Source organism: Achromobacter denitrificans NBRC 15125 (genome assembly GCF_001571365.1).
Taxonomy (GTDB): domain Bacteria; phylum Pseudomonadota; class Gammaproteobacteria; order Burkholderiales; family Burkholderiaceae_B; genus Achromobacter; species Achromobacter denitrificans.
The window spans coordinates 55,756-112,363 of record NZ_BCTQ01000013.1; the positions used below are offsets into that span (position 1 = coordinate 55,756).

At 67.5% G+C, this 56,608-nt stretch carries 53 protein-coding genes (2 of these 53 running past the window's edge); 27 read left to right on the plus strand and 26 right to left on the minus strand.

Going from position 1 to position 56,608, the window contains the following annotated elements; genetic code table 11:
- A protein-coding gene (locus ADE01S_RS12965) for a LysR family transcriptional regulator (protein ID WP_062682107.1) crosses the window boundary here: on the minus strand, positions 1-474 show its 5' portion. It extends 432 nt beyond the left edge of the window; 474 of the gene's 906 nt are visible here — the first part of the coding sequence; the start codon lies at positions 472-474; the stop codon falls past the left edge of the window.
- Between the two features lie 120 nt (positions 475-594).
- On the opposite strand from ADE01S_RS12965, the gene ADE01S_RS12970 reads away from it, so the two are divergent.
- Both ADE01S_RS12970 and ADE01S_RS12975 read left to right on the plus strand, forming a co-directional pair.
- A complete protein-coding gene (locus tag ADE01S_RS12970; protein ID WP_062682108.1) occupies positions 595-1,686 on the plus strand; it encodes a succinylglutamate desuccinylase/aspartoacylase family protein in 1,092 nt (363 codons plus the stop codon).
- Positions 1,687-1,738: 52 nt separating this feature from the next.
- The gene (locus tag ADE01S_RS12975) at positions 1,739-2,683 is read left to right on the plus strand and encodes a pyridoxal-phosphate dependent enzyme (RefSeq protein WP_062682109.1); all 945 of its coding nucleotides are present in this window, start codon (positions 1,739-1,741) and stop codon (positions 2,681-2,683) included.
- Between the two features lie 50 nt (positions 2,684-2,733).
- On the opposite strand, the gene ADE01S_RS12980 is transcribed toward ADE01S_RS12975, so the two are convergent.
- The 4 genes from ADE01S_RS12980 to ADE01S_RS12995 are packed head-to-tail and all read right to left on the minus strand — an operon-like array spanning position 2,734 to position 7,407.
- Entirely contained in the window at positions 2,734-3,864 is a 1,131-nt protein-coding gene (locus tag ADE01S_RS12980; RefSeq protein ID WP_075873317.1) for a CaiB/BaiF CoA transferase family protein, read from the minus strand.
- A gap of 42 nt (positions 3,865-3,906) precedes the next feature.
- Positions 3,907-5,103 (minus strand): thiolase family protein, encoded by a 1,197-nt coding sequence (locus ADE01S_RS12985; protein ID WP_062682111.1) that lies wholly within the window; start codon positions 5,101-5,103, stop codon positions 3,907-3,909.
- 45 nt (positions 5,104-5,148) lie between these two features.
- A complete protein-coding gene (locus tag ADE01S_RS12990; protein WP_062682112.1) occupies positions 5,149-6,219 on the minus strand; it encodes an acyl-CoA dehydrogenase family protein in 1,071 nt (356 codons plus the stop codon).
- Positions 6,220-6,246: 27 nt separating this feature from the next.
- Positions 6,247-7,407, minus strand: a complete 1,161-nt coding sequence (locus ADE01S_RS12995; RefSeq protein ID WP_087881395.1) for an acyl-CoA dehydrogenase family protein — start codon at positions 7,405-7,407, stop codon at positions 6,247-6,249.
- 201 nt (positions 7,408-7,608) lie between these two features.
- On the opposite strand from ADE01S_RS12995, the gene ADE01S_RS13000 reads away from it, so the two are divergent.
- Entirely contained in the window at positions 7,609-8,526 is a 918-nt protein-coding gene (locus ADE01S_RS13000) for a LysR family transcriptional regulator (RefSeq protein ID WP_062682114.1), read from the plus strand.
- Positions 8,527-8,543: 17 nt separating this feature from the next.
- Here ADE01S_RS13000 and ADE01S_RS13005 read toward each other — a convergent pair whose 3' ends face one another.
- The 6 genes from ADE01S_RS13005 to ADE01S_RS13030 all read right to left on the minus strand — a co-directional run bounded on the left by ADE01S_RS13005 (position 8,544) and on the right by ADE01S_RS13030 (position 14,851).
- Positions 8,544-9,515, minus strand: coding sequence for a Bug family tripartite tricarboxylate transporter substrate binding protein (locus tag ADE01S_RS13005; protein ID WP_062682115.1), 972 nt, complete (start codon positions 9,513-9,515; stop codon positions 8,544-8,546).
- A gap of 64 nt (positions 9,516-9,579) precedes the next feature.
- Positions 9,580-10,563: a tripartite tricarboxylate transporter substrate binding protein gene (locus ADE01S_RS13010; protein ID WP_062682116.1), complete on the minus strand. Its 984-nt coding sequence runs from the start codon at positions 10,561-10,563 to the stop codon at positions 9,580-9,582.
- A gap of 72 nt (positions 10,564-10,635) precedes the next feature.
- Complete coding sequence (locus tag ADE01S_RS13015) at positions 10,636-11,421, minus strand: crotonase/enoyl-CoA hydratase family protein (protein WP_062682117.1); 786 nt, start codon at positions 11,419-11,421, stop codon at positions 10,636-10,638.
- On the minus strand, positions 11,414-12,649 hold the full coding sequence (locus ADE01S_RS13020) for a CaiB/BaiF CoA transferase family protein (RefSeq protein WP_062682118.1): 1,236 nt from the start codon (positions 12,647-12,649) through the stop codon (positions 11,414-11,416). The genes ADE01S_RS13015 and ADE01S_RS13020 overlap by 8 nt, the downstream gene beginning before the upstream one ends.
- 223 nt (positions 12,650-12,872) lie before the next feature.
- Complete coding sequence (locus ADE01S_RS13025; protein ID WP_062682119.1) at positions 12,873-13,202, minus strand: DUF3325 domain-containing protein; 330 nt, start codon at positions 13,200-13,202, stop codon at positions 12,873-12,875.
- Complete coding sequence (locus ADE01S_RS13030) at positions 13,199-14,851, minus strand: PepSY-associated TM helix domain-containing protein (RefSeq protein ID WP_062682120.1); 1,653 nt, start codon at positions 14,849-14,851, stop codon at positions 13,199-13,201. Before ADE01S_RS13030 ends, ADE01S_RS13025 begins: the two co-directional genes overlap by 4 nt.
- A gap of 277 nt (positions 14,852-15,128) precedes the next feature.
- Here ADE01S_RS13030 and ADE01S_RS13035 point away from each other — a divergent pair, with 277 nt between their 5' ends.
- The 3 genes from ADE01S_RS13035 (at position 15,129) to ADE01S_RS13045 (ending at position 19,330) form a co-directional block, all read left to right on the plus strand.
- Positions 15,129-15,587 carry a sigma-70 family RNA polymerase sigma factor gene (locus ADE01S_RS13035; RefSeq protein ID WP_255220863.1) on the plus strand — a complete coding sequence of 153 codons (459 nt, stop codon included), beginning with the start codon at positions 15,129-15,131 and terminating at the stop codon, positions 15,585-15,587.
- Positions 15,584-16,618, plus strand: a complete 1,035-nt coding sequence (locus tag ADE01S_RS13040; RefSeq protein WP_242663416.1) for a FecR family protein — start codon at positions 15,584-15,586, stop codon at positions 16,616-16,618. Before ADE01S_RS13035 ends, ADE01S_RS13040 begins: the two co-directional genes overlap by 4 nt.
- A 126-nt stretch (positions 16,619-16,744) precedes the next feature.
- Entirely contained in the window at positions 16,745-19,330 is a 2,586-nt protein-coding gene (locus ADE01S_RS13045) for a TonB-dependent siderophore receptor (RefSeq protein ID WP_082775782.1), read from the plus strand.
- Here the strand turns inward: ADE01S_RS13045 and ADE01S_RS13050 are convergent.
- The 6 genes from ADE01S_RS13050 to ADE01S_RS13075 all read right to left on the minus strand — a co-directional run bounded on the left by ADE01S_RS13050 (position 19,327) and on the right by ADE01S_RS13075 (position 25,937).
- Entirely contained in the window at positions 19,327-20,832 is a 1,506-nt protein-coding gene (locus ADE01S_RS13050) for a PepSY-associated TM helix domain-containing protein (protein WP_062682123.1), read from the minus strand. The genes ADE01S_RS13045 and ADE01S_RS13050 overlap by 4 nt on opposite strands.
- Entirely contained in the window at positions 20,829-21,104 is a 276-nt protein-coding gene (locus tag ADE01S_RS31800; RefSeq protein ID WP_062682124.1) for a hypothetical protein, read from the minus strand. Before ADE01S_RS31800 ends, ADE01S_RS13050 begins: the two co-directional genes overlap by 4 nt.
- Positions 21,098-23,593, minus strand: a complete 2,496-nt coding sequence (locus ADE01S_RS13060; RefSeq protein WP_062682125.1) for a TonB-dependent siderophore receptor — start codon at positions 23,591-23,593, stop codon at positions 21,098-21,100. The genes ADE01S_RS31800 and ADE01S_RS13060 overlap by 7 nt, the downstream gene beginning before the upstream one ends.
- Positions 23,594-23,721: 128 nt before the next feature.
- The gene (locus tag ADE01S_RS13065) at positions 23,722-24,678 is read right to left on the minus strand and encodes a FecR domain-containing protein (protein WP_062682126.1); all 957 of its coding nucleotides are present in this window, start codon (positions 24,676-24,678) and stop codon (positions 23,722-23,724) included.
- Positions 24,675-25,190: a sigma-70 family RNA polymerase sigma factor gene (locus ADE01S_RS13070; protein ID WP_062682127.1), complete on the minus strand. Its 516-nt coding sequence runs from the start codon at positions 25,188-25,190 to the stop codon at positions 24,675-24,677. The genes ADE01S_RS13065 and ADE01S_RS13070 overlap by 4 nt, the downstream gene beginning before the upstream one ends.
- Before the next feature lie 81 nt (positions 25,191-25,271).
- Positions 25,272-25,937, minus strand: coding sequence for a pyridoxamine 5'-phosphate oxidase family protein (locus tag ADE01S_RS13075; protein ID WP_062682128.1), 666 nt, complete (start codon positions 25,935-25,937; stop codon positions 25,272-25,274).
- A 183-nt stretch (positions 25,938-26,120) separates the two neighbouring features.
- On the opposite strand from ADE01S_RS13075, the gene ADE01S_RS13080 reads away from it, so the two are divergent.
- Positions 26,121-27,566 (plus strand): NfeD family protein, encoded by a 1,446-nt coding sequence (locus ADE01S_RS13080; RefSeq protein WP_082775784.1) that lies wholly within the window; start codon positions 26,121-26,123, stop codon positions 27,564-27,566.
- Positions 27,567-27,615: 49 nt separating this feature from the next.
- Complete coding sequence (locus ADE01S_RS13085) at positions 27,616-28,383, plus strand: slipin family protein (protein WP_062682129.1); 768 nt, start codon at positions 27,616-27,618, stop codon at positions 28,381-28,383.
- Positions 28,384-28,413: 30 nt separating this feature from the next.
- On the opposite strand, the gene ADE01S_RS13090 is transcribed toward ADE01S_RS13085, so the two are convergent.
- The gene (locus tag ADE01S_RS13090; protein ID WP_062682130.1) at positions 28,414-29,094 is read right to left on the minus strand and encodes a GntR family transcriptional regulator; all 681 of its coding nucleotides are present in this window, start codon (positions 29,092-29,094) and stop codon (positions 28,414-28,416) included.
- A gap of 329 nt (positions 29,095-29,423) precedes the next feature.
- Here ADE01S_RS13090 and ADE01S_RS13095 point away from each other — a divergent pair, with 329 nt between their 5' ends.
- The 17 genes from ADE01S_RS13095 to ADE01S_RS13175 all read left to right on the plus strand — a co-directional run bounded on the left by ADE01S_RS13095 (position 29,424) and on the right by ADE01S_RS13175 (position 46,481).
- Positions 29,424-30,650 carry a pyridoxal phosphate-dependent aminotransferase gene (locus ADE01S_RS13095; protein WP_062682131.1) on the plus strand — a complete coding sequence of 409 codons (1,227 nt, stop codon included), beginning with the start codon at positions 29,424-29,426 and terminating at the stop codon, positions 30,648-30,650.
- A gap of 29 nt (positions 30,651-30,679) precedes the next feature.
- Positions 30,680-31,402 (plus strand): 5-oxoprolinase subunit PxpB, encoded by a 723-nt coding sequence (gene pxpB / locus ADE01S_RS13100; RefSeq protein WP_062682193.1) that lies wholly within the window; start codon positions 30,680-30,682, stop codon positions 31,400-31,402.
- Positions 31,399-32,400 (plus strand): 5-oxoprolinase subunit C family protein, encoded by a 1,002-nt coding sequence (locus ADE01S_RS13105; protein ID WP_062682132.1) that lies wholly within the window; start codon positions 31,399-31,401, stop codon positions 32,398-32,400. The genes pxpB and ADE01S_RS13105 overlap by 4 nt, the downstream gene beginning before the upstream one ends.
- Positions 32,401-32,442: 42 nt before the next feature.
- Positions 32,443-33,195 (plus strand): LamB/YcsF family protein, encoded by a 753-nt coding sequence (locus ADE01S_RS13110; protein WP_062682133.1) that lies wholly within the window; start codon positions 32,443-32,445, stop codon positions 33,193-33,195.
- 71 nt (positions 33,196-33,266) lie between these two features.
- Positions 33,267-34,871 carry an ABC transporter substrate-binding protein gene (locus tag ADE01S_RS13115; RefSeq protein ID WP_062682134.1) on the plus strand — a complete coding sequence of 535 codons (1,605 nt, stop codon included), beginning with the start codon at positions 33,267-33,269 and terminating at the stop codon, positions 34,869-34,871.
- A gap of 73 nt (positions 34,872-34,944) precedes the next feature.
- A complete protein-coding gene (locus ADE01S_RS13120) occupies positions 34,945-35,931 on the plus strand; it encodes an ABC transporter permease (RefSeq protein WP_062682135.1) in 987 nt (328 codons plus the stop codon).
- Positions 35,932-35,939: 8 nt separating this feature from the next.
- Complete coding sequence (locus ADE01S_RS13125) at positions 35,940-36,779, plus strand: ABC transporter permease (RefSeq protein ID WP_062682136.1); 840 nt, start codon at positions 35,940-35,942, stop codon at positions 36,777-36,779.
- Between the two features lie 4 nt (positions 36,780-36,783).
- Positions 36,784-38,478: an ABC transporter ATP-binding protein gene (locus tag ADE01S_RS13130; RefSeq protein ID WP_087881405.1), complete on the plus strand. Its 1,695-nt coding sequence runs from the start codon at positions 36,784-36,786 to the stop codon at positions 38,476-38,478.
- Positions 38,475-39,761 (plus strand): Zn-dependent hydrolase, encoded by a 1,287-nt coding sequence (locus tag ADE01S_RS13135; protein ID WP_062682137.1) that lies wholly within the window; start codon positions 38,475-38,477, stop codon positions 39,759-39,761. The genes ADE01S_RS13130 and ADE01S_RS13135 overlap by 4 nt, the downstream gene beginning before the upstream one ends.
- A gap of 12 nt (positions 39,762-39,773) precedes the next feature.
- Entirely contained in the window at positions 39,774-40,778 is a 1,005-nt protein-coding gene (locus ADE01S_RS13140; RefSeq protein ID WP_062682138.1) for a hydroxyacid dehydrogenase, read from the plus strand.
- Entirely contained in the window at positions 40,775-41,578 is an 804-nt protein-coding gene (hutG, locus tag ADE01S_RS13145) for an N-formylglutamate deformylase (RefSeq protein ID WP_062682139.1), read from the plus strand. The genes ADE01S_RS13140 and hutG overlap by 4 nt, the downstream gene beginning before the upstream one ends.
- A 13-nt stretch (positions 41,579-41,591) precedes the next feature.
- On the plus strand, positions 41,592-41,987 hold the full coding sequence (locus ADE01S_RS13150; RefSeq protein WP_062682140.1) for an acetyl-CoA carboxylase biotin carboxyl carrier protein: 396 nt from the start codon (positions 41,592-41,594) through the stop codon (positions 41,985-41,987).
- A 3-nt stretch (positions 41,988-41,990) separates the two neighbouring features.
- Positions 41,991-42,452, plus strand: coding sequence for an acetyl-CoA carboxylase biotin carboxyl carrier protein (locus tag ADE01S_RS13155; protein WP_062682141.1), 462 nt, complete (start codon positions 41,991-41,993; stop codon positions 42,450-42,452).
- Positions 42,442-43,800 (plus strand): acetyl-CoA carboxylase biotin carboxylase subunit, encoded by a 1,359-nt coding sequence (accC, locus tag ADE01S_RS13160; protein ID WP_062682142.1) that lies wholly within the window; start codon positions 42,442-42,444, stop codon positions 43,798-43,800. Before ADE01S_RS13155 ends, accC begins: the two co-directional genes overlap by 11 nt.
- Positions 43,801-43,875: 75 nt before the next feature.
- Positions 43,876-45,099, plus strand: coding sequence for a pyridoxal phosphate-dependent aminotransferase (locus tag ADE01S_RS13165; RefSeq protein WP_062682143.1), 1,224 nt, complete (start codon positions 43,876-43,878; stop codon positions 45,097-45,099).
- 15 nt (positions 45,100-45,114) lie between these two features.
- Positions 45,115-45,498, plus strand: coding sequence for a RidA family protein (locus ADE01S_RS13170; RefSeq protein ID WP_062682144.1), 384 nt, complete (start codon positions 45,115-45,117; stop codon positions 45,496-45,498).
- Positions 45,499-45,545: 47 nt separating this feature from the next.
- Positions 45,546-46,481, plus strand: a complete 936-nt coding sequence (locus ADE01S_RS13175) for a dihydrodipicolinate synthase family protein (RefSeq protein ID WP_370511525.1) — start codon at positions 45,546-45,548, stop codon at positions 46,479-46,481.
- Here the strand turns inward: ADE01S_RS13175 and ADE01S_RS13180 are convergent.
- From ADE01S_RS13180 to ADE01S_RS13215, 8 genes are all read right to left on the minus strand, one after another.
- A complete protein-coding gene (locus ADE01S_RS13180) occupies positions 46,478-48,148 on the minus strand; it encodes a long-chain-fatty-acid--CoA ligase (RefSeq protein ID WP_062682146.1) in 1,671 nt (556 codons plus the stop codon). The genes ADE01S_RS13175 and ADE01S_RS13180 overlap by 4 nt on opposite strands.
- 41 nt (positions 48,149-48,189) lie before the next feature.
- Positions 48,190-49,344, minus strand: a complete 1,155-nt coding sequence (locus tag ADE01S_RS13185; protein WP_082775785.1) for an acyl-CoA dehydrogenase family protein — start codon at positions 49,342-49,344, stop codon at positions 48,190-48,192.
- A gap of 17 nt (positions 49,345-49,361) precedes the next feature.
- On the minus strand, positions 49,362-50,186 hold the full coding sequence (locus ADE01S_RS13190) for an SDR family NAD(P)-dependent oxidoreductase (RefSeq protein WP_062682148.1): 825 nt from the start codon (positions 50,184-50,186) through the stop codon (positions 49,362-49,364).
- A 21-nt stretch (positions 50,187-50,207) separates the two neighbouring features.
- Positions 50,208-50,627 (minus strand): MaoC family dehydratase, encoded by a 420-nt coding sequence (locus tag ADE01S_RS13195; RefSeq protein ID WP_062682149.1) that lies wholly within the window; start codon positions 50,625-50,627, stop codon positions 50,208-50,210.
- Between the two features lie 10 nt (positions 50,628-50,637).
- A complete protein-coding gene (locus ADE01S_RS13200) occupies positions 50,638-51,081 on the minus strand; it encodes a MaoC family dehydratase N-terminal domain-containing protein (RefSeq protein WP_062682150.1) in 444 nt (147 codons plus the stop codon).
- A gap of 10 nt (positions 51,082-51,091) precedes the next feature.
- Complete coding sequence (locus ADE01S_RS13205) at positions 51,092-52,276, minus strand: lipid-transfer protein (protein WP_062682151.1); 1,185 nt, start codon at positions 52,274-52,276, stop codon at positions 51,092-51,094.
- Positions 52,273-53,805, minus strand: a complete 1,533-nt coding sequence (locus ADE01S_RS13210) for an acyl-CoA synthetase (RefSeq protein ID WP_062682152.1) — start codon at positions 53,803-53,805, stop codon at positions 52,273-52,275. Before ADE01S_RS13210 ends, ADE01S_RS13205 begins: the two co-directional genes overlap by 4 nt.
- Positions 53,806-53,927: 122 nt before the next feature.
- Positions 53,928-54,980 carry an AraC family transcriptional regulator gene (locus ADE01S_RS13215; RefSeq protein ID WP_062682153.1) on the minus strand — a complete coding sequence of 351 codons (1,053 nt, stop codon included), beginning with the start codon at positions 54,978-54,980 and terminating at the stop codon, positions 53,928-53,930.
- Positions 54,981-55,172: 192 nt separating this feature from the next.
- On the opposite strand from ADE01S_RS13215, the gene ADE01S_RS13220 reads away from it, so the two are divergent.
- A complete protein-coding gene (locus ADE01S_RS13220) occupies positions 55,173-56,342 on the plus strand; it encodes a CaiB/BaiF CoA transferase family protein (protein WP_207554421.1) in 1,170 nt (389 codons plus the stop codon).
- A gap of 56 nt (positions 56,343-56,398) precedes the next feature.
- Positions 56,399-56,608 carry the 5' end (the start) of a Bug family tripartite tricarboxylate transporter substrate binding protein gene (locus tag ADE01S_RS13225; protein WP_062682154.1) on the plus strand. Its footprint extends 786 nt past the window's final position, so only the first 210 of its 996 coding nucleotides appear in the window; the start codon lies at positions 56,399-56,401; its stop codon lies off the right edge, out of view.

Genomic DNA, 56,608 nt, shown 5'->3' on the forward strand with positions numbered 1-56,608 from the left:
GGCGAACGCGGCATCCAGCGGCGAACGCCAGGCCAGGATGCCCAGGTCCAGTTCATGGCGATGCAGCTGGTCGAGCTGCTCGGCCGAATGCATGGCCTCGATTCGGACTTCCACCGCGGGCGAAGCTTCGTGCAGCTTCAGGATGGCGGCGGCCAGTTGTGGAATACCGCTATAGCCCGGCATGACGCCGATGCGCAGCGTGCCCGCCAGGCCGCGCGAGGCGACGCGCACCTGTTCGCCGACGGCGTTCGCCCGGCCCAGGATATCCAGGGCACGCTCCCGGAGCGCCTCCCCGGGACGCGTGGGCGCCACGCCGCGCGGCAGCCGGGTGAACAGCGTCACGCCCAGCTCCGCCTCCAGCGCGGCGATCTGCCGCGACAACGCGGGCTGCGCGATATGCAGGGCCCGGGCGGCCTGCGCGATGCTGCCGGCATCGCAGACACCCAGGAAATACCGTAGCTGCTTGAGTTCCAAGGCACGCTCCACGCCGCTTTTCTATACTTCAAAAGTATATCCAGTATCCCCCGGCAGTATTTGTGCCCCCTCTGATTGCGCTCTAGCATTCTCCATGAAATATCACCGGGAGAATGCGATATGAACCAGGCCGCCACGAAAGACAGCCGCCAGTCCGCGCTCAAATCTATATCCTCCGGGCATATCCCCGCCCGCAACGCGGAACGGCGGACCTATTTCACGTCCATCGATCTCGACCGGCCCGGCAAACAGGACGGATTCGTCTACTTCCCGCACTCCCCTCACGACGACGCCTGGGGAACCATCCGCGTTCCGCTGGCCGTGATCGCCAATGGCGAGGGGCCCACCATCCTGCTCGAAGGCGGGAACCACGGCGACGAGTACGAAGGCCCTATCGTGCTGGGCGAACTGATCCGCTCGCTGGACCCACGACACGTCCGCGGACGATTGATCATCATCCCCGCCATCAACGCGCCGGCGGTCGACGCGGGCACGCGCACCTCGCCCATCGATGGCAAGAACATGAACCGGGTGTTCCCCGGCGATCACGCGGGCACCATTACCGAGCAGATCGCCGCCTTCGTCAACGACGAGCTCCTGGCCCGCGCCGACGGCTTGCTGAGCCTGCACTCCGGCGGCTCGTCCCTGAACATCGTGCCCAGCACCATCGTCATCCCCTGTCCCGACGGACCGCAGTTCCGGCGCTGCCTGGACGCGGCGCACGCCTTCGGCGCGCCCATGTGCGTGGTCATGGACAACCTGGGAGACCGGCGCCTGTGCGTAACCGCCGCGATGGCGGCCGGACTGACCTGCGTCAGCACGGAAATGGCGGGCGGCGGCGGCGTCACGCCCGCGGCGCTGGACCTCTGCCGGCAGGGCGCGCTGCGGGTGCTGCGCCTGTGGGGCGTCCTGGACGGCAACGCGCCGCCCGCCACGTCCGAGCGGCCGCCCTACTTCGAAATGCGCGGCGCCCAGGCCTACGTGATCGCCTCCGAGCACGGCATCTTCGAGCCCCGCGCCGCGGCGGGCGCGCGGGTCGAGCGCGGCGAGGTCGCCGGCCGCATCCATTTCCTCACCGCCCCCGGCAAAGAGCCGGTCACGCTCCATTTCGAGGAGCCCGGCATCGTCTATTCCACCCGGCAGTACGGCATCGTCCGTCCCGGAAATACCTGCGCCGTCGTGGCCAGCCCGCAAAGCGGGCACTTCGTCTGAAGGCCCCGGCGCGCAATGAACCCCCGCCTTCCGGCATCCAAGGAATTCCCCCATGTCTTTGCACGTGATCACTCCCACCATCCGCTCGACCGCGCTCTCGCAGCGCGCGGGCCTGGATGTGTTCCTCAAGCTCGAAAACGTCCAGCCCTGCGGCTCCTTCAAGCTGCGCGGCGTGGGCCACGCGTGCAGCGCGTTGCACGCGCAAGGCGCCCGGCGGTTCGTCTCATCGTCCGGCGGCAACGCCGGCTATGCCGTGGCCTATGCCGGCAGGCAGCTGGGCGTTCCAGTGACGGTGGTGGTGCCTGAAACCACGTCCGAAAAGGCCAAGGTCCTCATCCAGAGCGAAGGCGCGCAAGTCGTCGTGCATGGCGGTTCCTGGCAGGATGCCAACGCGCATGCGCAGGCGCTGCTTGACGCCGCATCGGCTTTCATCCATCCCTTCGACCATCCTCTGCTTTGGGAAGGCCATGCTTCCATGATCGACGAGCTCGCCACCCAATGCGCCAAGCCCGACGTGATCGTCTGCTCGGTGGGCGGCGGCGGGCTGCTGGCGGGCGTGGGGGAAGGATTGCTGCGCAACGGCTGGGGCGACGTCGGCATCCTGGCCATGGAAACCGAAGGAACCGCCTCGTATGCCGCGGCGTTGGCGCGGGGCGCCCCGGTCGAGCTTCCCGCCGTCTCCGGCGTGGCGACGTCGCTGGGCGCGCGCAGGGTGTGCGAACGCGCCGTCGGCCTGGCGCGCGAGCTGGAGGTCAGGAGCCTCGTGCTATCGGACGCAGCGGCGGTGGAAGGCTGCGCCGACCTCCTGGATGCGCACCGGCTGCTGACGGAACCCGCTTGCGGCGCTTCCATCGCGGGCCTGGACGGCGTGCGCCGCCATTTCCCGGACGCCCGCAGCGCCGTGGTGATCGTGTGCGGCGGGGTGGGGGTGACGGCGGAACAGCTCCAGACTTGGAGAAAGCCGGCGTCCGGACAGGGCCGGCCCGGCGCTGCGTGAAGGCCCGGCATTCCAAGGCCTGCGGCACGCCATCGTCGATGCGCTTGCCTTCAATACGCCACGCCGAGCGAAACCAGTTCCTCGGGATCCAGCCAATCCTTCAATGCCTCGGCATCCGGCGGCTGCGGCGCCGTGGGCGTCGCATTGGGCGTACGGCTGAAACGCGGCGCCGGGGCGGGCTGCGTAATGCCGTCTATCTCCAGCAGCGTCGCGCGCGCCTTGACCTGAGGATGCCCGGCCGCGTCGCGCAGCGTGTGCACCGGCGCCACGCACACGTCCAGCCGAGCCAGCCCTTCGCACCATTCGTCCCGGGCGTGGCGGGCAAACGCCGCGCGCAGCACCGTTCGCAGACGAGGCCAGGTGCTCCTGTCCTGGTGGTCTCCCAATTCCCGTATGGCGTCGTCGTCAAGACCGAGTTGCCGCAGCAGCAGTTCATGGAAGCGGCGTTCAATCGGACCGACCGAGAGCCACTGGCCGTCCGCGCATTGGTACACGTCGTAGAACGGCGCGCCGGAATCCAGGATGTTGGTGCCCCGCTCCGGCTGCCACGTTCCTGAAGCGGCCAGGCCGAAGAACGCCGTCGCCATCGAGGCCACCCCGTCCATCACGGCGGCATCCACCACCTGGCCTTGTCCGGACTGGCGAGCCTCGATGATTGCAGCCAGTATGCCCAATGCAAGATACGGGCCGCCGCCGCCAAAATCGCCTACCAGCGCAAGCGGCGGCGTCGGCGGCTGGCCCGCTCGGCCGATGGCGTCCAGCACCCCGGTGACGGCGATATAGTTGATGTCATGGCCGGCCACGTGGGCGAGCGGCCCATCCTGGCCCCAGCCGGTAATGCGGCCGTAGACCAGACGGGGATTCTCCGCCAGGCAAGCTTGCGGCCCAAGGCCCAGCCGCTCCGTCACGCCCGGGCGGAATCCCTCGATCAGCGCATCGGCCTTGCGCAACAGCCGAAGCACCAGGGCAACGGCGCGCGGATCCTTCAGGTCCAGCGCAATGGCGCGCCGGTTGCGCAGCAGCAGGTTGTATTTCAGCTCCCGCTTCACCCCCAGGTCGGCCGGCTCCTTGCGTTCGATCCGCAGGACGGTCGCCCCCATGTCCGCCAGCAGCATGGCCGCCATCGGCCCCGGGCCGATTCCCGCCAGTTCAATGATCCTGATTCCTGCCAAAGGTCCCATGCGTACCTCTCCCCATGTGATGCCGGACGGCGCGCCGCCAGGTCAAGGCAGCTCGATGGCGATAGCCGTGGCTTCGCCTCCGCCCAGGCACAGACTGGCCACGCCGCGCCGCAGGCCCCTACGCTCCAGCGAATGCAGCAATGTCACGATAATGCGCGCGCCGGTGGCGCCCACCGGGTGCCCGAGCGCGCAGGCGCCGCCTTCGACGTTGACCCGCTCGGCCGGCAGGCCGAGGTCGCGCAGCGCGATCATCGGAACGACCGCGAACGCCTCGTTGATCTCGAAAAGATCGACCGAGTCGCGGCTCCAGCCGACGCGATCGAGCAAGCGCGCGATCGCGTGCACCGGCGCCACCGGAAACTGCCCCGGCGCCAATGCCGCCGCGGCATGGCCGACGATACGCGCCCGCGGCGTCAGCCCCGATACTTCCGCGTGCCGCTGCCTCGTCAGCACCAGCGCGGCGGCGCCGTCCGATATCGAAGAGGCGTTCCCGGCCGTGACCGTGCCGTCAGGCGTGAATGCAGGCTTCAAGCCGCCCAGCCGCGACACGTCGCACAGGCCCGGCGTCTCGTCGTCCGCAACGAGCGCCGCGGCCTCCACGCCACGGCGCGCCCTTGCCGCGATGGGCGCGATCTCGGCCGCGAAGTGCCCTGCCGCGACGCTGTGCTGGGCGCGCAGGACGCTCTGCTCGGCGTAGGCATCCTGCTGAGCCCGGCTGAAGCCGTGTTCGCGCGCGGCCAGGTCCGCGTAATGTCCCATCAGATGCCCTTCGTAGGCATCCTGCAGGCCATCGCGATACATGTGGTCGAGCAACTGCCCGTCGCCAAGGCGATACCCCTGGCGCGCCTTGGGGATCAGGTGCGGCGCATTGCTCATCGACTCCATGCCCCCAGCCAGCACGACGTCGGCCGATCCGGCGCAAAGAATATCGTGCGCCAGGATTGCCGCCTTCATGCCGGAACCGCACATCTTGCTCAGCGTCGTGGCCTGCACCGAGGTTGGCAACCCCGCGCCTAGCACCGCCTGACGCGCCGGCGCCTGCCCCAGGCCCGCAAACAGGCAGCAGCCCACCAGCGCTTCCTCGACGGCATCGGGCGCCAAACCCGCCTGGCGGACGGCGGAGGCCAGCGCATGAGCGCCGAGCTGGGGCGCAGTGTAGTGCGACAGCGCGCCCTGGAAAGCGCCGATGGGCGTGCGCTGCGCGCCGACGATGACGACGGGATCTGAACGGGTTGACATGATTTGATGCCTCGGATTCAAACGTGTTCAAGGAATGGGTTGTCTCTATGCCGAAAGGCTCGGCGTGGCCAGACCGGCGTCGGCGGGCGCCACGGCCATGATGCCCCGCACGAAATCCAGCATCGTCTGGCTGGCTCCGGTCAGCAGCCGATGGCCGATCAGGCCGGCGCAGTCGTCCTCGCTCATGCCGGTCGCGCGCCATTCGTGCAGCCGGGTGGTGTAAAGCCCCAAAGCCAATTCTTCGGTGATCCCGATTGCGCCGTGAATCGCGTGCGCGATGGCGCAAACCACGGGAATGGCTTCGCAGGCCCGCAATCTCGCGCTAGCCGCGAGCGAGGCGTCGGGGAACACGGCGCCGCTGGCGCAGGCCAGGCGCGCCGCCATGACGGTGGACGCCACCTGCTCGGCGACCACGCTGATTTCCTGCTGAATCGCCTGGAACCGTCCCAGCGCCCGGCCGAATTGCTGACGCTCGCCAACGAAGGAAATGCAGCGATCGAGCACCGCCTGCATCGCCCCGGCAATCCCGGCCGCATCGGCGACGTTGCGCCAGGCCAGGACGGCCCCGTCCGGCAAGGCGACGCGGCCGACGATCGGCGGCGATGCCGTCCATACGGGCGTGGCGCTGGCGCGCGGCCGAAAAATGCCGGGATCGGACGCCGCTGGCGCGGCCACCAGCAACAGGCAATCATCGCGATGGACCAGCACGCTGCGCGCCAGGCCGGCCCCAGGCGTCGGGGTGACGCGCAGTCCGTCCGGCCCGGACTGCGCGCGGGCCAGGGCAATGGGGCCTTCAGGCACGGCCTGGCCCGCCGCCCGCAACAAGGCGCGCGCCAGCATGGTGTCGGCAAACGGATAGGGCAAGGCCGAAGCCCCGGCCGCCCGCAGCAGCCCTTCGACGTCCGCCAAGGACAATCCGGCTCCCCCTTGATCCATCGGCGTCAAGGCGTCGGTATACCCCAGCGCGTCGATCTCCTGCCAAGTGCGTGCGAGGCCGCCGTTCGCTTCCCGCCCCGCGCCGGCGGCTTCGATCTCGCGGACGCGCTCCAACGGACACAAGCCGGCCAGCGCGCGCGAGAATTCGTCATACAGGTCTTGCTGGATGGATTGCGACATGTGCTTCCCTTGTCGTGTCGATACGTCTTAGCGCAGGCCGAGTTCGCGCGCGATGATGCCGCGCAGGATGTGGCGGGTTCCCCCGCGCAATGAAAAAGTCGGGTTGATGAGCGTCAGGTAAGCCAGCGTGCGCGCCAGCGCCTCGTCTGGCGCCGGGCCCGTGCCGGCCCGCAAGGCCCGGCCTATCCATTCGGGCACGGCCTGTTCGAACTCCGTGCCCAGGTCTTTCACCAATACGGCCGCCAGGCTGGCGTCGGCGCCGTCGTTCAGGCGTTGAGTCACCGCCAGCGACATTCCTCGGAGCACCGCCAGACGCCCGGCCAGCCGCCCCGCCAATCGGATTTGTTCCGGATCCGGCGTGCCCGCCCGACGCAAATGGGCGAGCCAGCCGTCTATCAGCACCATGCTGGAATAGATGCGCTCCGGGCCGCTGCGCTCCAGCGCCAGTTCCGCCGTGACCTGCTGCCAGCCGCTGCCCTCCTCGCCGATCAACGCGTCCGGCGGCAGCAGGACGTTGTCGAACAGCACCTCGCAGAAGTGGGAATCTCCTGAAATGTCCCGGATCGGGCGGATCTCGATGCCGGGCAGGGAAAGGTCGAAGATCACTTGCGAGAGCCCGCGGTGGCGGTCTTCCGGCCCTCCGGACGTTCGCACCAGGGCGCACATGTAATGAGAGCGATGGGCGTTGGTGGTCCAGATCTTGCGCCCGTTCAACCGCCAGCCTCCGGCATCGGGCGTGGCGCGCGTGCGCACGCTGGCCAGATCGGAGCCGGTATCGGGCTCGCTCATGCCGATCGCAAAAAAGGCCTCGCCGCGAATGATGCGCGGCAGATAGAAGTCACGCTGCGCCTGCGAGCCATAGCGCAGAATCAAGGGCGCGGTCTGACGGTCGGCGATCCAATGCGCCGAGACCGGGGCGCCGGCCGCGAGCAGTTCCTCGCTCAGGACAAAGCGGGCGAAATTGCTGCGCGCCGCGCCGCCATAAGCGGCCGGCAGCGTCAGCCCCAGCCACCCTTGCCGCGCCAGCGCGCGGCTGAAGTCCGCGTCGTATCCCATCCAGGAGCGCGCGCGGAGGTCGGCGGGCATGTCCTTCAGCGCGTCGCGCAAGAAGGCGCGCACGGACGAGCGCAAGGCCTCGTCCTGCGCGGGAATCGCGGCGAGCCGCAGTGCGTCATTGATAGCGCCCAATCTGATCCCCCGGAGCGTGTCGCGGCACGGCGCCTGCACACACGCTCCCATGTTCGAAAAATGCCGTGAAACCCTGATTCGCGCGGTATGCGCGGGCTTCATGGCAATCTACACGGGGGGCCGCGACCCGGTCTAATATTAGATGTGGACCGGGCAATACATCACAAATATCGCGAGCCCGGCGCATCAAGGGAGACACCCGTGGAGCTACGCCAGCTCAAGCAGCTGTTGGTCTTGTCCGAAACGCTCAATTTCCATCGCGCCGCCGAACGGCTGCATATGGCGCAACCGCCGCTATCGACCGCCATCAAGAAGCTGGAACAGGAACTCGGCGTGCAACTCTTCGATCGGCTGCCCGGCGGCCTGCAGCCGACGCCCGCGGCCCAGGTAGTGTTGCGATATGCGCGCACCACGCTGTTCTATGCCGAAGAGATCCGGCGCGCGGCAAGGGAGGGAGCCAGTGGAGAACAAGGCGTGCTGAAGGTTGGCTTCGTGGGCTCTTCCACGTATTCGCTGATGCCGCGGCTGCTGTCCGAATTCAGAAGGGACTTCCCGCGAGTCGACCTGATCATCGAGGAATCCACCACCATCGATCTGCTGCGCCGCCTGGACACGCATACGCTGGACGTCGCGCTGGTGCGGTTCCCGGTGCTTGAGCCCACCGCGGCCCGTATCACCTTGCTGCAGCCGGACCACCTGATGCTTGCCGTTCCGGCCGACAGCCGCCATGCCCAACGCGACGACGTCGCGCTGAGCGACCTGGCGGACGAACCTTTCATCGGTTATTCACGCACGCATGTCCCCGGCATGCACGCGCTGGTCATGTATGCCTTCCAGCAGGCGGGCGTCGTTCCGCGCGTCGCCCAGGAAGCCATCCAGGTGCAGACCATCCTGAGCCTGGTCGAGAGCGGGCTTGGCGTGGCGATCGTACCGGCGGTGGCCCGCCGGCAGGCCGGCGACAACGTACGCCTGGTCAGGGTTTCCCAACTGGCCGATACGATCAAAGTGGGTATCGCCCTGGCCGTGCACCCGGACAATGCCACCCCTACCACCGCCAATTTCGTCGAGATGGCCTGCCGCCTGATGCGGACCGACACCGCCTCCACGGATGAGGCGTAAAACGCGCTGGGGGCTCCCTATTCCTGCTGGATATTGGCAAGCTTGGCGATGCGTCGCATGGATTCGAGCTCGTCCTTCTGGAACGTGGCCAGCGTGTCGGGGCCGCCTACAAAGGACTCTCCGCCGAGTTTTTCCATGAAGGCCCGCCCTTCGTCGCTGCGCACCAGCGCCTGCACGGCTTCGGAGACACGCGCGACGATGGCCGGATCGACCTTCGCGGGAAAGAATGCAGCCGTCCAGGCATAGGCCTCGTACCCCTTGTTGCCGCTCTCCTGCATCGTGGGCACGTCCGGCAGATCCTTGATGCGCTGCGCGCTGGTCACGGCAAGCGGCCTCAACTTTCCGCCACGGATCAGCGGCAATGCCGCGCTGACGTCGGCGAGGCTGTACTGCACTACGCCGCCCGCCAGATCTGCCAGCGCCGCCGACGTGCCTTTGTAGGGCACGTGCGTGGCCTTGATCCCATTCTGCTCATGGAACAGCTCCAGCACCACCTGGTAGGTAGCGGTTCCGCTCGCGAAATTCAATTTCCCTGGCGCCTCCTTGGCGGCCGACACCAACTCGGCGACGTTCCGGTAAGGCGAATTCGCGGGCACCACCAGCACCATGGGAAACCGGGCGATAGGCGCAACCGGAGAGAAATCCGCGATTGCATCGTACGGAAGACTCTTGAAGACGGCGGCATTCGTCGTCATGGGAGAATTGCTGGCCACGAACATGGTGTAGCCGTCGGGCGCGGCGGTCGCCACCGCCTGGGCCGCGATGAAACTGTTGGCTCCCGGCCGGTTCTCGACGATGAACGGTTGCCCGAACTTTTCCGCCAGGTGCTTGGACAGGAATCGCGCCGTCGTATCGGCGCCGCTTCCGGGCGGCAGCGATACGATGATCTTCACGGGATGAGAGGGATAGTCGGCCGCGGCGCGGGCATTTCCACCCAGCGCCAGCGCCGCGCCCAGCAATCCCGTCATGGCCAAGGTCTTGATATTCATGCTTGTCTCCACAAGGCTTTTCCATTGATCGCCATGGCGCGTCGGGCCATGGGCTTTCCCGTATTCATTCGGGTTGTATGCCCGCCATTCTTACCGCATCTCCCCACCGCCGGACCTCCTGTCCCAGGTACGCCTGGAACTCCGCCGGCGACGAGCTGCGCAGGTCGACTCCCTGGGCAGTGAAGGGCCCCGCGATGGCCGGATCCCGCACCGCCGCGGTCAGCGCCTGGTTCAATCGCTGGATCACGGGCTGCGGCGTGGCTGCCGGCGCCAACACGCCTTGCCAGGTACTCATCGTAAGGTCCGCCAAGCCGGCTTCACGCAGCGTCGGCACCTGCGGCAGCGCGGCCGAACGCTCCGCGCCGGTCACGGCCAGGGCCCTCACCCTCCCGTCGCGAATATAGGGCAGCGCCGAGCTTATCGCGTCCACCATGAACTGCACCTGGCCACCCAACATCGCCACCATGGCCGGATTGGTCCCCTTGAACGGAATGCCGACGGCGCGCGTACCCGTAGCGTGCAGGAACAATGCGACGCTCAAGTGCGTAATGTTGCCGACGCCGCCCGTCCCATAGCTGAGCGCGTCGGGTCGCGCCTTGAGGTAGGCGATGAACTCCCGGGTATCCGTGGGCGGCAATGCGTTGGCCGTCATCAGTACCAGCGGAATCGAGGCCGTCAATCCCACCGGAGCGAAATCGCGCACGGGGTCGTAGGGCAGCTGGCGGTACAGCGCCGGGCTGATGGCCAATCCCGACGAGTGGTACAGCAGTGTGTATCCGTCCGGCCGCGCGCGGGCCACGGTCTCCCCGGCAATGTTGCCGCTGGCTCCGGTCTTGTTCTCGACGATCACGGGCTGGCCCAATTGACGCGCCACATGCTGCGCCACGGCCCGGGCCAACACGTCGGTCGGACCGCCCGCGGCGTACGGCAGGATCAGCCGTATCGGCTGGGCCGGCCAAGCCGCCGTGTCGGCCAGCGCGGTGCGCGCCAGCGGCAGTGCAGCCAGTGCGCCCAAAGCGGCCACCAGCCTTCTTCTCGTTGTCTGCATGGGTCTCCTCCTTGCGTCGCCTCGTTCTGGGTTGCGCGTCGGTGAGGCTGCCTTGGCGCTGATTGAATCGGCTTAACCGCGCGTCTTGTCCAGGAATGCGTCCAGCGCGGCGGCGTGCTCCTGCGTATGGTGGGCCAAGGCCTGGAAGCCCGCCGAAAGTTCGAGCAGCGTATCCAGGCGGGTGTGCTGCCCCTCGCGCAACAGTCGCTTGGTCAAGCGCAGTGCGTGGCCGGAATGCTGCGCGATCTCCTGCGCCAGCGCCATCGCGGCAGGCAGCAGCGCCTCCCGGCCGACCACTTGCGAAACCAACCCCATATCAAGCGCCTGGACGGCATCGACGCTGCGGCCGGTGAAGGCCATTTCGCAAGCCCGCGACATACCGACGGCCCGAGGCAGCAGCCAGGCGCCGCCGTCACCCGGCGTCAACCCGAGCTTGACGAAACTCTCCGCAAACCGCGCCTCGTCGGCCGCGATCCGTATATCGCACATGCAGGCCAGGTCGCAGCCCGCCCCGATCGCCGGTCCGTTCACCGCGGCGATCGTAGGCACTTCCAGATTGCAGAGGGCCAGCGGCACGCGCTGTATCCCGTTGCGGTAGGCCAGACGGCTCTGCACGGGTTCGCCCAGGCCCGCGCCGACTGCCGTGGACAGGGTCTTGAGATTGCCTCCCGAGGAGAAAACGCCATGCGCGCCGGTAAGCACCACGGCGCGCACCGACATATCCGTATTGATTTCGGCGCATGCGTCGACCAGCGCGTCGATCGCGTCTGGGTCGGAGAGCGCGTTGCGCGTCGCTCCGCGGTCCATGGTCAGCAGCAGGACCGCGCCATGACGTTCGCGTTTCAGAAAATCAGTCATGGCTCGCTCCGGACGTCGAGGCGTCGCGGGCCGCCTCCAAGGTGACCCGATCCCGCAGCAGATCGGCGATGGCGTCGTCATCGTAGCCGGCCTCCCTCAGCACTTCGACGCTATGCTCGCCGAGCCGCGGGGCCTGCCGCGACGGATCGGGCGGCGTTCCGGACCAGCGCGACGGCACCGCCATCGTGCGCAACTTGCCCTCGGTAGGATGCTCGACCGTGTTGAAGAACCCGATGGCCTGGAGCTGCGGGTCGCCGAGCAGCGACTCCACGGTATGCATCGGCATGGCCGGAATGTCCGCCTTCTCGAAGGCCGCCAGCCAGTCCTCGGTGGTCCGCGTGGCGATCGCGTCCGACACCAAGCGATAAATCGCATGAATGTGCTGCGTGCGGGTGCCGATATCGCGGAATCTGGGATCGGTGGCCTCCCGGCCAGGCTGCCCGATCAGTTCGAAGAACGCCGCCCACTGCTTGTCCGCATAGAGCAGCACGCAGATATGTCCGTTCAACGTCGCGTAGGGCCGCCGGTCGGCATTCAGGATCCGCGGGTAGCCGGGCGGCCCCAGCGGCGGCTCGAAGGACTGGCCCGCCATGTGGTCGCCGAGTATCAGTTGCGCCATGGTCTCGAACATCGGCACATCGATGGCCTGCCCTTGTCCGGTGCGCGCCCGATGATACAGGCCGGCGCTGACCGCATTGGCCGCGCTGATGCCGACGATGCGGTCGGCGATGGCGCTGGGCGCGTACCGCGGCGTTTCGCTGCCGGCCTGCACCGACAAGGCGGGAATCCCTACCGCGCCCTGGATGAGATCGTCGTAGGCCGCCCGCGCCGCATAAGGGCCGCGCTGGTCATAGCCGTAGACGCCCACGTAGAGAATGGCGGGATTGACCTGCGCCAGCTCCTCGTACGAAAGCCCCAGCCGCGCCATGGCCTGGGGCCGCACGTTGTAGATCAGCACGTCGCAGGTGGCCGCCAGCCTGAGAAGCGCCTCGCGGCCCGCCGGCCGCTTCAAGTCCAGCACGATGCTGCGCTTGCTGCGGTTGGCATGCAGGAAAATCCCTCCCATGCCCGGATGACGCGCCGGACCGATGCCGCGCACGTTATCGCCCGCCGGCGGTTCGACCTTGATCACGTCCGCGCCCAGGTCTCCCAGTATCTGGGTGGCGTAGGGCCCCATCAGCACCGTCGTGACGTCAAGGATGCGGACGCCTTCCAATGGCCCGCTCATGCGCCGCTCCCGGAACGACTCGCCTCAACGCGTGGCCCGCGCAACCCGGATGCCCAGCAAGTACCGCTTTCTAACATGACAGCTCCCATTCCAGAATGCCTTGCTGGACATCCTAGGTAAGAACCATGCACGCCGGAAATACTATATTTGGGTCAGCCGATACATTGAAAATATTGGATAAGCATGCCGCGTCAGCCGCGAGCCGGCCGCGGGAATGCGCCCGTCACGCAGCCATCCAGGCCAGCGCGCTCGCCAGCGCCGCAAACCCCGCGCCCGCAAGCACCATCCCGGGCGCATAGGCCAGCAGCGCCCCCAGCGCCATGGTCGCCGCCGTCAACACGCCCAGCCACGCGGCGATGGCCACCGACACGCTCCATGCCTGCAGGCAGGGGATGAGCGCCACTCCCAGGCCCAGGTATCCCGCCGCGCGCCATGCCAGCGTCCAGGGCCCGCCCAGTTCCCGGGACAGCATCTGTTCCTGGTGGCGGGGCATGGACAGGCCCAGCATGGCGCTGGCCGCGAATGCCCACCCCAGGCTGATCCACGCCATCATGGCCGCGCTCCGGCATTCGTCGAGCCTGCGGCAAGCGCATCGTTTGCCGGTGCCGCGCTTGGGGGCTTGCGCTGCAGGCGACTCGCGGGCGACAGGCCGGAGCGGGAAAGCTTGAACGCCATGAAGGCCAGCAGCGCGCCCATGGCGAAGGCGGACAGATCGAATGCCGCCACGCTCCACAGGCCCCGCGCGATGCTGACGGGCAACGCGGCTCCGCCAGTCGCCGCGTTCAGCGCCGGCAGCAGCATCAACAGTCCAGCCGAAAGCGCCAGCGTATCTATCCACGCGCGGCGGTGCGTGCGCAGGCAGGCATACGCCAGGCTCAGCGCCCAAGCCGCGAAAAACCCGCGGATTTCCCAATCCGCCCGCCCGGCGAGCGACGCCGGCAGCAGGCGGTTCATCCAGAAGTACGCCGCGATCGCCAGGAACAGACCGGCCAGCGCGGCCACGTTCGTCGCCTCGACCAGCCGGTGGCCCTTGGGCGTGCGCCCCAGCTTGCGGCGTTCCGGCAACCGCTTGACCACCCAGAGCACCATGCCGCTGGCAACCATGAAGCTGCCCACCATGCCGGAAAGGAACAGCAGCCAGCGCAGGGCCGGACCGGCGAAGCGGCCGAGGTGCGCGCTGGTGAACACGTTGTAGACGGCGACGGCCGCCGTGGGCGCCACCGCCGCCGGGACATCGAGACGCGCGCCGCTGGCCGCGTCGAAGACCGCCCGGCGCGCAACGCCTCGGTCCACCAGGCTTGCGCCCTGCCCTTCGCGCGCCTCGACCGTGACCGCGTGGCCGCCGGGCCGATTCACCGTGAGGGCACCGATGGACGAATCCGGCCACGCAGCCGCCGTCTGGTCCAGAATCGACTGGAGCGCCGCCCGCGGCGGCGCCAGGACGGGCGCATCGTGCCCGGGGGCCTGCACCGGCGCGGCCGGCGCGCGCCGCTCGGCGAAATAGGCGCGGGTATCTCCCTGGTAAGCCGCTTCGATCGGCCAGGGCATGAGCTGGTACATCAAGAGCAACAGGCCGCTGAATGTGATCACGAAATTGAACGGCAATGCCAGCACGGCAGTGGCGTTATGGCCGTCCAGCCAGGAGCGCTGCCCTTTGCGCGGGCGGAAGGTGAAGAAATCCGTGAAGATCTTCTTGTGCGTGATCACGCCGCTGACGATGGCCACGAGCATGAACAAGGTCGCCGCGCCCACGATCCAGCGCGCCCACACTTGCGGCATTCCATAGAGCTCGAAATGGAAGCGGTACAGGAAATCCCCCCCGCGCGTGGCCCTGGGCTCCAGCACCTCGCCCGTGCCGGCGTCCAGCACGGCGCGCTTCAAGCCGGCCCGGCCCGCGGCCGCGCCGGGCTCCCGCCAGGACACTCTTACCGCCGGATCCCGCGGCCCCGGCAGCGAAATCGACCAGACCGTGGCGGCGGGCGCGATGCGCGCCAGGGTATCCATGGTCAGCCCCAGCGTATCCGGGCCCGCCCGCGACCCATGGACCTCCGGCTGCATCCAGGCCGTGATCTCCGTGCGAGCGAAACTCAGCGTGCCGAGCAGGAACACGGCGAACAGCAGCCAGCCGAGCACCAGGCCGGACCAGGTATGCAGCCACGACATCGCCTGGCGCAGGCCCTCGGGCTTCGCATCGGGTCTCATCGCGGCGCCTCGCCGCGCCGGGCGTCGGCGGATGGATTGGACAGAAACGAAAGTGGCGTCATATCGGGAGGTAAAGGTGGGCGGGGCGCATCGCATGCCGCTCCGGGTTCGATCATTGCCCTGTAGACAATCCGTCAGGGGAAATCCTGATGCCTTCGGCCCAATTAAATATCGATATTGAGATTTGTTATCATTATCAAAAATTGGGGCAATACAAATGAGCCGCGACGCGGAAAAGACGGACCGGGGAAACGGGTGGATATCGCTTGATGACTGCTTGCAGTCCGTGCGCCGTGCGGTCTCGGCGCATCTGGGCCGGCAGCATTCGGCGGCCGACCTGGTGCAGGAAGCCTATGCGCGCATGCTGGACCGCCCCGGCCAGGCCCGACTGGGCAATCTCGCGGGATACCTGTACCGGACGGCGATCAACCTCGCCTACAACGCGAGCGCGCGCAATAAGGTCGAAACCCGCGTTTATCAGGAAATGGCGCTGAACCGGGAATCGGTATCGCAGGCGCAGGACCCCGCCCGCATCTATGCCGACCGCCAGCAACTGGCCGAAGTCATGAATGCCATAGACGACCTGCCGCCGCGCTGCCGTGAAGTATTCTTGCTTTATCGTTTCGAAGGCCTGGACCAGGGAGAAATCGCATCCCGGCTGGGCATTTCCCGCAACATGGTCGAAAAGCACGTCATCCGCGCAATGCGCGCCTGCAGGGCCGCCTTGAATCCGTGAACCAGGACCGACATTCTCCGCCGCCAGCGCAGGACGCCGCCGACGACATCGACGACGTCGCCCTGCGCTGGTTCATGACGCTGCGCGAAGCCGGCGCGGATACACACGCCAGCGCGGCGGCGCGCGCGAAACTCGACGAATGGTTGTCCCGCGATCCCCGGCATCGCCGCGCGTTCGAAGCCTGTGAACGCGACTGGCTCAGCTTGCAGCCGCTGGCGGAACGCTATGCGCCCGCGGCGCCCCCGCCCCGACGCGCCCCCAGGCGGCCTCGCTTTGCGCTGGCCATGGCGGCCGTGGTGATGGCCGTCGGCGGCTATCTCGCTTGGCAGACACAGCAATACGCCGACTTCTCGCTGTGGGGCCCGCGCAGTTTCGAAACCGCGCAAGCCGGGTCCGAGGCGCTGGCCATGAGCGATGGAACGCATGTCGTCATGGACGTGGGCACGGAATTGAATGTGGCCTACTCCGGCCAGCAGCGGCGTGTTGCGCTGGCAACCGGGGCGGCATATTTCGATGTCGCGCGCGATCCAGCCCGGCCCTTCGTCGTCGAAGTCGGAAGCGGGTCCGTGCAGGTCCTGGGCACCGCCTTCGAAGTACAGCGCCTGCCGGACGGTTTGCGCGTCAACGTGGCGCGTGGCCATGTGCGGGTGCTTCCGGCGGACGGCGCCCCCCCCGTCGAACTGTTCCCGGGGCAATCCGTGCGCCTGGAGCAGGGTCGCGTCACACCGGTGCGCCCGATCTCCGATTCGCAAGTGGCGGCCTGGCGCCAGAACCGGCTCGTCTTCGAGAACGAAACGCTGGAAGAGGTCGGCCGCGCCCTGAGCCGGCGCGGCGTATGGAGCGTGCAGGTCGATCCTTCCGTGCGGAACCTTCCCGTCACGCTGATCGTGCAGCTCGGCGACGTCGTGAACGCGCTGCAGGCCCTGCCCGACATCGCGCCCGTCGCCGTGACGCGCGCCGGACGCGTGCTGACGATCGCGCCCAGCGGCAAACCCGACCGCATCGAGCCTCCGCGCCGCCTCGGACGCTAAAGCCGCCCCCGCTCGGCCGCGCCATGCCCGTAGCCCCGGCACAAATAAAAACACGTCTCAATATCAGGATTCCACTCGCTGGATTGTCTTTAGGGAATCGAACATCCAGGAAGGGAGAGAATCGCCATGCAGGCCGGAAAGTGCAGGACGCGCGTCAAGAACCGGTGGACGCCGCGCGCGGGGCGGCGGCGCGGGACGGCGCTGGCCGCCATGCTGCTCTGGAGCGTCCACGCGCAAGCGGCGCAAGCGCAAACGCAAGTCGCCCAGACCGGTCAGGCCGTCATGCTAAGCATAGAGTTGCAGCCGCTGGAGAAAACGCTGGTCGAGCTGAGCCGGTACACCGGGCTGTCGATCGCCTTCGACCCCCAGCAGGTCCGGGGCATACAGGCGCCCGCCATCCACGGCGAAATGACGCCCGAACAGGCGCTGCGCAGCGCGTTGTCCAATAGCGACCTGGTCTATACCCTGCGCGGACAGGTCGCCACGGTCCGCCCGCAGGGCGTGGCCCAGCTGGCGCCGGTCACCGTCTCGGGAGACGGCCTGTCCGGCTACATCGCCGACACGCCGACGTCCATCGCGACCAAGACTTCCCTGCCGCCGCGGCAGACGCCCTTTACGATCAACCAGGCACCCAAGGAGCTGATCGTCGAGCGCGGGGACGCCAATATCTACGACACGCTGGAAGGCTTCGCCGGGGTAACCACGACCAGCGGCAATGGCGACATCGGCCAGAGCATGTCGCGCTCGATCAACGTGCGCGGCTTCTCCACGGGTGGCGCGGGACAATTGCTGATAAATGGCCAGCGCACCTACAGCTCGGCCTCCACGGCACGCAGCCCCGACAGCCTGGAGCGCGTGGAACTGCTGCGCGGCCCCGCGGCGCTGTACTACGGCGCCGCCGAGCCCGGCGGCATCGTCAACTATACCTACAAGCGCCCGCAGGCAGAGGCGGCCTATACGATCCGCGGGCGCACGGACAGCAAAGGCTCCTACGGATCGATGGTGGACATGACCGGCCCCTTGAACCAGGACGCCACCCTCCTGTACCGCCTGGTCGGCAGCTACACGCACACCGAAGACGACCAGGACCACATCTGGCAGGAACCCAAGAGCGCGCTCGCCGCGCTGACCTATGCGCCGAATTCCCGGTTCGACACGACCCTGACGTACGAGCGCATGGACATGCGGGCCGTTCCGGAACAGGAAAACAATATGCGGATCAGCAATCCGAAAAGCCCCTATTACGGCGGCTACTATCCGGTGCCCCGCGATTTCTTCTGGGGCAGCCTCAACGACCGGGCAGTCATGCAAACGGACAGCCTGCTCTGGGACGCCCGCTGGCGGCCGAACAACAGCTTCAACGTTTCCGCGTACGCCAACTACCAGGAAACCAAGCAGTGGTGGCAGAACACGCGCGTGAATAATGCCGGCAACGGCCCGGACGCGAACGGCAATGTGCAACGCTACGTGAGCGGACGGCAGAGCCGCGACCGCAACTGGTCCGTCGGCATGGACTTGAGCGGCGAGGCCCATACCGGCGCATTCCGCCACGACTGGCTGACGGGCATGGGCTACGGCCACACGCAAACCCGGTCCAGCGGGCGCAAAGTGGCCTCGGACTCCCGGCCGGGCCAGCCGTACACGCCGGGGCCGCTGAACATCTTCGATCCCGACTACGGCAACTGGGCGTACCAGGACCGCATCTGGGAAGACCCGCTGGGCGAAGCCACCAAGCGCAATGACCTGAACCTGTATTTCCAGGACATGCTGCATTTTCCGAACGACAGGACCCGGCTGCTGCTGGCGATGGGATGGGCCCAGTTCGACAACCGCCCCGCCGACCGCGAGCAGCGCAACAAGATCAGCAAATGGTCGCCGCGCATCGCGCTCATGCACGACTTCACGCCGAGCACCACCGTCTACGCGAGCTACGGCGAATCGTTCTACCCGAACGAGTTGAACCTGCTGGACATGAGCGGCCAGTACATCACCAAGCCGCAGGAAGGAAAGCAGTACGAGCTCGGCATCAAGCAGGACCTTTTCGATGCGCGCGCCATGTTTACCGCGGCGGTCTTCCGCATCGACAAGAAGAACATGCCGATGGCCGCGCAGTCCGAAGGCCAATGCGATCCCCTGGCCGCGCCGGCGCCCGGCACGCCGGGCAGCGCCGACGGCACCGGCGACTGCCGCACGGGGCTGGCGGGCCTGGAACGTTCGCAGGGCATAGAGCTCGAACTCTCCGGCCTGCTGACGGACTGGTGGGCCGCGTCGCTCTCCTACGCATACCTGAAGACCGAATACGTGGACACGGCCGATCCCTACGCCCAGGGCCGCAGCAAGCCCAATATGCCCGCCCACAACGTCGCGCTATGGAACAAGTTCCGCGTCTACCAGGACCCCGACTACGGCACGGCGCACGTGGCCGTGGGCCTGCGGGCCTGGAGCAAGAGCCACAACGCCTGGCGCGACCCCAGCGTGGGAACGTACTACAACCCCTACTCCCGGACCGACTACAACCCGGGTTACGGGATCGTGGACCTGGCGCTGTTCTACAACAACACGCTGGCCAACGGCATGGACCTGAAGCTGCAGCTCAACATCAAGAACCTGTTCGACAAGACCTACTACGACCGCAACCGGTTCGCGAACGGCTCGACCATCGTGTGGGGCAATGAACGCCGGGCGATGCTGAGCGCGGAATTGAGCTTCTAGCCCGCTACCGGGCCCCCCTTGCCCCGCTTGCCGCCCGCATACCAGCACGCCAGGGCGGCCAGGGCGCAAGCGGCCCAGACCGCCCAATGCAGCGGCGTGGCCAAGGCGGCGCGCAGGCCGGCGTCGGGGGCCAGCGCCAGCAAATCTGCCGGAATGACCGCCAGCCACAGCAAGCCCGCCGCCCGCCATTGCTCCCGCCACAACCAGGAACCACGCTGCGCCAGCGCGTGCGCCCCGCAAGCGCCCCAGGCCAGGAAGAAAGCCAGCACCTCGCGCTCATGCAAGCCTGGAGATGCCGGCCAGGCAAGACGGTTGGCCAGCAGATAGGCGGCGCAAGCGCATACCGGTCCGCAGACCATGGCCACGTTCAGGCGGTGCGCGGCCCGCCCGAACGCCGAAGCGGCCGAGGCCGGCCGGGCCGCGTATAGCACCAGCCCCGTGGAGATCATCGCGGCGCCGCACAGCGCCAGAAGGAAATACAGCGCGCGCAGCAGCGGCGCGGCGTAATAGCCGTAATGCAGTCCGCCCAGCGTCCGGATGAGTTGCAGGGATCCGGGATACGCCGTGTGCGCATCGACGATTTCCGCCGTGGCGGCGCGCATCGATACGCGATCGGGAAACGCCATCAGCCTGTCGTCGAAGCGGCGCCACACGTCCGCCATGGCCCCTTGCGTGCCTGGCTGCCTGACCTCGACCACAGCGGCCTTGCCTGCGCCCAGGATGGACTCCGCCCGCTGCGCCAGCGCCGCCAAGGGCTGCATGGCTGCCGCGTTCCCCGGCGCGGGCGTGGCCGGCGGCCGAGGAAAGACCTCGGCCACCATCGCCCCCATGTCCCCGCCAAACCGACTGTGCACGCCCGCCGGCAGATAGGACAGCAATAGCGTACTCAACGCGGTAATCACGATCATGCAATGGAAAGGCAGGGGCAGCACCGACAGCGCATTGTGAGCGTCCAGCCAGGCGCGCCCCGGCGAGGCTCGCGGCCGGAATGTGAAGAAGTCCGCGAAGAACCGGCGATGCACAATGACGCCCGAAACCAGCGCTACCAATAGGGCCAAGCTGCACGCTCCCACCAGCCATATGCCGGCCTGCCCAGCGTGCAGGCTGTAGTGGAACTCCACCAGGAACTCGCCTCCCTCCGTGTCGCGCAACTGAATCTCGCGGCCACTGGCCGGGTCCAGCATCGCGGTTCCTTCGCCCTCCTCGCCGTGCCATGACAGCGCCATCAAGGGATGGCGCGCGTCAGGCAGCTCGACCCGCCATGATGCCGCGCGGGAGGCATGGCGTTCCAGCCATGCCTGCGCCAGGGCGAGGGACCGATTCCCGCTCGCCGAGCCTGCCGCCGCGCTTTCGGGCGTCATCCAACGGCCGATCTCCGGCGCGTACACGCTCAGCCCGCCGGTCAGGAATACCGCAAACGCAATCCAGCCGAACAGCAGGCCCACCCAGGTGTGCAGCCAGGACATGCGCTGGCGCAGGCTGCCTTCCGGATAGGCGTTCATGGCGCCAGCCCCCACCGCAAGCCCAGCGCCCCGATACAGCCTGCCGCGATGGCCAGCCACACCCGGGCCGAGCTGCGCGCCGCGAAGCACCATATGGCCAGGGCCGCATAGGCGGGAATCGCCAGCAACGCCGGATAGAGAATGGCGTCGGCCGGCGGCCATGGCAGCCAGGCCGCGGCCGCCGCCATGGCCGATACGAGCGCATAGCCGCCGAGCGTGGCGGCCAGTGCGCGCGCCAGCGTCCCGCGCCAGCCGCCGCGCCGCGTCACCATGCGTACTTCATCGTGGCCAGCACCAGCCGTCCGGCGCCGTAGGTGCAAGAGGTGGTCGTGATGCAGGTGCCCACATAGGTCCGGTCGAACAGGTTGCTGACGTTCAGCGCCACGCTCAGCCCGCGCATCTCGGGCCGCATCTGCCCCAGGTCATAGGACAACGCCGCATCGACGAGCGTGACCGACGGAATGCGCAGCGTGTTCGCAGCGTCGCCCCAGTCGGCGCCGATATAGCGCACGCCCGCGCCCAGCCCCAATCCCTGCAGCGGCCCGCCCTGCACCTTGTAGCCCAGCCATGCCGCCGCCTGATGCGCCGGCGCGTAGAACTGCTTCTTGCCTTCGCGCGATTGGGGCACGCCATCGATGACGTCGACATTGGAGCTCTTGGTCACGACGGCGTCGACATACGAGTAGGAGGCGACGAGATCCCAGCCGCCGCCCAGGCTGGCCTTGCCTTCCAGTTCTATGCCGCGCGCGCGCGTCTCGCCGGTCTGGGCCTGGAAGCCCGGCGGCCGTCCCGGCGTGGTGTCGCTGGTCAGCACATTGGTCTGCGTCAGCTGATAGGCGGACAAGGTCACCATGCTGTCGCTGCCGGGCGGCTGGTATTTCAGTCCGGCCTCGATCTGCCTGCCCTTGGACGGCTGGAACGGGTTGCTCTCGTAGTCAGTGCCGCCCGTGGGCGCGAACGAGGTGGAGTACGCCACATAGGGCGCCAAGCCGTTTTCCAGGAGGTAGGTCAGCCCCGCCCTGCCGGTAAAGGCCGAATCGCTCTGCGACACCTTGCCCGAGGTCATCCGGTTGCGGGTGGTGCTGCTCGCCATATCGTAGCGTCCGCCCAGTGTCAGCAGCCAGTTGCCATAGGAAAGCTGGTCCTGCAGGTAGACGCCGGACTGCTCGGTGTTCTGGAGGGCGTCGATGCGCGGGATCAGGTCCTGCACGCCAGGCCGCGGCAGGCCATAGACCGGATCGTAGAGATCCAGCGGCGGCACGCCGGCGATGACATTGGCGAACTTGTAGGTATCGCGCATGCTCAGGTAGTCGAAGCCGGCCAGGAACTCATGGCCCACGGCGCCGGTGCGGAAACGCGCGATAGCCTGCGTATCCACATTCAGCGTCGAGCCGGTGCCCTGGCCGCGCGACATGGTGCGCGACCAGGTGCGCATGTCGACCGGGTTGAGCAGGTAGCCCACGGTGGTGCGCGCCTCGCCCCGCATGTGGCTGTAGCGCAATTGCTGCTTGACGGTCCAGGTGTCGTTGAACTGGTGCGAGAACAGGTATCCGGCCGAAAACTGCTCCCGGTCATAGGCGTCCCAGCCCGGCTCGCCCGCAAAGCGGTCGCGCGGAATGCGGCCGTTGGGATTGGAATAAAGCGTGCCGTCCGCCGGCAGGTTGCCGTACAGCGGCACCTGGTGATCCTTCTGGTAAAAGCCCAGCAGGGTCAGCGAGGTAACTGCCGATGGCCGCCAGGTCAGCGCCGGCGCCACGAAGGTGCGGTCTTCTTCCGAATAATGCGGGGACTGGGCCGCGTCGCGCTGAAGACCCACCAGGCGGTAGCTCCATTGCCCCGCTTCGTCCACGGGGCCGCCCAGGTCGAAAGCGGCCTGGGCCCGGCCGTAGCTGCCTGTCTGCAATTCGATTTCGCGCCGCGGGGTCTCGGTGGGCAGCTTGCTCACCATGTTGATCAGGCCGCCCGGCGTATTCTGGCCGTACAGCACCGAGGACGGCCCCTTCAGGACCTCGATCCGCTCCAACCCGTAGGGCTCGATCTGTAGCATGCCGAAACTGTAGGCGCCATACGGCAGCCGCGCGCCGTCCAGGTTGTTGCGCGCCGCGTAGCCGCCGCGCAGATAGATGTTGTCGTAGCGCAGGTCCGCGCTGCCGCCCGGGGCATAGACGCCCGGGGTGTAGGCCAGCGCCTCGACGACACTGCGCGAACCGCGCATCGTGATCTCGTCGCGCGTCACCACGTTCACCGTTTGCGGAATTTCCAGGATCGGGGTTTCGGTCTTGGTGCCCGCGGCGCTGCGCTGCGCCACCAGGCCTTCGTCCACGCCCCGGGCGTATTCGCTCGCGCCCTCCACCCGCACCACCGGCAGCAGCGTCGGTTCCGCGGGAAGCAACCGCAGCGTGTAGACGTTGGCGCCGTCGCGCCGCGCAGCCAGCGGCGTGCCGGCCAACAGCCGAGCCAACCCCGCCTCTACCGGCCAAGCTCCCTGCAGGCCCGCCGTGCGCCGGCCTTCGGCCAGGGCCGGATCGAACGACAGATTGATGCGCGCGGCCCCCGCGAACGCGGCCAGCGCCGGTCCCAGCGGACCGGCGGGGATATCGAACTGCGGCAGCGCGGACGCCCCGGACGCCGAGCCGGCCGGCTGCGCCAGGACGGCGGGCGCGGCCGCCATCCATCCCAGCGCCGCGCACAAGGCGCTTGCGGCCGCCCGACGGCTCGCCCAATGAGGCGGCCTGGCCGCGGTGTGCTTGCTTGAAACCATGCTGATCCCGACAGAGTGCTAGCGAAGGTGCTATATGGACTTGTCGGCCGAGAGAGAAAAAGGTGCCAAAAAGAAAGGCCCCCAACGCCGCGCACGCGATGCGCGCTTGGCCCCTGGGAGCGGTCCGGCTAGGCAGGAACCACAGTCACCCAGTAGCGGCTGCGGAACACCAGCCGCACCGGCAAGCTGCGCGATACGGCCAGCAGCGCCGCATCGGTGTCGTCCACCTGGAATCCCCCCGAAATGCGCAGGTCGGCAACCGCGGGGTCGCAGCGCAGCAGCCCGGGGCGATAGCGCCCAAGCTCTTGCAGGAAGTCGGCCAGCCGCTGGCCATCGGCATACAGCACGCCATCCAGCCAGGCCTGCGGCGGATGCGGGCTGGCGTGCGGCGGCTGCACCCTGTCGGCGGAGAATTCCGCGCATTGCCCGGCGCTCAGGACCAGGCCGGCGGACGCCCCGCGCGGCTGCAGCCGCACCTGGCCTTCGATCACGGCGACGCGGCTGCGCGAGTCCAGTTGCCGGACGCTGAAGTAAGTGCCCAGCGCCTGCGCGCTGCCTTCGGCGGTGCGCACGAGCAGGGGCCGGGGATCGGCATGCACGGCATGCGCCGTCCGCAGCAGGATTTCCCCTTCCCTGAGCAACACCAACCGCCGCTCCTCGGAATAGTCCAGGTCCACCGCGCTGGCGGTGTTGAGCACCAGGAGGCTGCCATCGGGCAGTTCGATCCGCCGGCGCTCGCCGCTGCGCGTGGCGTAGTCGGCCGTCCAGGCCTGCCAGGGCGCCGTGCGCCACGCCAGCCAGCCGGCCGGCAGCGCGACGATCAGGCCCGCCAACACGCGCAACCCCGCGCGTCGCGACGCGCCCGCCTCCAACGCCGCGCGGCCCAGGCCCGGCGGCAGCCCGCCCAGCCTGGCCAACACGGCCTGGGCCCGCGCCCAGGCGCGGTCGTGCTCGGCGCTGCGCTGGCGCCAGCGCTCACAGGCTTGCCGGTCGGCTTCGGAAAAACGGCCCGAATGCAGCCGCACCAGCCAATCGGCGGCTTCGCCCGCTATCTTGGGGTCGATGGAATCCGGCACGGAAGTCATGGCGCGGCCAGGATGCAGTGCTTGAAAGCCTCGGCCATATAGCGCTTGACCGTGCGCAGACTGACTCCCATCTCGGCGCCAATCTCCTCGTACGTCAGCCCGTCGAGCTGCGACAACAGGAACGCGGCCCGGACCTTGTCCGGCAGGACCGCCAGCAAGGCGTCCACTTCCCGCAGGGTCTGCTGTATGGCCAGGCGCTGCTCTTCGGACGGAACATGCTGCGCCGGCATGGCCGCCAAGGCCTCCAGATAGGCCTGCTCAAGCGCATGGCGCCGGTACATGTCCACCATGAGGCGCTTGGCGATGGTGGTCAGGTAGGCACGCGGTTCCTGCAGTTCCGGCATGGCCCGGCGCCGGTAGGCGCTCAGCAGCCCGACGAAGGTGTCCTGGGCCAGGTCGGCGGCGTCGGCGCTATTGCCCAGCCGTCGGCGCAGCCAGCCGAACAGCCAGCCATGATGCGCGTCGTAGAGACGCTGCACGGCGACGGCGGAAGTCTGCTCGGGAAAAGACATGGCAAGGCGCGGCCTGATTCTTCAGAAATGGGAATTAATCGCAATTATCGCCACAAACCCCTATGCCGGCAATCCGCCATCTCAATACAGATTGCGCTTCGCGTCCTGCTTCAACGCAAAGTCGATCAGCTTGGCCGGGAAGATGGTCTTGATCTGGTCGCGGAACATCTGCCCCAGCGTGGGCAGCGCCGAGCGCGGCACGCGCTTGTCCGGGTTCCAGAGGTCCGCCCGCTTGAGCGCCTTGCTGCAATGCAGGTAGACCTCCCGCGCCTGCACCACCACCACCGAACGCGGCCGCTTGTCCTGCACCACGAAACGCTCCATCAGGCTCTCTTCGACCGACACCCGCGCCACGCCGTTGACCCTGAGCATTTCATCGATGCCCGGAATGAAAAACAGCAAGCCCACCCCGGGTTCGTGCACCACGTTGGTCAGGGTGTCCAGGCGGTTGTTCCCGGGCCTGTCGGGAAACGCCAGGTGGAAGTCATCCAGCACCTGCGCAAATCCGGGATCCCCGCCGCGCGGCGACACGTCGGCCAGCGCCCCCGGCCGGCTGCTGCCGATGCAGAAAAACGGCGACAGCGCGATGAAACGGCGGGCGTGCGCGTCGAACCGGTCCATCGTCTTGTCGATGACCGCCGCTGGCGGCTTGGCGTAGACGCCGCGCAGGGCGGCTTCCGATTCGAGATCGTGCCTGGCGTCGGGGGCGACGGTCCCATCGGAGCTGGTTGTTGGCGGTCCGTTCATCGGCTGCTCCTGGCATGGAATTGGAAGGAAGTGGGCCGCGATGGCACGGATAAAATTATAAATGAGAATCAATACATAGATCTCATATTCTTACCGTTTCCTGAACCAATACGCAAAGGGTGTACTCTGGGAACAGCAGGCACGGCGCGAACCGCCGGCCAGCCCGTCGTAGGAGACCCGCTCATGGCTGCCCTATTCCCTGGCCTGACGTCCGGAATCTATTCGATGTTCCGCATGCTGCGCGGCTTGGCGATGGCCTTGGTGACGGCGGCACTTGCTGCGACCGCAGCAAACGCCCAGCAGGTCGGGGACGGCCGGCAAACCGCCGTGGTGCTCTCCCTGGACGGCATCGTCGGCCCCGCCACCGCAGACTATCTGATCCGCGGCCTGGCCGCCGCGCGCGAACAGGAAGCGACAGTGGTCGTGCTGCGCATCGATACTCCCGGCGGGCTCGACGCGTCGATGCGCGACATCATCCACGCGATCCTCGCCTCCCCCGTGCCCGTCATCGCCTATGTGGCCCCGAACGGATCGCGCGCGGCCAGCGCGGGCACCTACATCCTCTACGCCAGCCACGTCGCGGCCATGGCGCCGGCGACGAACCTGGGCGCGGCCACGCCCATTTCGCTGGGCGGCAGTCCCTCGCGGCCCGCGGAGCCGGCTTCCGGCAAAAAGCCGGCGCCAGGCGGTGAAGACGCCGCGCCGCCCTCGCCTCCCAAGGATGCGGGCGAGTCCAAGGCCATCAACGACGCCGTGGCCTACATCCGCTCGCTGGCCGCCTTGCGCGGACGCAATGCGGACTGGGCGGAACAGGCGGTGCGCTCGGCCGCCAGCTTGTCGGCCGGCGAAGCGCGCGCGCAGAACGTGATCGACCTGATCGCCGACGACCTGCCGGACCTGCTGGCCAAGGCAGATGGACGCAGCGTCAAGGTGGGCAACAACGAAGTGGTCCTGCATACCAAGGGGCTGCGGCTGCTGGAACGCGAGCCCGATTGGCGCACGCGATTGCTGGCCGTGATCACGAATCCCAACCTCGCGCTCATGCTGCTGATGGTCGGCGTATACGGGCTGATCTTCGAGTTCATGAGCCCGGGCTCGCTGTTTCCGGGCATCCTCGGCGCGATCTGCCTGCTGATCGGCCTGTACGCCCTGTCCGCGCTGCCGCTGACCTACGCCGGCGTCGCCCTGGTGCTGCTAGGAAGCGCGCTGATGGTGGCGGAGATATTCACGCCATCGGTCGGCATCCTCGGGGTCGGCGGCGCGATCTCCTTCGTTCTGGGCGCGCTGCTGCTGGTCGATACGGACATGCCGGCCTACGAGGTCTCGCTGCCGCTGGTGGCGGGTGTGGCCGTGGCAAGCCTGGGCATGACCTTCCTGATCGGCCGGCTGGCGCTGCGCTCGCGCCGGGCGCCCATCGTCAGCGGCGTCGAGGCGCTGATCGGGCAACGCGCCAAGGTCCTGAGCTGGACCGGCGCGCAAGGTTATGTCGCCGCGGCCGGCGAGCGCTGGCGGGCGACCGGCCCGACCGGGCTTGCCGCCGGCGACACGGCGGTGATCGAGTCGGCGCAGGGCGTCACCCTGCGCGTTCGCGCGGATGCCGGCGCGCCCCCGCCACGAACACCCGCGTAGCGCCCCGCCTGCGCGGCCCCACTCGACCCTCACTTTCCAGGAGCCTGCCATGTTGATGAACCTTGCCTTCTACGGCCCCATTCTCGTGCTGGCGCTGGCGCTGTTCGCGCTGGCGGTGCGCATCCTGCGCGAGTACGAGCGCGGCGTGATCTTCACGCTGGGGCGCTTCACCGGCGTCAAGGGCCCCGGGCTGATCCTGATGATTCCCGTGGTCCAGCAGATGGTGCGCGTGGACCAGCGCATGGCGGTCTTCGACGTGCCCAGCCAGGATGTGATCTCGCGCGACAACGTTTCGGTAAAGGTGAACGCCGTCATCTACTTCCGCGTGATCGACCCCGAGCGCTCGGTGATCCAGGTGGAGAACTTCCGCCAGGCGACCAGCGAGCTGGCGCAGACCACCCTGCGCTCCGTGCTGGGCAAGCACGACCTCGATGAGATGCTCTCGGAGCGCGACAAGCTGAACAACGACGTGCAGGAAATCCTCGATTCGCAGACCGATGCCTGGGGCATCAAGGTGGCGAACGTGGAGATCAAGCACATCGACCTGAACGAAGGCATGGTGCGGGTCATCGCCCGGCAAGCCGAGGCGGAGCGCGAGCGGCGCGCCAAGGTCATCCATGCCGAGGGCGAGGAACAGGCCGCCCAGATGCTGCTCAACGCCGCGCGCACGCTGTCGCAGCAGCCGGAGGCGATGCAGCTGCGCTACCTGAGCACGCTGGCCATGATAGGCACGCAGAACAACTCGACCATCGTTTTTCCATTCCCGACCGAGTTGGGGCAGGTGCTGCGGAAATTTGCGGGGAAGGACGAAACCTGAGGGCGGCGGGGAACGATCCCGCCCGCGGGGTTACATGCCGGCCAGCTTGTCGATGATGGACTGCCGGATGTTGTCGATGTGGCGCATCGTCTCGGCGGACGCGGCTTCCGCATCCCCCCTGGCCAGCGCATCGATCATTGCCATGTGCTCGCCACAGACCGGCACCATGCGCTTTTCGAGCCGCTTGAGCGAGAACATCCGGGTCTTCTGCCGCAGATTGGCGATCATGCTGGCAAGCAGCTCGTTGCCACAGTACTCGGCGATCAGCCCATGCAGCTCCGCATCCAACTGCTGGTGCAGCGGATCCGCCGGAGAGTCCATGTTCATCAATGCCTCTATGCGCTTGCGCAGGTCGGCCAGCTTTTCCGCCGGCACGTTGCCGGCCGCCCGGGCGGCGGCGTCCGACTCCAGCATCCGGCGGATATAGAGCCCCTCCATGAGCTCCTGCAAGGTGACCTGGCGCACGAACAGCCGGTTATTGGACTTGCGTTCGAGCATCCGCTCGCCTTCGAGCCGATGCATGGCTTCGCGCAGCGGAGTGCGGGATACGCCCAGCCGCAGCGCAAGCATGCGCTCCTGCACTTGCTCACCCTGTTTCAGCTCACGCGACAGGATCAGGTCGACCAGGGCGTCGTACGCCTGATTCGCCAGTCCCTTTCCGTTGCTTTCGGCCTCCTGGCCATCTTGTTCTGTGAGTTGACCCGTAGTCATGGCTCCTGTTCGCGCCCGATTTAAAGAATGCAGTTTGGCACATATTCGTCAAAAACCCCGCTGGCCTCCACCCGCGGCGCTCGTGTCCAGGCTTGGCTACGCCTGACCGCCTGGCTCCGGGACCAATCCATTCCGGGAACCTGTGCCGATCGGTACCCCGAACCGCCTGCGCGGCCCCTTGGGAAGTCATCCATTCCCGTTATTTCACCCACAACCTTAAAGCAACTTCAATGTTACCAAATAAAGGTATATAGGTGGTATACCGGATGTACTTCCGCTTGTATACCACGCAAGATCGGGTTTCCTTCCACGCTGTTCCTGGGTTCCACATGACTACCGCTCCCCTTGACTTGCGTTTATCCGACCGTCTTTCCACGGCCAGTCCCTCGGCCACCGGCGCTGTCAGCGAATTGGCTCGCCGCCTGGCCAGCGAGGGCCGTTCGGTCATCAGCCTGAGCGAAGGGGAGCTGGATTTCGATACGCCCGCGCATATCCAGCACGCGGCGATCAAGGGGATCGTGGATGGCCATACCCGCTATACCGGGGTGGGCGGCTCGCCTGCCCTGAAGGCCGCGGTGGTGCGCAAGTTCGCGCGCGACAATGGCCTGGACTACACCGCCTCGGAGGTCATCGCGGCCACCGGCGCCAAGCAGATCCTGTTCAACGCGATGCTGGCGACCATCAACCCCGGCGATGAAGCGATCATCGTGGCGCCGTATTGGGTTTCCTACAGCGAAATGGTGAAGATCGCGGGCGGCGAACCCGTCATCGTCACGCCCGACGCCAGCCGGAATTTCAAGATCACCCCCGACGAACTGGCATCCCGCATTACGCCGCGCACGCGCTGGCTGATTCTGAACGCCCCCTGCAATCCGTCGGGCGCGCTCTATACGCGCGACGAACTGCGCGCCCTCGCGGACGTCGTCCGCCAGCATCCGCGGCTCATGGTCCTCTCGGACGACATCTACGAGAAGATCGTGTACGAGGGAGAATTCATCTCGTTCGTGCAGGCCTCGCCCGACATGCGCGAACGCACCCTCACCGTGAACGGGGTTTCCAAGACCTACGCCATGACGGGCTGGCGCCTGGGCTACGCGGGCGGACCGGCCTGGCTGATCAAGGCGCTGGAACTGCTGCAGTCGCAAAGCACCAGCAATCCGTCGTCGGTCAGCCAGGTCGCGGCGGCGGCGGCGCTCGACGGCCCGCAGGAGTTTCTCGATGTCTGGCGCGAGCGGCTGCGCGCCCGCCGGGACATGGCGCTGTCCATCCTGCAGGGCGCCGCTCCCCTGTTGACGATTACCCGCCCGCCGGCGGCGTTCTACCTATTCGCCAATTGCGGCGGCGCCATCGGCGCCCGGACGCCCAAGGGAGAACGCATATCGACCGACTCCGATCTTGCCCGCTACCTGATCGAAGAGGCCGGCGTGGCGGTCGTTCCAGGCACGGCGTTCGGACTGGCGCCCTACCTGCGGCTGGCGTTCGCCCTGTCCGATGAACGACTCAAGCTCGCCTGCGAGCAGATCGTCGCAGCCTGCGCGCTGCTCACCCGCGATTGACCCGCATCGTGCCCCTCTCCGCATCCACCATGCCCGCCGCTGTCCTGCGCGACGCGCGGATCGAGCCGGTCGGCGACCGCTGCCTGCTGATCCGCCTGGGCGAACAGGCCGGCGTCGAGATCAGCCGGGCAGTGCACGCCGTGACCGCCCTGCTCATCGCCAACAAGCCGCTCGGCGTGATCGACGTGGTGCCCGCCTTCACGACCGTCGCCGTGCATTTCCAGCCGGCGGCGTTCCCGAAGGGCGCCGGCCTGCCCTCTGCGCAATTGACGCGCCATCTTGAAGCCCTGCTGTCGCAGGACCTGCCGGTGCTGTCCACGGAAGGACGCGCAATCGAAATACCGGCCTGCTATGGCGGCGAGTTCGGCCCGGACCTGGAGGATGTCGCGCGGCATTGCGGCCTGAGCCCCGACGAAACGATCGCGCTGCACTGCGGCGCCCCGCTCACGCTCTATGCCTTTTTCTTCTCGCCCGGCAATCCTTTCGCCGGGCCGCTGGATCCGCGCCTGCAGATCGGGCGCCGCAGTTCGCCTCGCACTCGCGTGGAGGCGGGCTCCGTGGCCATCGCCAACGGCATTTCCTCGATTTACCAGGACGCCTCTCCCGGCGGCTGGAACGTCATCGCCCGCACGCCCTGGAATCTCTTCGACGTGCGCCGGGATCCGCCGACGCGCCTGCGCCTCGGAGACCGGCTGACGTTCAGGCCGATCTCGCCGGACGAGTTCCGCGATCTTCTGGAGCCGCGGCCATGAGAACCATGCTTGTCGACCGCCCCGGCATGCTCAGCACACTGCAGGACACGGGACGCCTGGGCCACCAGCAGTACGGCGTTTCGGTCAACGGCCCGATGGACGAATGGTCGCATCGCGTGGCCAACGCCCTCGTCGGAAACCCCGAAGACGCGGCGGTGCTCGAATGCACCCTCAACGGGCCGCGCCTGTCCTTTTCCGAGCACACGCTGGTCGCCCTCTGCGGCGCCGCCATGAACGTGACGGCGGACGGGCAACCCGTGCCCTATGGGCGCGCGGTGCTGCTGCGCCGCGGCGTGGTCCTGGACATCGGCGCCCGCACCGCCGGCGCGCGCCTGTACCTGGCGGTGCGGGGCGGCCTCGCGCCGGACCCCGTGCTGGGCAGCCGCAGCACCAACGTGCGCGCCGGCTTCGGCGGCTTCCACGGCCGCCCGTTGCGCAAGGGCGACCACGTGCCCCTGAGCCCCCCGCGCCGGGGCGCCCCCGCCCTGCCCATCGAACGCCGGATGGTGCAAAGCGGGCTCCCCATGCTGTCGGCCCTGCCCGTGGACGTGGCGCAGCCGGCAAGGCGCGAAGGAGTGTTGCGCGTCATTCCTGGCCCGCACTGGAACGCGTTCACGGCGCCGGCCCGGGCGGATTTCGAACGGCGTCCCTACAAGGTCACCCCCCAGTCCGACCGCATGGGCATACGTCTTCAAGGACCCGCCCTGATGCTCGACCGCCCGATGGAGCTGGTTTCGGAAGCCACCGTCTTCGGCACCGTGCAAGTGCCCCCCGACGGCCAGCCGATAGTGCTCATGGCCGACCGCCAGAGCGCGGGCGGCTACCCGAAGATCGGGTACGTGGCGAGCGCCGATCTTCCTTTGCTCGCCCAGGCCATGCCTGGCGATGAACTGTATTTCGAAGCCATCACGCAAGCCGACGCCGAAAACGCCTGGCAAGACTTCGAAGAACGCTTGCAGCACCTGCGCCGATCCGCCGCGCAGGCGTTGGAATCCTGAAGCACGGACTCCGCTCCCCAGACGATCCCAGGAGAAAACACTATGCCATCCATCGATATCAACTGCGACATGGGCGAGAGCTTCGGACCCTGGGTCATGGGCCAGGATCTCGAACTGTTCGCGCACGTCACCTCCGCCAACATCGCTTGCGGCTTCCACGCCGGCGATCCCGACGTCATGCTCAGGACGGTGCGCGCGGCCATCGAGGCCGGCGTCGCCATCGGCGCGCATCCGGGGCTGCCCGACCTGCAGGGTTTCGGCCGCCGGACCATGTCGATGACGCCGGACGAAGTCTATGCCCTGGTGATCTACCAGGTTGGCGCCCTGGACGCCTTCGCCCGCTCCCAGGGAGGCCGTCTGCACCACGTGAAGACGCACGGGGCGCTCTACAACATGACCGCGCGCGACCCGGCGTTGGCGAACGCCGTCGCGCGCGCCGTCCATGACCTGGACCCGGCGCTGCCGATCTACGTCGCCAACGCCGCGATCGCGCGGGCGGCCCGCGATTTCGGCCTCCCCGCGGTCTTCGAGGTTTACGCGGACCGCACTTATCAGGACGACGGCACCCTCACGCCGCGCTCCCTGCCCCACGCCATGATCGAGGACGTCGACCAGGCCATTGCGCAGGTCAAGCGCATGGTGAAGGACGGCGTGGTGCGATCGCTGTCCGGCAAGGACGTCCCCATCGCGGCCGACACCCTATGCATCCATGGCGACCAACCCGGCGCCGTGCAATTCGCAAGCCAGATCCGCACCGCCCTGGAGGCCGAGGGCATCGCGGTCAAGACCATCTGACGAAACGCAGCACCGGCCACACCCCATTCCCCGGAAGGCGAAAGCCCCGTCCCCCTCAAGGAAAGACTCGCATGTATTCTGTCCTGGCTACCCAATCACCCGCCCCTTCTCGCGGCAAGCGCCCGTTCCTCGCGCTGGCGCTGGCGGCCGCCCTCGCGTTCGCGGGCACCAGCGCGCAGGCCCAGACGCAAGGCGGCACGCTGCGCGCCATCGTCCAGCCCGAGCCGCCCATTCTCATGCTGGGCCTCAATCAGCAGATCCCGACGCAATACGTCGCGGGCAAGATCTACGAAAGCCTGCTGACCTGGACGCCGGCGCTGGAGCCCGCGCCGGGGCTGGCCAAGTCGTGGTCCATCTCCGACGACGGCAAGGTCTACGTGTTCGAACTGCAATCCGGTGTCAAGTGGCATGACGGCAAGCCCTTCACCGCGGACGACGTCGTGTTCTCCATCGACAAGTTCCTGCGCGAGGTGCACCCGCGAGCCCGCGTCATCATCACCCAGTTCGTCGAGTCGGTCACCGCGGTGAATCCCGAGAAGGTGGAGATCCGCCTCAAGCAGCCCTTCGCCCCGTTCCTGAAGGCATTCGTCAGCGACAACATGCCGATGGTGCCCAAGCACATCTACGACGGCACCGACTACAAGACCAACCCTGCCAACCAGACCCCCATCGGAACCGGCCCCTTCAAGCTGAAGGAGTGGAAACGAGGGTCCTACATCATCCTGACCCGCAACCCCGACTACTGGCAGAAAGGCAAGCCCTACCTGGACGAGATTGTCTTCAGCATCATTCCCGACGCGGCTTCGCGCGCCGTGGCGTTCGAGCGCGGGGATGTGCAGGTGCTGCGCAGCGGCGATGCCGACAGCGTGGACGTCCGCCGCCTGAAGGGCCTCCCGAACGTGCAGTACACCACCGCCGGCTGGGAAATGTTCTCGCCCCAGGCCTATATGCAGATGAACCAGCGCAAGCCGCCCTTCGACAACGTGCTGGTGCGGCGCGCGGTGATGGCGGCCGTCAACCGGAAGTTCGTGGTCGACAACATCTTCTTCGGCCTGGGCAAGGTGGCGACGGGCCCCATTTCCTCGGGCACGCCCTTCTACGACGCCAAGGTAACGCCTTACCAATACGACTTGAAGGCCGCCCGCGCGCTGATCAAGGAATCCGGCGTGGATCTTTCCAAAACGCCGATCAAGATTCTTTCCTATCCCTACGGAGCGGTATGGGACCGGCTGGGCGAGTACACCCGCCAAAGCCTGGAGCAGGTCGGCTTCAAGGTCGAGATCGAGCCCGCGGACGCCGGCACGTGGTCCAAGCGCGTCTCCGACTTCGACTTCGACCTGACCTTCAGCTTCACGTCGCAGTATGGCGACCCGGCGCTGGGCGTTTCCCGCCTTTATCTGGAGCGCAACATCGTCAAGGGCTCCGCCTTCGTCAACAACCAGGGATACAAGAACCCGGCTGTCGACGCCCTGTGGGACCAGGCCGCGACCTCCACCTCGAACGACGAGCGTCAGAAACTCTACGACGAGATCCAGCGCCAGCTGGTCTCCGACGTGGCCAACGGCTACCTGTTCGAGATCGAGAACCCCACGCTCTACAGCAATAAGGTCCACAACCTCGTGAAGTCCGCCATCGGCCTGCACGACACCTTCGCGGACGTGTACCTGGACAAGTAAAAACCGGCGACGGGAGCCTGCATCCGCCTCGGGCGCAGGCCCCCGAACGCCAGAACACCGTGGAATCGAACGCATGCAGAAATTGTCCTTCCTGGTCTCGCGCCTGGGCAAAGCCCTATTCGTCATCCTGGGCGTGGTGATCATCAACTTCATGCTGATCCGCATGGCGCCCGGCGATCCGGCTGCCGTGCTCGCAGGCGAATCCGGGTCGTCGGATCCCGCCTACGTCGAGCAGTTGCGTCAGCAGTTCGGGCTGGACAAGCCCGTCTACGTCCAGCTCGCGACCTACCTGAAAGGCGTGGCCCGTTTCGACCTCGGCTATTCGTACCGCGAACGGCTGCCGGTCTTCGACCTGATCATGGACAGGTTGCCCGCAACGCTCCTGCTGATGGTCTGCGCGTTCGCCTTTGCGCTGTTGTTCGGCGTGCTGTTCGGCATCATCGCTTCCCGCTGCCGCTACCAGGGAAAGCACCCCTGGGTCGATAGCGCATTGATGACCGCATCCCTGCTGATCTACGCAACGCCGCAGTTCTGGCTGGCGCTTCTTGCAATCATCTTCTTCTCGCTGCAACTCGGCTGGTTGCCTCCGTTCGGGATGGAGACGGTGGGCAGCGGTCTGGCCGGCTGGGCCAGGATCAAGGACATCGCCACCCATCTCATCCTTCCCACCGTTTCGCTCGGCTGCTTCTTCATGGCCGTCTACGCCCGCCTGACGCGCGCCTCGATGCTTGAGGTCCTGGGCATGGACTTCATCAAGACGGCGCGCGCCAAGGGCGTGCCCGTGAACCAGATCATCCGCCACCACGCGCTGCGCAACGCCTTGCTTCCCGTCGTGACCTTCGCCGGGATCCAGCTCGGGCAGATGGCCGGCGGCGCCGTGCTGACCGAGACCGTCTTCGGCTGGCCCGGCATCGGCCGCCTGATGTTCGATGCCCTGCTGCAGCGCGACTACCAGCTCCTGCTGGGCGTATTCCTGATCACGTCGACCATGGTCGTCGTGTTCAACCTGCTCACCGATCTGATCTATCGGTTCGTCGACCCGCGCACCCAGGAAAGCTGAGGCACACCATGAAGAAATTCCTGAACAGATTCCTTGCCAACCGCGGCGCCGCGGCGGGCACTTTCCTGCTGCTGATCGTTATCGCGGTCGGCGCCTCGGCCTCGGTCCTGTACGAAGAATCGCCCTGGATGATGGTGGCCCAGCCGCTCATCAAGCCGTTCACGGACCCTGCCTACCTTCTGGGCACGGACATGCTGGGCCGCGACATCGCCGCGGGCCTGGCGTACGGCGCCCGCGTCTCCCTCATGATCGGCGTCATCTCGACCCTGGTGGCGGTTTTCGTCGGCATCCTGGTGGGCGCGCTCGCCGGGTACTACGGCAAATGGGTGGACGACGCCCTGATGCGCGCGACTGAGTTCTTCCAGACGGTGCCGCAGCTGGCGATGGCCATGGTGCTGGTGGCGATATTCAAGCCGTCCCTGTACTCCATCGTCGGGGCGATCGCGATGGTTTCCTGGCCGCCCGTCGCCCGCCTGGTCCGCGCCGAATTCATGACCTTGAAAACGCGCGAATTCGTGCAGGCGGCCGTCGTGATCGGCCAGCGCCCCAGCCGCATCATCCTGACCCAGATCCTGCCCAACACCGCCTCGCCCATCATCGTGACCGCATCGCTCATGACCGCCACCGCGATCCTGACCGAGTCGGCGCTGTCATTCCTTGGGCTGGGCGACCGCAACCTCATGAGCTGGGGCTACATGATCGGCGCCGCGCGGACGATGCTGCGCGAATCGCAGTGGATGAGCCTGTGGCCCGGGCTGGCGATCATGCTGACCGTGCTGGCCATCAATCTGATCGGCGAGGGCCTGAACGACGCTCTCAACCCGCAACTTCGCAAGCGTGGAGCCTGACCCCGTGACCAAGCAGACCTTGCCCCCCTCCGATCCGCCGCTGCTCTCCATCAGGAACCTGAGCATCGCCCTCCCCTCAGGCGGCGACCGCCCCTACGCCGTCCAGGATATTTCCTACGACATTCGCGCCGGCGAGATCCTGTGCATCGTGGGAGAGTCCGGCTCCGGCAAGTCCATGAGCGCCAACGCCATCATGGGCCTGCTTCCCCACTATCTCCGTCCGGAAGGCGGGCAGATCCTGCTTGGCGGCCGCGACCTGCTGACGCTGGACGAAGACGTTTTGCGCGGCATGCGCGGGCGCGAAATGGCCATGATCTTCCAGGAACCGCTGTCGGCGCTGAACCCCTTGCTGACCGTCGGCGAACAGATCGCGGAAGTCATGCGCGTCCACAATGCCTACCCGGGAGAAGCCAGGGAAAAGCGCGTGCTGGAACTGCTGGAACTGGTCGGGCTGCCCGACCCCGCCGCGATCCGCCACGCCTGGCCCTTCCGGCTGTCGGGGGGCCAGCGCCAACGCGTCATGATCGCGATGGCGCTGGCGCTCGAACCCAAACTGCTTATCGCCGACGAACCCACGACTGCGCTGGACGTCACCACGCAAGCCCAGATTCTTGCCCTGATCGCCCGCATCCAGCGGGACAAGGGCATGGGCGTGATGTTCGTCACCCACGATTTCGGCGTGGTCGCGGAGATCGCCGACAGGGTCGCCGTCATGGAGAAAGGCATACTCGTCGAGCAGGGCCCCGCCGAACAGGTCCTGAATCGGCCGCAGCATCCCTATACGCGCCGGCTCATCGGCGCCGTCCCGCGGCACCGCGCGTCGCCCTCGACGCGGGCCACGCCCGCTGGCGGCCCGGTGCTGCAGGTCGAAAACCTGCACAAGACCTATGCCGTCGGCGGAGGGCTGTTCCGCAAAGGCCGCGTCGTCCATGCCGTCAACGATGTGAGCTTCACGGTCAAGCGCGGCGAAACGCTGGGCATCGTCGGCGAATCCGGCTCGGGCAAGTCCACCATCGGAAAATGCCTGCTCAAGCTCCTGGACATCGACGGCGGCCAGATGCTCTTCGACGGCCAGGACATCGCGCCGATGTCGGAAGCCCAGTTCCGCCCGAAGCGGCGAAACATCCAGATGATCTTCCAGGATCCGTTCGCCTCGCTGAATCCGCGCCAAACGGTGGGCCGGATCCTCTGCGACGGCCCGCTCGCCAGCGGCGTTTCCCGCCAACAGGCGGAAAAGCGGGCTCGCGAACTGCTGCAACTGGTGGAGCTGGATCCCTCCGCCTTCGACCGTTACCCCGGAGAGTTCTCCGGCGGCCAGCGCCAGCGCGTCGGCATCGCGCGCGCGCTGGCCATGGAACCGCGGCTGATCGTGGCCGACGAATCGGTCTCGGCGCTGGACGTGTCGGTACAGGCGCAGGTGCTGAAGCTGCTCCACGACGTCCAGCAACGGTTGCAGCTGGCGCTGATTTTCATCACCCACGACCTGCGCGTGGCGGCGCAGATATGCGATCACCTGCTGGTCATGCATCGCGGCCGGGTGGTCGAACAAGGCCCGCCCGCGCAGATTTTCGATGACCCCCAGGACGCCTACACGCGGCAACTCATCGCCGCCATGCCCGGACGAGGCTGGGATCCCGCCGCCGCGATCCAGCATTCCGAATCCCTGAACGACGCGGCCCTGGCCCCCCACGCCTCATGATAGAACCCGACCTGGCCCTGGCCGCTAGCCTGTTCGAACAACTGCACGCATCGAGCTTCGACGGCGTGGGCATCACGCGAGACACTTACGGCGCCGGCGAACAACGCGCCCACGCCCTGATGGCCGACAACGCCCGGCGCCTGGGCCTGGAAGTGCGCGTCGACGCGGCCCTCAACCTGTACCTGACGCTGCCGGGACGCCACCGGGAAAAACCGGTGGTGATGACCGGTTCCCACCTGGACTCCGTTCCCCGGGGCGGAAACTACGACGGCGCGGCGGGCGTCGTCGCGGGCCTGGCAGTGCTCGCGGGATGGATCCGCGAAGGCGCCCAGCCGGACCGCGACGTCACGGTCATGGGGATACGGGCCGAGGAAAGCGCCTGGTTCCCCGTCTCCTACATCGGCAGCACGTCCGCGTTCGGCCTGCTGAGTCCCCAGGCCCTGTCCAGCCGCCGCGCCGATACGGGCCGGACCCTGGCGGAGCACATCGGCGGACTTGGCGGCCGGCCCGAGGCGCTTGCCCGGGGGGAGGCCGAGTTGCGCCCGGAGTCCATCGACTGCTTTGTCGAACTGCATATCGAGCAGGGACCGGTCCTGGAAGGAGGCGGCCACGCCCTCGGCGTGGTGACCGGCATCTGCGGCAGCCATCGCTACCGGCAAGCGCAGATCAAGGGCAGGTACGCGCACTCGGGCGCCACGCCACGCACCCACCGCCAGGACGCCGTGGTGGCGCTGGCCGCCTTGATCGAGCGCCTGCAGCGCGAATGGCGCGGCCTGGAGGCCGGCGGGCACGAACTTACCCTCACCTTCGGCCAGGTGAACACAGACCCTATGCAGGCCGATTTCAGCAAAGTGCCCGGGCAGGTGAGTTTCTGCGTCGACATTCGCTCGCGCAGCGTCGACACCTTGCGCCTGCTGGATTCGCTGCTGCTGGCGGCGGCGGGCGAATTGGAAGCCTCCCATGGCGTGCGCTTCGATTGGGGCCCCGTCTCGGGCAGCCAGCCCGCGGTCATGGACGAACCCCTGCAGCACGCGCTGCGCGGCGCCGCAGTGGCAGCGGGCGTGCAGCCCCGCCAGCTTCCCAGCGGCGCGGGGCACGACGCCGCGACCTTCTCGAACCGGGGCGTTCCCACCGCCATGCTGTTCGTGCGCAACGCGAATGGAAGCCACAACCCCGAGGAGGCCATGGCCATGGACGACTTTGCCGCGGGCGTCCGATGCCTGGGCCAGGTGCTTGCCATGCGCGCCGGACTGGCCGAACCACAAGACCCCGCCCCTATTTGAGGACCTTTCATCATGCCGATTTGCGTCATCGCGCAACCCATCCACCCCATCGGCGCGCAGATTCTGCGCGAGGCCGGCGTGGAGGTGCGCCAATCTCCCGGGCCCGGCCTGGATTCCCTGCGCGAGGTCATCGCCGAGGCCGATGCGGTCATCGTCCGCGACAGCCTGCCCGCCACGCTCATGGACGCGGCGCCGCGCCTGCGCGTCATCGCCAACCACGGCACTGGCACGGACAAGATCGACGTCGCCCATGCGGAGTCGAAAGGCATACCCGTCGTTTTCACCCCCGATGCGAACGTGCGCTCGGTCGCGGAGCATGCGCTGATGCTGATGCTTGCCACCGCCCGCCAGGCGGCGCAGGCCGATGCCGCGACGCGCAAGGGCCACTGGCGTTTCAAGTATGAACAGCCCATGTTCTCGCTCTGCGGGAAAACGCTGGGCATCGTGGGCTGGGGCCGCACCGGCCGCCTGCTCTGCGACATGGCCGCGCGGGCGCTGGACATGCGCGTCGTCGTCTGGTCGCCCAGCCTGCCCGCCGACGGCTTGCCGTCGTCCGGCGCCACCCGCGTCGACACGCTGCATGAACTGCTGCGGACGTCGGACGTCGTGTCGTTGCATCGGCCATTGCGCGGCGACACCCGGCACACGCTGGACAAGGCGGCGCTGGCGCAGATGAAACCCGGCGCCATCGTCATCAACACGTCCCGGGGCGGGCTCATCGACGAATCGGCCCTGGCGGACGCCCTGCGCGAGGGGCGCATCTACGGCGCCGGGCTGGACGTCTTCGAAACGGAGCCGCTGCCTGCGGGCTCGATGATAGCGGGGCTTCCCAACGTGGTGCTCACCCCCCACGTTGCCGGCTCCACCCAGGAAGCCCTGGAGGCCACTGCCCGCCAATGCGCCGAACAAATCCTTGCCGTGCTGGCCGGCCGGCAGCCGCCCCACCTCGTCCATCCGCAGGCCTGGGAGCGCCGCCGCCAGCCTGTCCCTTCCACGCTTGCCGAGCGCCTGCCATGACTCCCCCCATCGTCAGCCTGACCCAGGGCCATCTGCCCCTGCTCATTTCCATTCCCCACGGCGGCGAATGCCTGCCCGAGCCGTTCATGCGCCGCATGACGCCGGCCGCGCGCAAGATCGCGGACACCGACTGGCACCTCTCGCGGCTCTACGATTTCGCTCGCGCGATGGGCGCTTCCGTGCTGCAGGCCAACTACTCGCGCTACATCATCGACGTCAACCGGCCGGCCGACGGCGCAAGCCTTTACCCCGGAACCACCACCACGGGCTTGTGCCCGACCGAGAGCTTTATCGGCGAAGCCCTGTACCGCGACGACGCCGCGCCCCCAGACGCGGACGAGACCGCGCAGCGCGTCGCCCTGTACTGGCAGCCCTACCACGACGCCTTGCGGCAGGAGTTATCGCGCTTGCGGGAAAAGCACACCCACGTGCTGCTCTGGGAAGCGCATTCGATCGCCAACGAACTGCCCCGCCTTTTCGAAGGGCGGCTGCCGGATCTGAACATCGGCACCTTCGACGGCGCCGCATGCGCGCCCTCGCTGCGCGAGGCCGCCATCGCGGCGGCAAGCGCCGGTCCGTTCAGCTGGGTGATCGACGCCCGCTTCAAGGGAGGCCACATTACGCGCCACTATGGCCGCCCCCATGCCGGCGTGCACGCCGTGCAACTCGAAATGGCGCGCTGCCTCTACATGGACGAAGGGGAACCTTTCCCCTATCGCGAGGACCGGGCGGCCGCGGTGCTTCCCACCGTGGAGAGCATGGTCAGGAACACCTTGCGAGCGTTGGAGGCCCTGCAATGAATGGACGACAGCCATGATAGATCTCTCCGATATCCGCGCGTACGCGCGCAGGCTCCACCTGCGCGGGGTCGAATCGATGGAGATCCAGGAAGGAAACCGCCTGATCAGCATCCGCGTCGACAGCCCGATGCCCGCGAGCCAGGCGCCCGCGCCGGAGGCGGCGTCCATCACCGTCCGCAGCGCGACGCTGGGCCGCTTGCGGCGCTCCCATGACGAGAGCTTGCCGGTCCGGATCGAACCCGGCGACGAGGTAGCCAAGGACCAATTGCTTGCATTGGTGGCGCTGGACGAAAGCCTGACGGCCGTGCTCGCGCCCGCGGATGGCGTGATAGACGCCGTACTCGCCGCCGACGATCAGATAGTGGACTACGGCATGCCCCTTTTTCAACTCAAGCCGACGCAACGCTGAGCCATGACCCAGAAAACCCAGTTGATCCTGGACATGATCGATCTCGTCGCCGAAGAGCGCATCGCGGAACTTTGCGTCAGCGAAGCGGCGTTCAGCATCCGCGTGCGCCGGAAAGCTGGCGGCGAGTCCTCCGCTTCGGCCTCCAGCGCCTCGCCCCTTGCCGGCGCCCCGCCAGCCGAAATGCCGGACACCGCCGGAGCGCCAGCCGCTCATACGGTTGCCGCCCCGATGGCGGGCACCTTCTACCGGGCTTCCCGCCCGGGCGGAGAGCCGCTGGCGCGCGAGGGAAGCTGGGCGCCGGCCGGTTCGCCCTTGTGCGTTATCGAAGCCATGAAGATGCTGACCGAGGTTGGCGCCGGACAAGACGGAACGATCTCCCGGGTGCTCTGCGAGGACGGGCAGATGGTCGAGCAGGGACAGGCGTTGTTCATCATCGAACCGGGCGAGGCCGCGCATGTTTCATAAGATCCTCATCGCCAACCGCGGCGAAATCGCCTTGCGCATACAGCGGGCCTGCCATGAACTGGGCATCCAGACCGTCGTCGTGCACTCGGAGGCGGACCGAGACGCCGCCTACGTGCGCCTGGCCGACGAAGCGCTCTGCATCGGGCCGGCGCCCTCCGCGGACAGCTACCTCAACACCGCCGCGATCCTCGCCGCCGCCAGGCTGACGGGCGCGCAGGCTGTCCATCCCGGCTACGGCTTTCTCAGCGAGAACGGCGGATTCGCCGAAGCGGTGGAGGCCGCGGGCATGGTTTTCATCGGCCCGGCTCCGTCGGCGATACGCATGATGGGCGATAAGGTCGAGGCCAAACGGGCCATGCTGCGATCGGGCGTGCCGTGCGTTCCGGGGTCGGACGGCGTGCTTCCCGATGAAGCCGACGCGATCAGACGGCAGGCGGAGCGCATCGGCTTTCCGCTGATCGTCAAGGCGGCGGGCGGCGGCGGGGGCCGAGGCATGCGGGTGGTCGAATCCGAAAGCGGCTTGCTGGCGGCGGTGGAAACGACCCGCGCCGAAGCCCGGGCGGCCTTCGGCAATCCCGATCTCTACATGGAGCGCTTCCTGCAAAAGCCGCGCCACATCGAAATCCAGGTCCTTGCCGACCATCACGGCCAGGCGGTCTGGCTGGGCGAACGCGATTGCTCCATGCAGCGGCGGCACCAGAAGGTCGTGGAGGAGTCTCCCGCTCCCGGGATCGATCGCCAGGCGATCGAGACGATCGGCGAACGCTGCGCCAGCGCCTGCCGGTCGATCGGCTACCGGGGCGCGGGAACGTTCGAGTTCCTCTACGAAGACGGGGCGTTCTACTTCATCGAAATGAACACGCGCCTGCAGGTCGAGCATCCCGTTACCGAACTCACGACCGGCATCGACATCGTGCAGATGCAGATCCGCATCGCGGCCGGCGAGCCCCTGCCATGGCGCCAGGATCAGATCCGGCGCCATGGCCACGCCGTCGAATGCCGGATCAATGCCGAGAACGCCGAGTCGTTTCTACCCTGCCCCGGCCGGATCACGCATTGGCTGCCCCCGGGCGGACCTGGCGTGCGGGTCGATTCCCACGTCTATGCCGGCTATGCCGTGCCGCCTCACTACGATTCGATGATAGGCAAGTTCATCGCTTTCGGCGACAGTCGGGAGCAGGCGCTGGCCCGCATGCGCGTCGCGCTGCGCGAGGCCGTCGTCGAGGGCATCGATACGAACATCCCCCTGCATCGCGATCTGCTGTCCGATCCCGTGTTTTGCCTGGGCGGCGCGGGTATCCATCATCTGGAATCCTGGATAGCATCACGGCAGGCCGTCAAGCAATAGCCCAGCCCTCCCGCCACGCCCGCGGGCCTGTTTTCTTCATCGTCTGTCATTTCCACATCTTTGAAAGGAAATCCCATGAGCTCGATCGAACAGAAATTCGCCAGACTTTCCACCGACAATGCGCCTGGCCAGGAGGTCCGCCAGCGCGGCGAGGGGCTGGATGCCATGCTGAAAGGCGAGAACCTGCCCGGCACGCCGGTGGATTTTTCCCACGGCGATGTGAACGAAAACGCGTTCGCCCCCACGCCCGGCTCCCTTGAGGCCTTCGTTGCGGGTGTCGAGAGCGGCGGCGAACAGGCCTATACGGAATATCGCGGGCGCGCCGATCTGCGCGCGCACGTGGCGGAGCACCTGGGCCGTTTCACGGGCGCCCCGGTCTCGGGCGCGGATGAACTGATCATTACCCCCGGAACGCAGGGCGCCCTGTTCCTGTCGATCGCGGCCACCGTCGCCGCCGGCGACAAGGTCGCCATCGTGCGGCCCGACTATTTCGCCAACCGCAAGCTGGTCGAATTCATCGGCGGCGAGATCGTCCCCATCGAGATGGACTATCTGAACCACACAGACCGAGCCGGCCTGAACCTGGACCAACTGGAGGCGGCCTTCAAATCGGGAGTGAAGACGTTCCTGTTCTCCAATCCCAACAATCCGGCCGGGGTGGTCTACTCGAAAGACGAGATCGGGCAGATCGCCGCGCTCGCCAATCGCTATGGCGCGACGGTCATCGCGGACCAGCTGTACTCCCGCCTTCGGTATCCGGGCGTCGAGTACACGCACCTGCGCGCCGCCGGGATCGATCCCGGCAACGTCATCACCATCATGGGGCCTTCCAAAACCGAGTCCCTCAGCGGCTACCGTCTCGGCGTGGCTTTTGGCGCGCCGAAACTGCTGGATCGCATGGAAAAACTGCAGGCCATTGTGTCGCTGCGCGCACCCGGATACTGCCAGGCGGTGCTGCGCACGTGGTTCGAGGAGCCCGAAGGCTATATGCAGGAACGCATCAAGCAACACCAGGCCATCCGCGATGACCTGCTGCAGGTGCTCCGCTCGGTCGAGGGCGTGGCCGCGCGCACGCCCGAAGCGGGCAGCTACCTGTTCCCGAGGCTGCCCAAACTGACCGTGGCTCCCCAGGATTTCGTGCGCATCCTGCGCCGCCAGGCCGGCGTAACGGTCACGCCGGGCACGGAGTTCAGCCCCCATGCCGGCGACAGCATCCGCCTCAACTTCTCGCAGAACCACGCCGCGGCCGTGCACGCCATCGAGCGGACGGTTGAACTCGTCCGCCGCTACCGCGCCTGAACCCAGGAGATCCCCATGACACGCAAGGCTTTTTCCAGCGACCGCACCCCTCCCCCCGCCGGCACCTATAGCGTTGCCATCCAGGCTCAGGGCCTCGTTTTCCTCTCCGGCCAGACGCCGCGCGACATTCACAATGTGCGCCATGGCGACAAGCCGTTCGCTGAACAGGCGCGGATGGCCCTCGACAATCTCCAGGCCGCGGCCGAAGCGGCGGGCCTGTCGCTGCATGATGCGGTCAAGGTCAACGTCTTCCTCCGAAATCCGGCGGACGCCAAGGAGTTCGACGCGATCTACGCGGGCTACGTCAGTGATCCTCCTCCGGCGCGGACGCTGACGCAGTCCAATTTCGCGGGCTTCGACATCGAAGTGGATACGGTGCTGCTGGCGCGCCAGGCCTAGCCAGGCCGCGGGCGCAGAACATTCCAATCCAGGAGGGATTCCCCATCATGAGCGCACATAGCGGGCTCATCAACGAGACAACCAGAGGCGTCTACGTCATCGCCGCCACCCCGTTCGCCGACAACGGCGAACTGGACCTGGAAAGCGTGGACAGCCTGACCGACTTCTATCTCGACAAAGGCGTGACCGGCCTCACGATACTGGGCATGATGGGCGAGGCGCCCAAGCTGACCGAGGCCGAAACCGCGGCCGTCATGCGCCGCGTGCTCAAGCGCGTGAACGGCAAGGCCCCGGTGGTCGTCGGCGTCAGCGCCGCGTCGGACAGGAACGTCGAACGCCTGGCGCGCGAGGCAATGTCGCTGGGGGCTGCCGGCGTCATGGTCGCCCCGGCGCCGAACCTGAAGACGGACGATCAGGTCTACGCCTACTACGCCAACATCGCCACGCTGCTGGGAGCGGACATCCCGATCTGCCTGCAGGATTTCCCCCAATCGACCGGCGTGCACACGTCCGTCGCGGTCATACATCGCCTGGTCGATGCATTTCCGCAGATCGTCATGCTCAAGCATGAGGACTTCCCGGGCATGCGCAAGCTGACCCAGGTCCGCGAGCAAAGCGCGGCCGCGGACCGGCGACGCATCAGCATCCTCGTGGGGAACGGCGGCCTGTTCCTGCCCCAGGAAATGCTGCGCGGCGCCGATGGCGCGATGACGGGATTCGCGTATCCGGAAATGCTGGTGCAGGTCTGCCAGTTATTCGACGCAGGAAAGCCGGAGGAAGCGGAAGACCTGTTCAACATCTACCTGCCCTTGCTGCGGCACGAATTCCAGTACGGCATCGGGCTGGCGCTGCGCAAGGAGACGCTACGTCGGCGCGGCGCGATCCGCTCCGCCTACGTCCGCCGACCCGGCCCGGTGCTGGACGCGACGGACCACGCCGAATTGGGCCGCCTGATCGGCAGGCTGGAGGCCGCGCTGGGCTAGGAGAGCTGGGCCGTGGCCCGGCCCTCTTCCTGCAACTGCCGCCACAGGATCTTGCCTGTGCTGGATTTGGGCAGGGCCTCCACGAACTCCACGATGCGCGGCGCCTTATAGGCCGCCATGCGGGCGCGGGCCCAGGCGATCACTTCGTCCTCGCGGGCCGCGTCCCGCGCCTCGGGGCGCAGCACCAGCAGGGCTTTCACCGTCTCGCCGCGGCAGGGGTCGGGCACTCCGATCACGCAAGCCTCATGCACCGCCGGATGCTCATAGAGCGCGTTCTCGACCTCCGCCGGCCAGACCTTGTAGCCGGATGCATTGATCATGCGCTTGAGGCGGTCGGTGACGAAGAAATAGCCGTCTTCGTCCACCCGGCCCAGGTCGCCGGTTCGAAAGTAGCGCTTGCCTTCCAGCATGAAGAAGGCGTCGTCGTCCGCCTGGGGGTTGTTCCAGTAGCCGAGCATGACCTGCGCGCCCCGCGTCACGAGCTCGCCGGTTTCGCCCTGCGGCAATTCTTCCAATGTGACTGGGTTCACCACCCGGGTTTCGACGCCGAAGGTGGGCACGCCGATGCACTGCCGCTTGTTGCGGTTCATCGGATTGCAGTGCAGGAACGAGGCGGTCTCGGTCAGGCCGTAGGCTTCGTTGAAGATGATGCCGTAGCGATCGGCCAGCATCGCCGCGACGGCTTCGGGCATCGGCGCGCCTCCGCCGCACAGCAGCGCCAAATTGGACAGATCGTGCCCTTCGATGCCCGGCTGCGCGAAAAAGTCCACGATCATCGCCGGAGGCGCCGCCCAGACGCTGACGCGATGGCGCGCCATGAGCAACGCCGCGACCTCGCGGTCCCAGCGCGGCAGCAGCACGACCGTTGCGCCCAGCAGGATCGGCAGGTTCATGCAGTTCTGCATGCCCAACAGATGGAACATCGGCGCCACGCCCATGATGACGGCCTCCGAGGTCAGGCCGCGCCACAGTTGCGACCCCGCCAGCGACGCGCCCATCGTGCCATGCGTATGGCGGCAGCCCTTGGGCCGGCCGGTGGTGCCCGAGGTATACGGCAGCAGGCAGATATCCTGCGCGCCCGACTTGTGCGGCAGCGGTTGCGCATTGACCGCCAGCGCGCCGTACCAGGGCACGCCGCCGCTGACGTCCGGCACGCGCCTGGGCTCCGCGATCCAGCCCGGCGCCCCGGATCCCTCGCCGCCCAGGTAGTCGGAATAGGTATGCACAATGACGCGGTCCAGGCGCCCGTCCTGGACGAAATCCTCCAGGCGCGCGCACAGCTCCTGGGAGGCGAAGGCGACCCTGGCGCCGCTGTCGTCCAGGTAGTGCGCCAATTCGTCCGGCGTGCTCATCGCATTGACCGGCACGACGACGGCGTCGGCCCGCAGGATCGCGTAGTAGGCGATGATGAACTGCGGGCAATTCTGGCTCAGCAGCAGGACGCGGTCGCCCGCCTTCACGCCGGCGCATTGCTGCAGGTAGCCAGCCATGGCGTCGGCCTCGCGCTTGACGCGCGCATACTCCAGCACCGTATCGTAGAAGACGATGGCGGGCTTGCGGGGATAGCGCGTCGCGGACGCCTCCAGGTTGAAGTACAGGCTGGACTGCGGCGGACTGATTTCCCGGGGCAGCCCCTTGGGCCAATACCGATAGTGCGCTTGCTGCATTGTGTCTCCTGTTTGTTCTTCCGGCTCTGCCGCGCCCCGCGCTACGCCGTCATCCCGCGCGCGATGATTTCCTTCATGATTTCGTTCGAGCCGCCATAGATCCTGCCGACGCGAGCATCCGCATACATCCTGGCGATCGGGTATTCCAGCATGTATCCGTAGCCCCCGTGCAGTTGCAGGCATTCGTCTATCACTTGGCAATTCATCTGCGTGGCCCACCATTTGGCCATGGCGGCCGTGGAAAGGTCGAGCGCGCCATCCAGTTGCCGCTGGATGCAATCGTCGACGAAGCGCGCCGCGATCGTGGCGACCGTTTCGCACTCCGCCAGTTTGAAGCGCGTGTTCTGCAGATCGATCAGCGCCTGGCCGAAGACCTGCCGCGTCCTGGCATAGGCCACAGTCTCGTCGATGGCGCGCCGCATGGTGGCCACCGCGCCCACCGCGATAAGCAGGCGTTCGCGGGGCAGTTGCTGCATCAGTTGCGTGAAGCCCCGGCCCTCGACGCCGCCCAGCAGATTGTCTTCCGGCACCCGCACGCCATCGAAGAACAACTCGGCGGTGTCCAGGCTCTTCTGCCCCAGTTTTTCCAGCAGGCGCCCGCGCCTGAACCCCGGCAGGTCCCGGGTTTCCACCATGATCAGCGATACGCCCTTGGCACCGGCCTGCGCATCCGTCTTGGCCACCACGCAGATCAGGTCTGCGTGCAAGCCGTTGGTGATGAACGTTTTGGATCCGCTGACGACGTACTCGCCCCCCTCCTTCACCGCGGTGGTGCGCACGCTCTTCAGGTCGGACCCCGCCCCCGGCTCGCTCATCGCGATGGCGCCCACGAGCTCGCCCGTGGCCATTTTCGGTAACCAGCGCCGCTTCTGCGCCTCGGTGCCGTAGTTCAGGATGTAGTGCGCCAGAATGGCGCTGTGCACGTTGTTGCTGAAGCCGTAGACCATGGCGCGCGCCTGCTCCGCGGCCACCACGGCCTCGTGGGCAAAGCTGCCGCCGCCGCCGCCATAGGCTTCGGGCATGCTGACGCACAACAGGCCCATCCTGCCCGCCTTGTTCCAGACCTCCCGGTCGGCATGCTGCTGCTTGCGCCACTTTTCCTCGTCGGGCGCAAATTCCTTTTCGAACAGGCGTCGCGTCGAATCCTGGAACAGCGCCAGGTCCGCGTCCATCCAGCCTTGCCGTGGCGTATCCATCGCGCTCTCCAGGCCGCTCAAGGACGGCCGCCGCCCACGACCAGGACCTGGCCGCTGACGTAGTTGGACTCGGGCAGGCAGAACAGGTACACCGCCCCCGCCGCCTCGGCCGGCGTGCCGGCCCGGCCGATGGGGATCAGGCTCTCGGCGTTCTTCAGCACTTGCGGATTGACGCCGACCTTGATCTGGCGGCCGTCGATATCCAGCGTCGCGTCGCCGCCCGCGGCCGCCTCGGTCAGGCGCGTCTTGATCAGGCCGAACGCCACGCTGTTCACGTTGACCTTGTACCGCCCCCACTCCTTGGCCAGCGCGCGCGTCAGTCCGTTGATGCCGGCCTTCGCGGCGGCGTAGTTGGCCTGGCCGGCGTTGCCCATTACGCCGGAGGTGGACGAGATGTTCACCACCTTGCGGAACACTTCCCTGCCCTGTCCGGCTTCCGTCTTCGCGGCTTCGCGGATGAATCCGGACGCGGCGCGCAGGATGCGGAACGGCGCCGACAGGTGCACGGCCAGGATGGCATCCCATTGCTCGTCGGTCATCTTCTGGATCACATTGTCCCAGGTGTAGCCGGCGTTGTTCACGATGATGTCCAGCCCGCCGAACGCATCCACCGCCGTTCCGACGAAGCGTTCCGCGAAGCCCGTTTCAGTCACGCTCCCGGCGCAGGCCTGCGCCTGGCCGCCCGCCTTGCGGATGAGCGAAACCGTTTCTTCGGCTGGCCCCGCATCCAGGTCGTTGACCACCACGTTCGCGCCTTCGCGCGCCAGCTTCAGGGCGATCTCCTGTCCGATGCCGCGCCCGGATCCGGAAACCAGCGCCACCTTGCCTTCAAGCGTTCCCATCGTGTTTCTCCTTGTCCTCGTTCATTGTTCGGCCAGCACGGCGACGCCGCTCAGCTTGAGTTCCCCGGCCTGGTTGCGCGCATACAGCTCCACCCTGACCCGGACTTCGCCCTGCGTCTCGAAACGTTCCACCACGCGGCCCGAACAGCGCACCTCGTCGCCCACGTGCGTGATCGCCGCGAAGCGCACCGCGTACTCGCGCAGCGCTGACTGGGGCGCCCAGTTCGTCAGCAGGCGCGCCAGGTAGGCGGCCGACAGCATGCCGTGCGCGAACACGTCGTCCATGCCCGCGCTCCTGGCGAAATCCAGGTCCACGTGGATCGGGTTGTGGTCTCCCGATGCGCCGCAGTACAACGCCAGCGCATGCCGGCTGATCGCCCCGGCGGCGAAGCCGGGAAGTTCCTCTCCGGCCTGGACGCCGCGGATCATTCTTGCGTTCATCGCACTCTCCTTAGCCGTTGCGGACCACAGTGGTCGTCCGCAATTCCGCGACCAGGCCCCCGGCGGCGTCCGTCACGCGGGTTTCGCGCAGCACGAATTCAAGCGCGCCGCCCTTCCTGGCGTAGATGTCGACGATCCGCGGCGCGAAGCGCAGCACGTCGCCCGCATACGCCATCGCGTGGTACACGAACGCCTGTTCGCCGTGCAGCACCCGCGCGATGTCGATGCCCAGCAGCTCGCGCATGGCGGCCGGCCGCGGGCCATCCATCTCTAGGCAAAAAAAGAAAGTGGGAGGCACCGGCAGCGTCCGATGCCCGGCGGCCCTGGCGGCGGCCTCGTCCGTGTAGACAGGATCGTCCTGGCCCGTCGCCTTGGCGAAGAACCGCAAGCGGCCCTTCTCCACGGCGACGTCGAACGCTGGCAAGGCGGTTCCGATGTGGCGGGTGTCCAGCATGGCGCTCTCCTCAGGCGGCCTGGTACAGCGTCACCACGCAGGCGCCGCCCAGGCCCAGGTTGTGCTGCAGCGCCAGCCTTGCGCCCTCCACCTGGCGCTGTTCCGCCTGGCCGCGCAATTGCCATACCAGCTCGGCGCACTGCGCCAGTCCGGTGGCCCCCAGCGGATGTCCTTTGGACAGCAGGCCGCCGGACGGATTGGTCACGACCCTGCCGCCGTAGGTGTTTTCGCCCTCCAGGATGAACTTCTCGGCGCTGCCTTCGGGCGTCAGCCGCAGGCCTTCGTAGGTGATCAGCTCGTTGACGGTGAAGCAATCGTGCAGCTCCGCCACGTCCACGTCGTCGGGCCCGACTCCCGCGGCCTCGTAGACCTTGTCCGCCGCCGAGCGAGTCATGTCGTAGCCCACCAGCTTGCGCATGTCGCCGTCGTCGAAGGTCGAGGGCGCGTCCGTGGTCATGGCCTGCGCGGCGATGCTCACCGCGGGAGACAGCCCATGGCCGCGGGCGAAGTCGTCCGAGCACAGGATGGCGGCCGCCGCGCCGCACGTGGGGGGGCAGCATTGCAGGCGGGTCAGGGGATCGAAAATCATGGGCGAGGCCAGCACCTCGTCAAGCGTGACCGTTTGGCGGAATACCGCGTAGGGATTGCGCGCGGCATGCTGGCGCGCCTTGACCGAAATGCGCGCGAAGGTATCGGGCCGGATCCCGTGCGCCTTCATGTATTCGCGGCCCGCCCCGCCGAAGAACTGGGCTGCGCGCGGCTTGTCCGTGTCGTAGCCCTGGATGCCTGTCATGGCCGATACGAAATCCGCCAGCGGCGAAGGACGGTCTTCATAGACGCCTTTGAGCGCGCCGGGCACCATTTGCTCGAACCCCACCGCCAGCGCGCATTCGACGGCGCCGCTTTCCACGGCTTGTCGCGCCAGGAATAGCGCCGACGATCCGCTCGCGCAGTTGTTGTTCACGTTGAAGACAGGGATACCCGTCAGCCCCACGCCGTAGAGAACCGCCTGGCCCGAGGTGGAGTCGCCATAGACGTAACCGGCGTAAGCCTGCTGGACGGTATCGAAGGGCAGCCCCGCATCCTTGAGCGCCTCGCGCACGGCGCGCGCGCCCATGACGGAATAGGGATCGCTGGCGCCCGGCTTGCTGAACGGGATCATGCCTACCCCGGCCACCCATACTTTTCGATTCATGCCTGATTCTCCTGAGGAGTCGGCGCGGCGCTGGCCGCGCGTTGGGATTCATGGACTTGCCGCAATACGGACTTCAATACCTTGCCCGCGGCCGACATCGGCAGCTCGCGGCGAAACTCGTACGTCTTGGGACATTTGTAGGCGGCGAGCCGCTGGCGGCAGTGCGCATTCAGGGAGTCGGCGTCCACGGCCGCGCCGGGGCGCGGCACGATTACCGCATGCACCGCCTCGCCCCAACGCTCGTGCGCCACGCCGATGACCGCGCAATGCGCCACCTGCGCGTGCTGCGCCAGCACGTCTTCCACTTCGGCGCCGTAGACGTTTTCGCCTCCGCTGACGATCATGTCCTTCAAGCGGTCTACCACGTAGAGATATCCGTCCTCGTCCTGCCGCGCCGCATCGCCGGTCAGCAGCCAGCCCCGCGCGAACGCCCGCCGGGTTTCTTCGGGCTGGTTCCAATAGCCGCGCATCACCATGGGCCCTCGGATCGCGAGTTCGCCGATAACGCCCGTCTCCACCTCCCGGCCATCGGGCGCGAGGATCCGCGCCTCCACGCCCACGACTGGCCTCCCCACCGATCCGGCCCGCGCGCCGCCCTGGCGCACCTGGGCGTTGATGGCCGCGGTCGCTGCGGTTTCCGTCATGCCATAGGCGTGCACGAATTCGGCTTGGGGAAAGGCCGCGAGCGCCCGCTCCAGCAAGGCCGGTGCGATGGGCGAGGCGCCCCAGATCACCCGCCGCACGCCGTCCAGCCGATACCGCTTGAATTCCGGGAGGTCCAGCAGCATCTGGAGCATGCTGGGCACCAGCAGCACCTCGCACACGCCATCGTCCTGCAGGGATTGCAGCACCGCCTTGACGTCGAAGCCCGGCTGCACCACCACGGACGCCCCGGCCACGAACTGGCCGATCAGGCGGCCCAGCCCCGCGACGTGAAACAGCGGCGCAACCAGCAACGTGCAACTGTCCGCGGGCGTGGGCACGGTGGCCAACCTGGCCACGGCGGCGCTCCACAGGTTCGCGTGCGTCAGCATCGCGCCCTTGGGAAATCCCGTCGTGCCACCGGTATAGAGAATGGCGGCGAGCGTGTCGCCGCCCGCCCGGACATCTTCCAGCGCCGCCGCTTCGAGCGCCTGCGCTTCCAGTTCTTCGGCGGAAACGACCGCGGTATCCGCCGGCGCCGCGACGCCGGCCATGCGCGGCGCCATCGCCTGGTCCACGAGCAACAGGCGCGGACGGCCGTCCGCTAGCCCATGCGCCAGCTCCCCGGGGCTCCAACGCGCGTTCAGCGGCTGGACCACCGCGCCCAGCCACCAGCAGGCGAGCAGCCACGACACATAGCCGGCGCCATTGGCCCCCAGCAGCGCAACGCGCTCGCCAGGCTGCACGCCACGTGCGCGCAGGACGCCTGCCTTGCGCGCGGCCCAGTCCGCCAGCGCCGCGTAGGTCCAGGACCGTTCGCCTTCACGCAACGCGACCTTGGCGGGGTGCAGCCTGCCTGCGCGGTGCAAACCTTGCGTCAGATACATTCGGTCTCCTGCGGCCCGCGGGCTCCATGGCCCGCTGTCATGTCCGGCGCTGCGCACCCGGCGCGCCGTCGTCATGTCCGTAGGTTCCCCCGGCGCGCCGGCCGCGACAATGGCGGCAGCGGTCAAACCGATTGGCGGAAAGTGTCAGCGGCTTGCGGAAGGCCCGTGGGCCCGCCCACCAGGCGGTTGCGGCGGTATTCACCCGGCGATACGCCGGTCCATTTCTTGAACGCCCGGTGGAACGTGCTGGGTTCGGAAAAACCCAGGCGCTCCGCGATCTCCATCAAGGACAGATCGTGCCGGCCCAGGTATTCGATCGCGGCGTCGCGCCGCAGATCGTCCTTCAGGGCCTGGAAGCCCTGCCCCTCTTCGCGCAGATGGCGCCGGAGCGTCTGCGGCGTCATGGCCAATTGCGCGCTGACCTGCGCCAAAGAGGGCAATTCGGCGGAAAGATCGTTGCGCAGCAAGCGCCGGATGCGGTTGGTCAGGGTGGTCCTGTCCTGGTACTTCACCAGCAGATCGAACGGTGCATTCGCCAGGAACAGCTTCAGCGTCTGCGCATCCTGCACGACCGGCAGATCGAGCCAGCGCGATTCCAGCCAGAGGCCCGTTGCCGGCTGCCCGTAGCGCACCGGCGCGTGGAACAGCTTTTGCGCGTCGGCGCTGCGGGCCCCGCTGCTGTAGTCCACGCCCAGGATGGGAATGCGCCGGGCGGCCAGCCAATTGGCCACGCCCAGCGTGAAGAACAGAAAGGTGCGCTCGCCATACCATCGCGCGCAACTCCTGGCGCCGCGGGAATCCAGCACGACGCGCGCGCGATCGCCATCGACGCGCAGATGCGCGGTGAAATCCCGCAGCACGCCGTGGTAGAAGCGAAACGCCGCGCGCAGCGCCTGCCCTATCGTGTCTGCCTGCAAGGCCAGCCGGCAGGCGTGGTCGAACGTCCCCAACGGCACGGGATGCTGCCCCATCCCCATGAAGTCGTCGCCGGTGGCGCGCCGCAGCCGCCGCAGGATCTGCGCGAACTGCGCCTGCGACACGCGCGCCATCGGCGCCTGCAGCAGGGAAGGCGGCACGTCGGCACGCGCCAGGACGCGGTCGACGTCCACGCCGTGGCTGCGCGCGCCTTGCAGGATCTGGGCGATGTGCCCCACGGCGATGGTGTGATGGGTCATGAGGAATTCCCGCGGCGGGACGGACACCGCCGGGTTCGATGGTAGCCAAAGCGCCCCCGCGGAGGAATGGCTCGCTTGAGCATTCCCGCCAAGCGGAATCAGCGATTTCGCCATTGGTTCGTCGCGAAGCCGCGCCTAGACTGGCCCGAGCCCTATACAGGCATGCCTCTTCGTATTTGCAGGAGTCCCTCTTTGGATACGCCGAACACCGCCCCTCTCGCTGGCGTCAGGATCCTGGACCTGTCGCGGCTGCTGCCCGGCCCGCTGGGCGCCCAATACCTGGCCGACCTGGGCGCCGACGTGATCAAGATCGAAGACACGCTGGCCGGCGACTACGCCCCGCCATCCCTGCGCGCCGTGTGCAACCGCAATAAGCGCGGGCTGCGGTTGGATCTGAAGCATCCCGAAGGCCAGGCAGCGCTGGCTGCGTTGGCGCGCGACGCCGACGTGGTGATGGAGAGTTTCCGTCCCGGCGTTGCCGCCCGCCTGAAGGCGGATTACCAAACCCTGTCGCAGCACAATCCCGGACTGGTGTACTGCAGCATTACCGGCTACGGCCAGGACGGCCCGCAGCGCGACGCCGCCGGGCACGACCTGAACTACGCCGCGTACGCCGGCGTCGCGGAGCAGATGGGCTGCGGGCCGGACCAGCCCGCCCTGTCCAATCTGCCGGTGGCCGATATCCTGGGCGGCTCGCTGACGGCGGTGATGGGCATACTGGCCGCGCTGTACGACGCCCAGCGCAGCGGGCGCGGGCGCTATATCGACATCTCCATCGCCGATGGCCTGCTGGCCGCCGCGGTCGTGCCGCTGGCCACCCTCAATGCGCGCGGCGATACGCGGCCGGCGGGCGCCGACGCGCTGTCAGGCGGGCTGGCCTGCTATGGCCAGTACCGCACCCAGGACGGCCGCTATCTGGCCATCGCCGCCCTGGAGCCGAAGTTCTGGGAAACGCTGTGCCGCCGCCTGGACCGGCCCGACCTGCTGCCGCTGCACCGCGACGGCGACCCCGCGCAACAGGAGCGCGTGCGACGCGAACTGCAAACGCTGATCGGCGCCCGCCCCCTGGCGCACTGGCTCGGCTTGCTGGACGACGCCGACTGCTGCGTGTCGCCGGTGCTGAAGCTGGCGGAAAGCCTGGCGCACCCTCAGTTCGCCGCGCGCGGCATGCCGCGGCACGCGGACCACGGCGCCTACGGGCGCACCGCCCATATTGCCAGCCCAGTGAAGATGTCGGGATTCCGGTTCGCCATTCATCGCCAGGCGCCGCTGCCGGGCGAACACACCGATCAGATCCTGCGCGAGGCCGGCTATACCGAGCCGGACATCGCCAGCCTGACCGGGCGCGGCATTGCGCTGTAGGGACATGCAGCCGTTGCCTGACATCGCCAGTGACCATAACCAGGACGGAGACACCAATGACCCACCCTCCCCGCATCCCCGCCTCGCCCCGGCGCCGCAGCCTGCTCAAGCTCGGAATGGCCCTGCCCGCGGCGCTGGCGCTGCCGCGGCCGGCCAGCGCCGCCGATTTTCCCAACCGCCCCGTCACGCTCATCGTGCCGTTTCCGGCCGGCGGCGCCACGGACACCCAGATGCGCGCGCTGGCGATCGCGGCCTCGCGCGAGCTG

Bases quoted from the DNA above. Each gene is read 5' to 3' on its own strand.
- ADE01S_RS13190 (WP_062682148.1), bottom strand. From the start codon at position 50,186: ATGGGAACGCTTGAAGGCAAGGTGGCGCTGGTTTCCGGATCCGGGCGC.
- ADE01S_RS13015 (WP_062682117.1), bottom strand. From the start codon at position 11,421: ATGACTGATTTTCTGAAACGCGAACGTCATGGCGCGGTCCTGCTGCTG.
- ADE01S_RS31800 (WP_062682124.1), bottom strand. From the start codon at position 21,104: ATGGTGACGCGGCGCGGCGGCTGGCGCGGGACGCTGGCGCGCGCACTG.
- ADE01S_RS13065 (WP_062682126.1), bottom strand. From the start codon at position 24,678: ATGACTTCCGTGCCGGATTCCATCGACCCCAAGATAGCGGGCGAAGCC.
- ADE01S_RS13150 (WP_062682140.1), top strand. From the start codon at position 41,592: ATGATAGATCTCTCCGATATCCGCGCGTACGCGCGCAGGCTCCACCTG.
- ADE01S_RS13085 (WP_062682129.1), top strand. From the start codon at position 27,616: ATGTTGATGAACCTTGCCTTCTACGGCCCCATTCTCGTGCTGGCGCTG.
- ADE01S_RS13075 (WP_062682128.1), bottom strand. From the start codon at position 25,937: ATGAACGGACCGCCAACAACCAGCTCCGATGGGACCGTCGCCCCCGAC.
- ADE01S_RS13120 (WP_062682135.1), top strand. From the start codon at position 34,945: ATGCAGAAATTGTCCTTCCTGGTCTCGCGCCTGGGCAAAGCCCTATTC.
- ADE01S_RS13195 (WP_062682149.1), bottom strand. From the start codon at position 50,627: ATGAACGCAAGAATGATCCGCGGCGTCCAGGCCGGAGAGGAACTTCCC.
- hutG (WP_062682139.1), top strand. From the start codon at position 40,775: ATGACTCCCCCCATCGTCAGCCTGACCCAGGGCCATCTGCCCCTGCTC.
- ADE01S_RS13140 (WP_062682138.1), top strand. From the start codon at position 39,774: ATGCCGATTTGCGTCATCGCGCAACCCATCCACCCCATCGGCGCGCAG.
- ADE01S_RS12970 (WP_062682108.1), top strand. From the start codon at position 595: ATGAACCAGGCCGCCACGAAAGACAGCCGCCAGTCCGCGCTCAAATCT.
- ADE01S_RS13125 (WP_062682136.1), top strand. From the start codon at position 35,940: ATGAAGAAATTCCTGAACAGATTCCTTGCCAACCGCGGCGCCGCGGCG.
- pxpB (WP_062682193.1), top strand. From the start codon at position 30,680: ATGCCCGCCGCTGTCCTGCGCGACGCGCGGATCGAGCCGGTCGGCGAC.
- ADE01S_RS13095 (WP_062682131.1), top strand. From the start codon at position 29,424: ATGACTACCGCTCCCCTTGACTTGCGTTTATCCGACCGTCTTTCCACG.
- ADE01S_RS13205 (WP_062682151.1), bottom strand. From the start codon at position 52,276: ATGAATCGAAAAGTATGGGTGGCCGGGGTAGGCATGATCCCGTTCAGC.
- ADE01S_RS13215 (WP_062682153.1), bottom strand. From the start codon at position 54,980: ATGACCCATCACACCATCGCCGTGGGGCACATCGCCCAGATCCTGCAA.
- ADE01S_RS13005 (WP_062682115.1), bottom strand. From the start codon at position 9,515: ATGAATATCAAGACCTTGGCCATGACGGGATTGCTGGGCGCGGCGCTG.
- ADE01S_RS12975 (WP_062682109.1), top strand. From the start codon at position 1,739: ATGTCTTTGCACGTGATCACTCCCACCATCCGCTCGACCGCGCTCTCG.
- ADE01S_RS13170 (WP_062682144.1), top strand. From the start codon at position 45,115: ATGACACGCAAGGCTTTTTCCAGCGACCGCACCCCTCCCCCCGCCGGC.
- ADE01S_RS13020 (WP_062682118.1), bottom strand. From the start codon at position 12,649: ATGAGCGGGCCATTGGAAGGCGTCCGCATCCTTGACGTCACGACGGTG.
- ADE01S_RS13115 (WP_062682134.1), top strand. From the start codon at position 33,267: ATGTATTCTGTCCTGGCTACCCAATCACCCGCCCCTTCTCGCGGCAAG.
- ADE01S_RS13210 (WP_062682152.1), bottom strand. From the start codon at position 53,805: ATGTATCTGACGCAAGGTTTGCACCGCGCAGGCAGGCTGCACCCCGCC.
- ADE01S_RS13105 (WP_062682132.1), top strand. From the start codon at position 31,399: ATGAGAACCATGCTTGTCGACCGCCCCGGCATGCTCAGCACACTGCAG.
- ADE01S_RS13200 (WP_062682150.1), bottom strand. From the start codon at position 51,081: ATGCTGGACACCCGCCACATCGGAACCGCCTTGCCAGCGTTCGACGTC.
- ADE01S_RS13165 (WP_062682143.1), top strand. From the start codon at position 43,876: ATGAGCTCGATCGAACAGAAATTCGCCAGACTTTCCACCGACAATGCG.
- ADE01S_RS13185 (WP_082775785.1), bottom strand. From the start codon at position 49,344: ATGGATACGCCACGGCAAGGCTGGATGGACGCGGACCTGGCGCTGTTC.
- ADE01S_RS12990 (WP_062682112.1), bottom strand. From the start codon at position 6,219: ATGTCGCAATCCATCCAGCAAGACCTGTATGACGAATTCTCGCGCGCG.
- ADE01S_RS13025 (WP_062682119.1), bottom strand. From the start codon at position 13,202: ATGATGGCGTGGATCAGCCTGGGGTGGGCATTCGCGGCCAGCGCCATG.
- ADE01S_RS13175 (WP_370511525.1), top strand. From the start codon at position 45,546: ATGAGCGCACATAGCGGGCTCATCAACGAGACAACCAGAGGCGTCTAC.
- ADE01S_RS13180 (WP_062682146.1), bottom strand. From the start codon at position 48,148: ATGCAGCAAGCGCACTATCGGTATTGGCCCAAGGGGCTGCCCCGGGAA.
- ADE01S_RS13050 (WP_062682123.1), bottom strand. From the start codon at position 20,832: ATGAACGCCTATCCGGAAGGCAGCCTGCGCCAGCGCATGTCCTGGCTG.
- ADE01S_RS13080 (WP_082775784.1), top strand. From the start codon at position 26,121: ATGGCTGCCCTATTCCCTGGCCTGACGTCCGGAATCTATTCGATGTTC.
- ADE01S_RS13030 (WP_062682120.1), bottom strand. From the start codon at position 14,851: ATGAGACCCGATGCGAAGCCCGAGGGCCTGCGCCAGGCGATGTCGTGG.
- ADE01S_RS13110 (WP_062682133.1), top strand. From the start codon at position 32,443: ATGCCATCCATCGATATCAACTGCGACATGGGCGAGAGCTTCGGACCC.
- ADE01S_RS13045 (WP_082775782.1), top strand. From the start codon at position 16,745: ATGCAGGCCGGAAAGTGCAGGACGCGCGTCAAGAACCGGTGGACGCCG.
- ADE01S_RS13155 (WP_062682141.1), top strand. From the start codon at position 41,991: ATGACCCAGAAAACCCAGTTGATCCTGGACATGATCGATCTCGTCGCC.
- ADE01S_RS13060 (WP_062682125.1), bottom strand. From the start codon at position 23,593: ATGGTTTCAAGCAAGCACACCGCGGCCAGGCCGCCTCATTGGGCGAGC.
- ADE01S_RS12985 (WP_062682111.1), bottom strand. From the start codon at position 5,103: ATGTCAACCCGTTCAGATCCCGTCGTCATCGTCGGCGCGCAGCGCACG.
- ADE01S_RS13135 (WP_062682137.1), top strand. From the start codon at position 38,475: ATGATAGAACCCGACCTGGCCCTGGCCGCTAGCCTGTTCGAACAACTG.
- ADE01S_RS13090 (WP_062682130.1), bottom strand. From the start codon at position 29,094: ATGACTACGGGTCAACTCACAGAACAAGATGGCCAGGAGGCCGAAAGC.
- ADE01S_RS12980 (WP_075873317.1), bottom strand. From the start codon at position 3,864: ATGGGACCTTTGGCAGGAATCAGGATCATTGAACTGGCGGGAATCGGC.
- accC (WP_062682142.1), top strand. From the start codon at position 42,442: ATGTTTCATAAGATCCTCATCGCCAACCGCGGCGAAATCGCCTTGCGC.
- ADE01S_RS13070 (WP_062682127.1), bottom strand. From the start codon at position 25,190: ATGTCTTTTCCCGAGCAGACTTCCGCCGTCGCCGTGCAGCGTCTCTAC.
- ADE01S_RS13010 (WP_062682116.1), bottom strand. From the start codon at position 10,563: ATGCAGACAACGAGAAGAAGGCTGGTGGCCGCTTTGGGCGCACTGGCT.